Genomic DNA, 45,834 nt, shown 5'->3' with positions numbered 1-45,834 from the left:
GCTGTGCGCCCCCACGATGAGATAGGCGATGGTCTCCTGAAACTGCCGCGGCTCGACGATGGCGTAGACGCCGCGGTCGGCCTCATACACGGTGAACCAGGGCGACCCGACGTCCACTTGCCGCAGCCGCTGATTGACCGGTCGCGGTAGCTGCGTGCACCACGACGGCTCGGTGGCACCGGCCGAATCGGCGGCCGCCGTCGCGGGCGATGCTGTCGCGGGCGATGCTGTCGCGGGCGATGCCGTCGCGGCAGCGGGAGCCTGCCCGTCGCGTGGCGCCCGGGCGTCGGGGGCGCAGGCCGTGAGCAGGAGCGCCCCCAGCAGGGTCCGGGTGGCCGACCGCAGCGCCTTCCGCCAGTTGGGGACGGCCAGCAGTTGCTCGCACTTGGCACCGTCGAACACGGTCACGGCCGCCGCGGGGCGCGAGAGGACGTCGGTCATCTGTCTGGCGAGGGCGAAGGATTCGGCGCGTCAGGAAGCTGCGGCAGCACGCCGCCAGGCATGCCCCAATGGACTCGCACGTCGCCCCGCGTGTCGTCCGTGGCTGACGGCATGACAAACGCGGCGCGCGCGGTGGACCAGTACAGACAGCCGATCTCTTCGGGCGGACGGCGCCGAACAAAGTCGTCCGCCGCCGACAGCGCCGACAGCCACACGGATTTCGCCGCGACGAGGTCGAACGGCTTCACCATCCCGAGGCGCGCAAACTCTTCGGGACGATATCGGCTGCGCCTCTTCAGTAATTCCAGCAGCGACAACGGCGTGAACCCGGGATCCTTGCCAACGGCGGCCCAGCAGAGGGCACCTACCGGCAGGATCGTGTCATGGGCGTAGAGCATGTCGACAAAATCGCGCGGCTCGTCGCGCCCCGCGAGCGCAAGGGTCTTGTTGATCGCCAGATCGACCGGGTGCAGCATCCACCCGCCAACGGGATCGCTGACCAGTGGCATGAAGCGCCACGCCGAGTCGTGCGCCCAATCCACTCGCGTTTGCTCGACGCCCCGCTGCACGATGGCTCGGATGAAACCGGGCTGACTGATCTCCACGGTCGTGGTGTAGCCCAACGCATCGAGCCGCGCGCGATCTGACGCGAACGTCGAGGCGACGCGCGCATCCGAGTCGTGAAAGAAATCGAGATCGTTGCTGTAACGGAGCGAGTTGGGCGCGATGTGCATCGCGGCACCGCCTGCCAGATGACGGTCCGTCGAGCGATCGTGCGTGAGATCGGCCAGCAGTCGCTGCTGAAACGGGGTTAACGGCACAGCTTCGCCGCCATCAACCACGCAGCGCGATCGCCGTGTTTCCGAAGCTGCTCGGCCACCCACGCGACGTCATCGCGCGTGATGATGAGATCGGGGCGATACGACCAGAAGCACGACGCGTAGTACGTGCGAAACGCACGCCGCGCCTCACGCACGCGGACCATGTCGCGTGCGGCGTCGGGGTCGAGCGTGCGACGGGACTTGGTGCCGCCGCGCCGTCCGATTTCGGCGAGGTAGCTACGGACTGACGACATGGCCGTAAGTTAACCGGCTTATGATCGTAACGCAATTCATTGCAGACGCTTATGCGCAGAATCAGTATACGGCGGTGCGCTCGCTCAGGAACCGCTCGGCGTCGAGCGATGCGCGTCGAGCGATGCGCGTCGAGCGCTACTCGCCGAGCGGATGCCGCCAGCGCAATCCCGAAAATCGCGCGAAGTCGCGATCCGTGGTGACCCATTCGGCACCGGATTCGATCGCGAGCGCGGCGTGATACGCGTCAGCCACGAGGTTGCCGCGGACGGCGCCGCGGCGGCAGAGGTCGGCAAACAGTTCCCAGTGACGTGCGCCCGGGCGGAGCGACACCACGCGAGGATGTTGCCGGATCGCCTCGGCGTAGGCCAGCGCGTCGGCCAACGGCATGGGCGGATCGAAGACGCGACGGTTGGTCAGGACGCGGATCACCCCGGACAGCACGAGTTCGGAGACGCCGACGGGTTCCGGCGCGGCGAGTGCGGCCTCGAGCCACGCCCGAAAATCCGCATGACGCGGCGCGTCGTCCCGCGCGGCGTAGACCAGCACGTTGACGTCCGGCGAAATCACCGGAGGTCGTCGTCCATCAGTTCGAGGAGCGCGGCGTTGCTGTCGAGATCCACCCCGGGGCGCAAGCCGCGACCGCCGCGAAAGAGGGGAAGTGGGGACGGCGCCGGTTCGCGCGCGCCGTCACTCCGCACGGCAGCCCAGACGGCGTCCTCGATGAACTCGTTCAGTGACCGGCCAGCACGCGCCGCCTGGGCCTTGGCTTCACGAAGCAGGTGATCCTGGAGGCGGATGGTGGTGCGCATGTCATGATGCTACGGATATGACACTTAAATGTCAATCGCACCGGAATCGAGCGGCGGCAGAATGTGCGGATGCAGAATGTGCGGATGCTGCAGCCTGGCGGCGAGTCCGTCGCCGGCGGTCATGTCAGCGGGCGGCTCCCTGCACTGCGGTGGCGAGCCAGTTCAGGGTGACGGCGAGATCGACCCCACTCCCCGATGAGCGGAGCATGAGGAAATGGCGGCCATCGCGGGCCACGTCGAAGTTGGCGTGAATGCTGCCGGCCGACACGTCGGCGGCAAAGAGCTTGTCCCGCGACAGCACGCGCAGATCCCGTTCGGTGCCGAGTGTCGCGGCGGTGAGCTCGGTGCCGTTGAGGTAGAAGAGGCGACGGCCATCGGGCGCCCACACGGGATCCGTCCCCCCGTCGGCGGAGATCTGCGTGCGACCGCCGGGCCCCGGGAAGGGGCGCACGAACACCTCCGTGCGGCCCCCGTCGTTCGAGGTGTAGGCCACCCAGCGGCCATCCGGAGAGAAGCGCGGCATGGCCTCATCATACGGGGTGACCTCGAACGGCCTGGGCGTCGTGTCGCCGGCGAGGGCGCGGTACCAGATGTCACGCCCGGTGCTGAGGCTCAGTGTCCGGAACAGCAGCCAGCGGCTGTCCGGTGACAGCACGCCCTCGGCGATCCGGTCGGTGCCCCGCATGGGCTGGAGCCGTTCCGCGGGCTGGCTTCGGTCGAAGGGCTGCCACCAGAGCTCCTCCCGTTCTGCCTCGATGCGCCGGTAGATCACCCGCTTGCCGTCCGGCGTCCACTCCGGGCGGTCCGCCAACAGATCGTTGGTGAGCCGGGTGGCCGTGCCGGCGGCGACGTCCACCACGGTGATCGCATTGGGGAGTGACGTGATCGCATCCACGCGGCGGTCCATGACGGCCAAGGCAATGCGGCGGCCATCGGGGGAGAAGCGCGGGAACATGGCCCCGACGGTGCCGTTGCCGGGGTCGGCCACCGGTGTCCCTTGTCCCCGGTCGTCCACCAGCTCCAGGCGCGTGGTTGCCAATCCGGTGAACATGAGCAGCGTGCCGCTGGCCGAGAGGGCCGGCAGGGAGCCCGGCGTGACCCGCTCCCCGAGCGACACGGGGGTGGACAGCGTCATCCGCTTCGCGTCGAGCCGGGCCGCCATGAGCGCCCCCTCGGCTGACACGTAGATCACCAAGTCCTCACGGACCGCCACGACGGCATCGCCAGGGACGCCGAGGTCGCGGAGCTCGCCGCCTTCCACCGGGACGACGTAGAGATTGGGGCCGGCCATGAAGAGGTGCCGGCCGTCGGGGGAGAGCACGGCGCGCTGCGCGCAGCGGCAGACCGTGCCGGCGCGCGTGATCGGGGCGACGCGCGCCGGCGACCCGTCGGTGGGGATCACCACGACGCCGGCCACGCCGAGGGAGGCCACGATGGCCTGCGACGACCAGGTCACGCCGCTGGGAAGCAACCGCTCCACATCGCGTGGGAGTGGCACGTCGGTGACCGCCCCACCGTCCACGGCCACACGGCGCAACCCGCCGACGCCCGACTGGAACACGAGCGACCGCCCATCGGGGGCGAGAGCGAAGTAGCGCGCCTCCTCGGTGCCGGCGAGGCCGACCGCCTCGAGACTCCCCAGCTCCTGCACGAAGACCCGGCGCGAATTCCCCTGGCGCGCGCGGAAGGCGATTCGGCGCCCGTCGGCGGAAATGGAGGCACCGAAGAGGCCGTCGAGCAAGAGACCGCCGGGAGGCGGCTTCACCACGAAGCGCACCGGGGGCGCGTTGTCGGCAACCGGGGCGCGGCCGCGCCAGGCCACGACCGCGAGCGTCACCGCGAGGGCCATGGCCAGCGCAGCCCACGCGCGGGTGGGCACGGTGGCGCGGCGGGAGGCGCCCGCTGACATGGCCACCGGTAGGGCCGGTGCGGCCGCCGCGGCGGACGGGGTCGCGAGCGCATCGGCGAAGGCCTTCGCGCTGTCGAAGCGATCGGCGGGCAGTTTGGCTAGCGCCGTCGCCACGGCCTCCTCGACGCCCGGCGGTACCGTATCGCGCAGCAGGCGCAACGCGGTCGGCCGTTCGCTCAGGACCCGGGCCACGATGGCCTGCACGGTGCTGCCGGTGAACGGCGGATCCCCGGCCAGCATTTCGTAGGTCACCGCGCCCAGCGCGTAGATGTCGCTGCGCGCGTCGAGCCCGCGCTCCCCCATGGCCTGCTCGGGGCTCATGTACTGTGGCGTGCCGAGCGACAGCCCGGTCTGGGTCATGCGGGCGCCACTGGCGCTCTGCACGGCGAGGGCGATGCCGAAGTCGGCCACGAGCGCGCTCCCCTCGTGGAGGAGGATGTTCTCGGGCTTGATGTCGCGGTGCACGACGCCCTGGCGATGGGCGGACTCGAGGGCCCCCGCCACCTCGCGCACAATGCGCAGCGCCTCGGGTACCGGCAGCGGGCGGGCGCGCTCGAGGCGGGCCCGCAGTGTCTCGCCGGCAATGTACGGCATCACGTAGTACAGCAGCCCGTCGGCCGCACCGCTGTCGAGCAGGGGCAGGATGTGCGGGTGCTGCAGCTTGGCGGTGACCTTGATCTCGGCCAGGAAGCGCTCGGCCCCTAACGCCGCACCGAGATCCGGGTGCAGCACCTTGATGGCCACGTCGCGGTCGTGGCGCAGGTCGTGCGCGAGGTACACGGTGGCCATGCCGCCGGCGCCGAGTTCGCGCTCCACGCGGTAGCGGTCGGACAGGGCGGTGGTGAGGCGGGTCAGGGTGTCCGTCATGGCGTCACAATGTCCTGCTGGGGTTCCCGAGGCGCCAGTCAGTTGCCGGTTCGGGAACCGCCACGACCCGGGCCTGTTCGCCGGTCACTCACCGCGTCACCCCATCCAGCCGCCAGAGATACACGTCGCCGCGGTAGTCCTCCACCAGACACGTCCCAATGGGCGCACGGGCGGCCACGGTCACCGACGGCACCTTGCACCGCTCGGGGAGCGTCACGGCAACCGGCGCGCGCGCCCCGGTGCCTCCCCGCGGGTCGAGGCGCCGCAGCACCGGCGCCCGCCGGGCGGCGTCGAAATCGCTGTAGTACACGTACCCATCCTCCCGCCACGACAGGGCGGTGCCGATGGCCGCCCCGGGGACACGCTCCAGCACGGTGAGGTCCCATCGGGTGAGCGGCGTGATGCCGAAGAGCGTCTCGTGCGGCGTCAGCAGTTCGAGTGCGACCTGCCTGGCGTCGGGGCTCAGCACGAAGGCCATGGCCAGCAGCGAGTCGGGGAGCGGAAGGCGGCGCACGGCGCCCCCGGGCCCATCCGCCACCAGGAGCGATCGCAGGTCGGCCGACAGCCCGGCGATCCCCCGCGCCGCGAACGGCTGCAGGCCGGGGCGCCAGGCGCCGTCGCTGCCCGCCGGGCGCGCGTTCACCGCCGGCTGGCCGGTGACCTGCACGTCCAGCGTCCGCAGCGAGTCACCGGCGTAGCGCTGAAACACCACCCGGCGCCCGTCGGGGGAGACCAGCGCGTACATGGCCACCCCGGCGCCGCTGCCGGTCGTGAGCGCCTCCTCCACGGGATCCGCCGCGTCGAGCTTCACCCGGAACAGGTTGTCGCCGTTCCCGTTGCCGCTCAGGTAGTACACCGCCCCGCCGTCGGGGGCGATGGTGGGGAAGCTGTACCAGGAGGTGCCGTTGGTGACCTGCCGCGAGGCCACGCGCTCGCCGGGACGCAGGGGGAACGTGTGCAGGTCGCCGGTCGCGTTGCCGGTGATGATGGCCAAGAGGCCGCTCTTCCGCGCCACGTCGAAGCTGCCGCGGAAGATCATCTGCGCCCGCGGCGCGATCGACACGGGCTGACCCTGGAACCGCCCCTTCGCTTCGACGGCGACGCGCAGGAAGTCGTCGTCCCGGCCGGCGGCGGGTTGGAAGAAGAGCAGGGCGTCCCCCGCGGGCGTCCACCGCACGTGCGGACGCGTCACGACGGCGATCGAGTCGGCCCGCCCGGTGGCGCGGTCGATGACGTACACGCGCCCGCGGGAGTCGGAGGCGGCGATGTGGGCTCCGCTGGGGCTCCACGCGATGGCGGTGACCTTGCGTGACGGCATGGGCACACTGTCCACCACCGCACCGCTGCCCAGTGCCACCACCTGCGCGTACGCCGCGCTGCTGAACTCCATGGTCCCCGGGAGTACGAGCACGGAGTCGCCGACCGCATGCACGTCGATGAACCCCAGGTCGGCCACGCGCCGGGGCGTTCCGCCGAGTCGCGGCACCACGTAAGCCCCGGAGGCCACGGAGTCGAGCGCCGCGGCGACCACCAGCGCCGTGGCGGCCGGCGTCCAGCGGAGGTCCTGCACCTTGCGTACGCCCCGCAGCACGGTGATGGGTGACGCGGCGCCGGTGTCCTGCACCAGCACCCGGTCCACGCAGGGGACGGCGTCGATGCCGATGGCGAAGTTTCCCTGGAGGCCGTCGTGACTGGGCTGGGCGCAGCGGCGCTCCACGTAGGCCAGCACATCCCCCGCCGGGGTGAGGGCGGGGAGACCGGCGTTGCCGGTGAAGGTGGCCTGCACCCGGGTGAGTGTGGCCGCGCCGACCGCACGGTCGGCCGCCCGCGGCCCGCCCCACGCCAGCCAGCCGGCCGCGAGGCCCAGCCCGGCGCTGACCACGGCCGCCGCCAGCGCGCGCCGGCGGCGGGGCGGCGCGCTGGCCACCGGCGCCGCGACCTCGGCGCGGCCCGCATCGCCGATGGCGGCGCCCATCGCGAGGGACTGCGCGAACGCCGCCGCGGTGGCGAAGCGGTCGGCGGGGAGTTTGGCCAGCGCGCGCACCACGGCCTGCTCGACCCCCGACGGCACGGTATCCCGCACCGTGCGCAGCGGCACCGGCCGCTCGGTGAGCACCTTGGCGACGATGGCCTGTACGGTGGGGCCGCTGAACGGCGGCTCGCCGGCCAGCATTTCGTACGTCACGGCGCCGAGCGCGTACACGTCACTGCGCGCATCGACGGCGCGCTCGCCCATCGCTTGCTCGGGGCTCATGTACTGCGGCGTGCCGAGGCTGAGCCCCGTTTGCGTCATGCGCTGCCCGCCGGCCTGCTGTACGGCGAGGGCAATGCCGAAGTCGGCAACCACCGCTGCGCCATCCTGCAGGAGGATGTTCTCCGGCTTGATGTCGCGGTGAATGACGCCCTGCTTGTGCGCGTGGTCGAGCGCGCCGGCGACTTCACGCGCGATGCGCACGGCGTCGGCGATGGGGAGTTGTTTCTCGCGCTCGAGGCGCGCGCGGAGCGTCTCGCCGCGCACGTACGGCATCACGTAGTACAGCAGCCCATCGGCCGCGCCGGAATCCAGCAGCGGCAGGATGTGCGGATGCTGCAACCGCGCCGTGGTGCGGATTTCACTCAGGAACCGCTCGGCCCCTAACGCGGCGCCGAGATCGGGGTGCAGCACCTTGATGGCCACGTCGCGCTCGTGCTTGAGGTCGTGCGCGAGGTACACGGTGGCCATGCCGCCGGCGCCGAGCTCGCGCTCGACGCGGTAGCGGTCGGACAGGGCGGTGGCGAGGCGTTCCCCGACGGTCGCGGTCACCGCCGACCGCCAGCCGGCAATCGGCGCTGCCAATTCGTGACCACGAGTAATGGCGACGCCACGTCGCCGCTCATGCTGACGACGAGTTCCTGCCCGTTGGGAGCCACATCCAGTGCGAGGTCGCCCACCGTCTTGAGGGCATCAATCGAAGACTCGGTGATGACGGTCCGTCGAGCACCTGGCTTCCCACCATCAGCGATCACGATGGCATCGACGCGACGGCCCGCGATGAACAGCAGTTCGCTGTTGCCGCGCCACACCGGTCCCGCGCCACCGCCACTCGTAACGCGGAGCGGTGCGCCAGGGCCGGGAAACGGTCGTACGAAGATATCGGTCTCCCCTTCCTTGGTTGCCGCGTAGGCGACGTATCGCCCGTTCGGTGAGACCCGCATACCGAACACGTCGGCGTCGTCCTCGAACAGTTTCCTGATCGTTCCGCTGGTCACATCCACCACCATCGCATCGCTCGGCGGATTGCCGTTGCCACCCGACGCTTCCACGAGAATGTAACGCCCGTCCCGCGTCCAGTCCGTGGTTTCGAGCCGACGCGAGCGATCGGGGAGACCAGCCACCGATCGCAGTCGTCCGGTGCGCACATCCACGATGACCACCGAGTCAGTGGGAAATCCGGCTCGGCCAACGGCGAAGAGCGTGTCGCCCGGTCCCCACACCGGGTTCAGCGACGTCCGCGGCTCGACGCTGGGCGGCACCAGTTCGGTCCACCCCCGTACAGGCGGATCCCATCGCGTCACACGAAATCCGCCTTGGGTGATTGCGCCGTTGTCGCTCACGCGAAAGAGTCCGAAGGTCCCGGTTGCCGGCAACGTATCACGGATTCGACCATCGCCCGAAAAGCGTGCGAATCGGAGTTTGGACGTTTCGTATCCAAGCAGGCGCGGCTTGACCTGCACGAGCATTGTGCCATCGTTGGCTATCGAGATCGGCGACCTGCCAGCGTTGTTGAGCACATCTCGAAGGACCGGCACCGGATCGCCAACCATCTTCCGGGTGTTGACGTCGACCCGCTGCGCGAACACGGTGCTGACGTCTGCGCCCGGTTGACTGAACAACAGGTAGTCATCGGTGGCGGGAACGGTGCGACGGAGACTCGTGGTGAGCAGAAGGGTGAGCGTCGAATCACCAACGCGCCCGAGTTGCACGAAATTCGAATTCGTCAGGATGAAGTGTTCACCATCTCCGAGAAACCGGACCTCGGCCCCCAATGCCGAATCCCCACGCATCTGGAGTCCAAGCGCCGAACAGCTCTGGCCGCGTCCGGTCGTGCGGAAGACGCGCCCGTCAAACTCCGGCACGTAGAGAATGACGTCGTTTGCCCCCCATGTGCCCCGGTTTCCGGAGATGGGCGACGGGCAGAGAGTCGTCACGGCCCCCGACTTGAGATCGACCGTCTTGAGCTTGCGGTCGGCAAAGAAGCCGACATGCGCGCCATCGGGTGACCAGAACGGCGATCGTGCCCCGGCGGTGTTCGGCAGATAACGACTGCCGATCGAGTCGAGCGCGCGGATGATCAGGCCGTTCCAGTTCGCCGTGCGGCCGACAATCGCGGCGACGCGTGCATCGGGGCCGATAGCAATGCTGTTGCTGGCATCGGACCACGTTTCACCGGCCAAAGGCACCAACGACGTCACCATCGAGGCTGGTGATGCTGCAGCGCTGCTCGGCCCGCGCGCGTACAGCGTCCAACCGATCGCCAGTCCGGTAGCCATCGAGAGCAACATGGCAATCGGCAGCACCCGATTCCGCTGCATTCGCCGTGGCGCCTCCACGCCCGGCGACGACTCCCGACTATCGGTGACCGTGAGTTGCGCCGCATACGCCGACGCACTGCTGAACCGATCAGCCGGCAGTTTGGCTAACGCCTGCAAGACCGTTGCGTCGGTGCCGACCGAGAGGGTGTCTCGCAGCGTGCGCAGCGGCACGGGGCGCTCACTCAGGACCTTCGCGACAATCGCCTGCACGCTGGCGCCGGTGAACGGCGGTTCGCCAGTGAGCATCTCGTACGTGACCGCACCCAGCGCGTAGATGTCGCTGCGGGCATCGATGGTGCGCTCGCCCATCGCCTGCTCCGGCGACATGTACTGCGGCGTGCCCAGGCTGAGTCCCGTTTGCGTCATGCGCTGCCCGCCGGCCTGCTGCACGGCCAGCGCGATACCGAAGTCCGCCACCACCGCCGCGCCATCCTGCAGCAGGATGTTCTCCGGCTTGATGTCGCGGTGAATCACGCCCTGCTTGTGCGCGTGGTCGAGTGCGGCGGCGACTTCGCGGGCGATGCGCACCGCGTCGGCAATCGGCAGTTGCTTCTCGCGCTCGAGGCGCGCCCGCAGCGTCTCGCCGCGCACGTAGGGCATCACGTAGTACAGCAGGCCGTCGGCCGCGCCGGAATCCAGCAGCGGCAGAATGTGCGGATGCTGCAACCGCGCCGTGGTGCGGATTTCACTCAGGAACCGCTCGGCGCCGAGCGCCGCGCCGAGATCCGGATGCAGCACCTTGATGGCCACGTCGCGCTCGTGGCGCAGGTCGTGCGCGAGGTACACGGTGGCCATGCCGCCGGCGCCGAGTTCGCGCTCCACGCGGTAGCGGTCGGACAGGGCGGTGGTGAGACGGGATTGCACGTCGCTCATTTCGCCGTGGCTCCGGCCTGCGTGACAAGGCTGTCGACCAGGCGGGCGAAGTTGTGCACGAAGATGATCTGCTGTTGCGCGGTGCTGGTGAGCCAGTAGATGCGCCCGTCGCGCCCCACGTCCCACGACGCCGTGGCGTTGGCGGGCGGCGTGGCGGCCACCGACACCGGGCCCGCGGCGAAGGCGGCGCCGACGCCGACCGCGACCTTGAGAATGGCGCTCGGCCGGGTGTCGTACGAGATGCGTGGCTCGGTGAAGTACAGCGTGCGTGCATCCGCCGACCACCGGGGCGTACTGCCGGCGCCCACCTCCCAGCTGCCGGTGGCGGGTGGCAGCGCCGACACCATGACCACCGTATTGGCGGTCGGATCGCTGGAGCGGCGTGTCCAGGCGACGAACCGGCCGTCGGGGGAAATCACGGGTGACCCTCCGCTCTCGGCGATGCGGACCGGCGGGGCGCCATCGCGCGGGTAGAACTGCAGTTCCCGCTTCTGCGCGAGCACGACGCCGCGGCTCCCGATGCCCACGAGCGTCCCCGCCGTGACCGTGGGGAGCGCGGCTCTGCCATTGTCGAGCCGACGGGGGGTGAGTGAGCCGTCGGCCGGCGCCACCTCGACGGGTACGCCGGCGCTGCCGCCCCCCTGCGACCGGTCACGGGTGAAGGTCACCCCCGACCCATCCGGGAGATAGCCGGCGAGCGTGACCGATCCCTGGAGCGGCAATCGCCGCACGCTCCCGTCTCCGGTCCGAAACTCGATCCCGGCCGATGTCTCCAGCGCCACCGACTGCCCGTTGGGGGCCAGGCGGAAATTGCGGGGGGCGTCGCCACGACCACTGATCCACGGCGTAGCGGTGCTGTCGCTGAGACGTACGATGGACCAGCTGCCGGGGGGGCGCAGGAAATACAGGGCGTCGCCGCTGCGCGCCGCCACCACGCCGAACACCCCCGATGGCGTGGTGGCCCGCTCCACCACGGGAACGGCCGGCCCCACCAGCGCCATGCGGTCGACATCGAACCGCTGCGCGAAGAGCGTCAGCGCGTCGTTGGCGTATACCAGATAGCGGCCATCGACGAGCGCGTTGGGCACCCCCGGGCCAAGACTCCGCACCGTGTGGCTGCCGGCATCGTACAGGCCGATCTCGATGGGGCGCCCGTCGCGCCAGGAGAGGCTGAAGAGGGCCCCCTTTCCGTTGGGCAGCAGGATCGGGAACCGGTGGTTGGCCTGCCCGGCGGCCGTGTCGGGGCGCGTGAGCCGCTCCGTGCGCGCACCATCGGGGGCCACGCGGAACAGGCCGTCGGCATCGTGGTGCGTCCCCCATACCCACCCCTCCTCATCCACGGCGAGTCCGTAGCGGAGCGAGTCGGTCCACGGGCGCGCCGGATCGCCGTTGAGCGGCAGGATCATGACGCGGGAGAGCCCCGAACTCGTGAACACGTAGTTCAGGAGGGCGCGCCCGTCTGGCGTCGGGACCGTGCCAACCGAGGCGTCGGGGAGCTGGAGGTACCGGAAGGTCGTGTCGGCGAAGCGGCGCACGTACACCCCGTGCCCCGGCGGCCCGTCGCCGAAGAAGGCGATCCCCGACCCGTCGGAGAGGAGCGTGGCGCCGATGCTGGTCGCGCGATACGGGGAATCGATGCTGACCGGAAAGCGCAGGACGGGAGCGGAGGCGACGCGAGTAGCGCCCGCGCCCGGTCGGCCGGCGGCGTATCCACTCGCTGCGGCCACCATGAGCGCCACCGTCACCGCGACTCGGCCACCCCATCGGGGGCGCCCCGCCGGCGCCGCCGCCGTCGCGGCCCCCCCGGTTGTGGACGAGACCGCCGGGGCACGCAGCGCCGCCGCGAACGCCGACGCCGACGCATGGCGGTCGGCCGGCAACTTGGCCAGCGCCGTCATGACGGCCGTCTCGACCCCTTCGGCCACCGTGTCGCGCACCGCGCGAATCGACCCCGGGCGCTCGGTGAGGACGCGGGCCACGATCGCCTGCACGCTCGCCCCCGTGAACGGCGGGTCGCCGGTGAGCATCTCGTAGATGACTGCGCCGAGCGCATAGATGTCGGTGCGGGCATCGATGGTGCGCTCCCCCATCGCCTGCTCGGGGCTCATGTACTGCGGCGTTCCGAGGGAGAGGCCGGTCTGCGTCATGCGCTGGCCACCGGCGCTCTGCACGGCGAGGGCGATGCCGAAGTCGGCCACGAGCGCGTGCCCGTCCTGCAGCAGGATGTTCTCGGGCTTGATGTCGCGGTGCACCACGCCAAGGGCGTGGGCGGCCTGCAGCGCATCGGCCACCTCCATCGCGATGCGCAGCGCGTCGCCAATCGGCAGTTGCGTTTCACGCTCGAGCCGCGCCCGCAGCGTTTCCCCGCGCACATACGGCATGACGTAGTACAACAGCCCATCCGCCGCGCCGCTGTCCAGCAGTGGCAGAATGTGCGGATGCTGCAGCTTGGCGGTGGTCTTGATCTCGCTCAGGAACCGCTCGGCGCCGAGGGCCGCGCCGAGATCGGGATGCAACACCTTGATGGCCACGTCGCGCTCGTGGCGCAGGTCGTGCGCGAGGTACACGGTGGCCATGCCGCCGGCGCCGAGTTCGCGCTCCACGCGGTAGCGGTCGGACAGGGCGGTGGTGAGACGGGATTGGATATCACTCACCGCGTGCCGCTCCCCGCACGGGTGGCACTGCGCAGCGCCTTGCGCCAGTTGGGAACCGCCACGATCTGACTGCCGTCGGGGCCGTCGAGCACGGTGACGGCAAGGCGCCCGGTGCGCTGGTCCAGGTCCCAGGTGTTGGTGATGCGCGCCGGCACCGCGACCGCCTGCGGCGCCCCCACGGTAACGGTGGAACCCAACTGGAGCGCCACGCGCCAGAGCGTGCTGCTACCGCGACCGCGAAAGTAGACCCAGCGTCCGTCGCCCGACCAGCGCGGGCGCAGCCCCCCCGCCGTGGAGAGACGCCACTGCGCACCGGCGCGCGGCGCCGGGAAGGGGCGCAGGTACACCTCGCTCCCCCCGGACTCGTCGGACGCGAAGGCGATCCACTGGCCATCAGGGGAGACGGCCGGATCGATGCCGGTGTACGGCGGCGCCGCTGCCTCGGCAATTGGCGGCGCTCCAGGGCGCGGATTCAGCGTCCGGATCGCTGCCTGCCCGCGCACCATTCCCGCGGGGCTGCCGTCGCTGAACACCAGCGTGGAATCGTTCACCCACGATTGCGCATGCTGATCACCGCGACGGCGGGCCAGGCGACGCGGCGGCTCCGCACCATTGACGGGCTGCACGAAGAGGTCTTCGGCGTCTGTGCTGGAATCGGTGGCCGTAAAGGCCAGCCACCGGCCGTCGGGGGAGAACACCGGCGCGTGTGGCCCCCCCTGCGACGCGAGGCGGACAAAGGTGCGCGACGCGAAATCGAAGATCCCGGTGGCGCGCTCGCCGCCCCGTACGGAGCCGGTGGTCACCGCCAACCCGCTGCCGTCGGGGGTGAAGCGCACGTAGCTCATGGGCTGGAGCGGGATGGGAAGCGTGTCCGCGCGGCCCCCGGGTTCGAGCACCACGACCCGCACCAGCGGTTCGATGCCCACGCGATAGGCCACCAGCCCCTGCGCGGCGAGGACGAATGGGCTCGTGAGCCCGTTCACGGCCATGTCCGGGAACAGGGGCACCGGGCTCCCGGTGACCGCGCGAGTGCGCTGGTCGAAGGGCACCGCGAACAGCCCGCCCTGCGGGTGGCCGTACAGGATGACACCATCGGGGGTGAGTTGGCCCTCCCCCGCGTCGGCGAGTACCGCACTGGTGTCCCCCGACGCGAGGTCGCAGTACATGAGGCGCACGCCGCGACTGGAATTGGCGTAGAGCAGCCCCTGCCCGTCGGGGGTGAAGCGCGGACCGATGCCGCCGACGGTGTTGGCGAGGCGGCGCGGTGCGCCGCCGTCAGCCGGGGCCACCCACAGTGCGCCGCGCGCTTCGAAGGCCAGCTGTCCCTGGGGGCCGAAACGCACGCGGCTGACGTCGAGGGTGTCGGCCGCCTGCACGGCAATGGGTGCCCCGCCGCGGACAGATACCTTGCGCAGGCGACCGTCGGCCGAGAACCCGATCCATTGGCCGTCGGGGGAGAAGGTGGGAGACTCCGCGCTCACCGTGCCGGCGAGCAGGCGGTACCGTCGGGTGCCGGGATCACGGACCACGAGGCCGCTGTCGGTGGCAAAGGCCAGCGTCTCGCCGTCGTCGGAAATCGCGAACCGCAACAGGTCGGGGTTATCTCCGGGCAGTTCGACCAGCAGTGGTATGGCTGGTGCCCCGCTGTCGGCTGCCTCGGTGGCCGAAGCGCCAGCGCTCCCCATCCACGTACCGCCGCCCACCCCCGCCAGCGCCACCGCCACCCCGGCCGCCAGCGGCCAGCGCGACGGACCCCGCACTGCCGCCGGAGGCCGCGCCGTGGCCGCGCCGCTGGCCACCACACCGGTCAATGTGCCGCCCGCCGCGCGCAGAGCCTCAGCGACGGCTGTGGCCGACGGGAAGCGGTCGGCGGGCAGCTTGGCCAGCGCCCGCAACACCGCCTGATCCACCGCGGGGGGCACCGTGTCTCGCAGCGTGGAGGGCGCCACCGGCCGCTCGGTGAGCACCTTGGCCACGATCGATTGCACCGTGGCACCCGAGAAGGGGGGCTCGCCGGTGAGCATCTCGTACAGCACCGCGCCCAGCGCATAGACGTCGCTGCGGGCGTCGATGGCCCGCTCGCCCATGGCTTGTTCCGGGCTCATGTACTGCGGCGTCCCGAGCGACAGGCCAGTCTGCGTCATGCGGGCGCCGCCGGCGCTCTGCACGGCGAGGGCGATGCCGAAGTCGGCCACCAGGGCATGCTGGCTCCCCGCCCCGCCCTGCAGCAGGATGTTCTCCGGCTTGATGTCGCGGTGGATGACCCCCTGTGCGTGCGCGCAGGCGAGGGCATCGGCCACCTCGCGGGCCAGCTGGAGCGCGTCCTCCAGCGGGAGCTGCGTCTCGCGCACGAGCCGCGCCCGCAGCGTCTCGCCGGTGACCAGCGGCATTACATAGTAAAGCAGTCCGTCCGCGGCCCCCGAATCAAGCAGCGGCAGGATGTGCGGGTGTTGCAGCTTGGCCGTGGTCTTGATCTCGGCCAGGAACCGCTCCGCGCCCAGCGCCGCCCCGAGGTCGGGGTGCAGCACCTTGATGGCCACGTCGCGCTCGTGCTTGAGGTCGTGCGCGAGATACACGGTAGCCATTCCGCCGGCGCCGAGTTCGCGCTCGACGCGGTAGCGACCGTCGAGCGCCGCGGTCAGTCGGGCCAGCATCTGGGTCATGCGGATGGAATCTGCGTCATGGGAACGGTGTTCGCCGGTCGGTTACCAGTCGGTTATAGGATGTACTTCCGCAGATCCTCGTCTTCCGCCAGCGTGCGCAGCCGCTCGCGGACCATCTCGGCGGTCACCGTCACGGGGGCCTGCCCCCGGTCGGGGAGCTCGTAGAGCACCTCCTCGAGCAACGTGGTCATCACCGTGTGCAGCCGCCGCGCCCCGATGTTCTCCATGCGCTCGTTCAGCCGCGTCGCCACGCGGGCAAGCTCGGCGATGCCGTCGGCCGTGAACTCGAGCGTGGCCCCCTCCGCCTCGACCAGCGCCGCGTACTGCTTGGTGAGCGCGTGCTCCGGCTCCGTCATGATGCGTACGAAGTCGGCCTCGGTGAGCGCCTTCAGTTCCACGCGTATGGGGAAGCGCCCCTGCAGCTCCGGGATGAGGTCACTCGGTTTGCTCACGTGAAACGCGCCGGCCGCCACGAACAGGATGTGGTCGGTCTTCACCGAGCCGTACTTCGTGGACACGGTCGACCCTTCCACGATGGGCAGCAGGTCGCGCTGGACCCCTTCGCGCGACACGTCGGGGCCGCCGGTGTGCCCGCGCTCGCCGGCGATCTTGTCGATCTCGTCGAGGAACACAATGCCCATGGCTTCGGCCCGTTCGAGCGCATCGCTGGTGATGTCGTCGAGTTCGATGAGCTTCTCGAGCTCCTCGTCGAGCAGCAGCCGGCGCGCCTCACTCACCTTCACCGTTCGCCGCTTCTTCTTCTTGGGCATCATGTCGCGGAACCACTCCGCCATGCTTTCCATGCCCTCGGGGGCTCCGGGCATGACGGCCCCGGGAAGCCCCGGCCCGGACTGCGTGACCTCGATCTCCACCTCACGGCCATCCAGCTGGCCGTCGAGCAGCAGCGCCTTGAGCTTCTCGCGCGTGCGCTTGTGCCGTTCGAGCGCCTGCTCGTGCTCGCTGCGCGCGTCGGGCGACGCCTCGGCCGCGAGCGTCGGCGGCACGGGCAGCAGCAGGTCGAGGATGCGGGCATCGACCTTCTCGTGGGCGAGATCCTCCACCTCGGTCTCGCGCTCGCTGCGCACCATGTCGATGGCGTTTTCGATCAGGTCACGAATCATGCTCTCCACGTCGCGCCCCACGTAGCCCACCTCGGTGAACTTCGAGGCCTCGACCTTCACGAACGGCGCGCCCGACAGCTTGGCGAGCCGACGCGCGATCTCCGTCTTGCCCACACCGGTGGGACCGATGAGGATGATGTTGTTGGGCGAGATCTCGTCACGCAGTGGCTCGGGCGCCCGCTGGCGCCGCCACCGGTTGCGGAGCGCGATGGCAACCGACTTCTTCGCGTCGGCCTGCCCCACGATATACCGATCGAGTTCGGCCACGATCTGACGCGGCGTGAGATCGGCGAGACGGGCAATGGCCTGTTGCGTACGCGGGCTCGGCATCAGACGCTCGGCTCCAGCACCGTGATGTTCGTATTGGTGTAGATGCAGATCTCGCCGGCGATCGTGAGCGCCTTGGTGACGATCTCGCGCGGCGAGAGCGCGGTCTCGCGCAGCAGCGCCCGTGCCGCGGCCTGGGCGTACGTGCCGCCGGAGCCGATGGCGAGCACTCCGTCGTCGGGTTCGATGAGTTCGCCGTTGCCGCTCAGCATGAAGCCGTGCTCGGTGTCGGCCACGACGAGCAGGGCCTCGAGGCGGCGCAGGACGCGGTCGCTGCGCCACTCCTTGGCCAATTCCACCGCGGCCCGCGGCAGATTGCCGGGATGACGATCGAGCTTCTCCTCGAACTTCTCGAAGAGCGTAAGGGCGTCGGCCACCGAGCCCGCAAACCCGGCGACCACCCGGCCGCCCTTCAGCACGCGGACCTTCACCGCGGAGTTCTTGGCGACGGTGTCGCCGATGGAGACCTGACCGTCTCCGCCGATCGCGACGCGACCGTCGCGGCGAACGGCAAGGATGGTGGTGGCACGGACACGGGGAAGCGACATGGCGGACTCTGACAAGACGGGGCGAAATCGATCTGCGCGTTGGAAAGATAGGGTGGGCAGGAATCGGGTGACACATGGCGCGCCCGTCGACCCCATCATGAATCGTGTCCTCTTGCCAACCGCCCCTTTCGCTCGGCACCATATGGCCATGCCCGCGCTGCCCGCTCATCGCTGGACGGCCGACGACGTCCGCGCGCTTCCCGACGAACCCGGGAAGCGTTTCGAATGCGTGGATGGCGAGCTGCTGGTGAGCCCCAGTCCGCGCCTGCCCCACCAGTCGGCGGTGGGGTACCTCTACGAGGAGCTCGCCGCGCACGCCCGTGAACATGGGATCGGCGCGGTCTTCATGGCGCCGGGCGACATCGAACTCGATCGCTTTACCCTCGTGCAGCCCGACGTGTTCGTGCTGCCCCTGGTCGACGGGCGCCGGCCGCGCACCGCGGAGGAGATCGGCCAGCCACTGCTGTTCATCGAGGTCCTCTCGCCCAGTACGGCGCGCCACGACCGCGTGGTGAAACGGGGACGCTACCAGCGCGCGGCCATCGAGTACTGGATCGTGGACCTCGAGGCGCGCCTGCTGGAACGGTGGCTACCGGACACGGACCGTCCATACATTCACATGGAGTCGGTCACGTGGTCGGTGAGCGACGCCCCTCCGCTGGCACTGGCCCTACCGCCGCTCTTCGTCGACGCGCTCGGCGATCCCTGACCCCCCCTCCCGACTCCCCGTTCGTGACGCTCCCCATTTCGTACGACGACATCGTCGCGGCGCGTGAGCGCCTGCGCCCGTTCTTCGACGCGTCGCCGGTGCGCCACTACCCGCAGCTCGACGAACTGGTGGGCTACGACATTCGTGTGTTGGTGAAGCACGAGAACCACCTGCCCACCGGCAGCTTCAAGGTGCGCAACGGCACCGCGTCGATCACCGCGTTGAGCCCGGAGCAGGCAGCGCAGGGGGTCATTGCCGCAACGACCGGCAATCACGGACTGGGGCTGGCCTGGGCCGGCGCCGCGCGCGGCGTGGGCGTGACCATCTGCGTACCAACGGGGAACAACCCGGAGAAGAACGCCGGAATCCGGGCGCTGGGCGCCACGCTCATAGAAGTGGGGGAGCGCTATGACGAAACGGTGGCCGCCTGCCGGGCCATCGCCGAACAGGAGCAACGGACCATCGTGCACAGCACGAATCACCTGCCGGTCATCGCCGGCGCGGGGACCATGAGTGACCAGTACCTCACACAGGCTCCGGAGCTCGACGCGCTGGTGATTGCGCTGGGCGGTGGGTCACAGGCGGTTGGGGCGTTGACGGTGGCCAACGCGCGCAAGGCGTCGCTGGCGGTGTACGCCGTCCAGAGCCAGGGAGCGCCAGCGCAGCACAACGCGTGGCACGACGGCGAGGCTCGAGCGGGAGTACCGGCGCACACGTTCGCCGAGGGGATCGCGACCGGTTCCACGTATGCCATGACGTACCCCGCACTGCGCGCGGGGCTTCGCGATTTCGTGCTCGCGAGCGAGGCCATGATTGCGCAGAGCGTGCGTGACCTGTGGCGGATCACTCACAACCTGCCGGAAGGCGCCGGCGCGGCGGGGCTGGCCGGCCTTCGGCTGCTGGCGCCGCAGCTGGCGGGAAAGACCGTGGGTTTGGTGATGTGCGGGGGCAACCTCGATGCGGAGCGGGCCGCGCACATTCTTCTCGGGGGAATGCCGCATTTCCCGAGCGGGACGGACGAAGGTCAGGCGATCGGGGGAAGGGGGCAATCACACCGCCTTCCCTCTTCGTCCTGATCCCCTTCGCTCTGCCCCCTGCCTTTCCAACAGACGCCCATCCTCACCTACGCGCGCGGGTGCGCCTGTCGGTACACCTTCTTGAGGCGTTCCACGCTCGTGTGCGTGTAGATCTGCGTGGTGCTGATGCTGGCGTGCCCCAACAGCTCCTGCACCGCGCGCAGGTCCGCGCCGGCGTCCACCAGATGCGTGGCGAAGCTGTGCCGCAGGGAGTGAGTGGTGAGGTCGGCGCCTTCGCTCACCGCCTCCAACAGCTGCACCATGGCATGCTGCGCCGCGCGCGGACTGATGCGACTGCCCCGTTCGCTGAGGAACACGGCACCGCGCGCCAGCCGACCGGCCTTCGCCCCACCCAACTGCTGCAGCAGCGTGTCGCGCTTTACCAGATAGTTGCGCAGGGCGCGCTGGGCATGATCGCCGAGCGGTACGATGCGCTCCTTGCGCCCCTTGCCGCGCACCTTGACCTGCTGCGACACGAGATCGAGATCGGCGAGGTCCACGCCACGAAGCTCCGAGAGCCGCAGTCCGCTGGAGTAGAACAGCTCCAGCATGGCGAGGTTGCGTACGTCGGTGAAGGCGAGGCTTTGGGCGCGCGTGGCCGCGTGCTGGAGCAGGGTCTCCGCCTGCTGGCGGTCGAGATAGGCCGGCAGGGTCCGCGGCAGGCGCGGCGTGCTGACGGCGCGGGCGGGGTTCACGTCCACCCGCTCGTCGCGGTGCATCCAGCGATAGAAGCTGCGCACGGCGCTGAGTTGCCGCGCGATGCTGCGCTTGGCCAAGCCGCGCCGCGTGAGGTGGGCCATGTACCCGCGGATACTCGTGCGGGACAGCTCGTTCCAGTCCCACCCCTGCTCCCCATGCAACTGCGCCAGCCAGGTGGAGAATTCGCGCAGATCGCGGGTATACGCGGTACGCGTGTTGGGCGACAGATCGCGCCCCTTCTCGAGGTGCACGAGAAACTCGCGGATCTCCGTGGGGAGCGGCGCCTCGGGGAGCGCCTCGTCGGGCGCGTCGCTCACGTCAAAGCCACCGCGAGCGCGTGGGCATCGCGCCAGGCGTTCACCTGCGCCAGCCCGCGTTCGGCGAACAGCTCGCGCTTGCGCGCCTTGTCCTTGAGCACCGTGGGCGGCACGCCATCGAGTTCATCGAGCAGGCCGAAGTTGGCGTTCATGGGCTGGAAGTGCCGCGGATCGGCCTCGCGCAGGTAGCGATAGAGGGCCCCCATCATGGTCGAGGGGGGCGGCAGTACCGGCGCCTCACCGCGCAGCATGCGCGAAAGATTGATGCCGGCGAGGAGCCCCGTGGCGCTGCTTTCGGTATAGCCCTCCACCCCGGTAATCTGCCCGGCGAAGAGGGTCGTGGGCGCATCGCGCAGCGACAGGTGCGGTGTAAGCGCAGCGGGCGCATTCACGTAGGCGTTGCGGTGAATGCTGCCGAAGCGCAGGAACTCCGCCTGCGCGAGCCCCGGAATGAGCCGGAACACGCGGGCCTGTTCGGGGATGCGCAGTCGAGTCTGGAACCCTACGAGGTTCCACATGCGGCCGGCCCGGTCTTCCTGACGCAGCTGTACCACCGCATGCGGACGCGTGGAGCGGCGGGGGTCCTGCAGCCCCACCGGCTTCATGGGGCCAAAGCGCAACGACTCGCGCCCGCGCCGCGCCATCTCCTCCACGGGCATGCACCCCTCGAAATAGGGCACACGGTCGAACTCGTGCGCGGTGAACTGATCGGCGGTGGTGAGTGCGTCGATGAAGGCCTCGTACTCGTCGCGCGTCATGGCGCAATTGAGATACGCGCCTTCTTCCCCGGCCCCCTCCATCGTTTCCTTGCCCCAGCGCGACGCGCGGAAGGCAATTTCCTGATCGATGGACTCGACGGCGATGACCGGTGCAATGGCATCGTAGAAGGCGAGCGACTCGACACCCAGACGCGCCCGAATGCGCTCGGCGAGCGCATCGCTGGTGAGCGGACCGGTGGCCACGATGCCCACCGGTGGCAGGTCGGTGACCTCCTCGCGCGACACGGTGATGCGTGAGTGGCCGTGGATGCGTTCGTGCACGCCCTGTGCAAAGAGCGCACGGTCGACGGTGAGGGCACTGCCCCCCGGCACCCGGGCCTCGTCGGCGCAGGTGAGGATGAGCGAGCCCAGCGCGCGCATCTCCGCCTTGAGGAGACCGTGCGCGTTGGTGGTCTCGGTGCTCTTGAACGTGTTGGAGCAGACGAGTTCCCCCAGGCGGTCGGTCTTGTGCGCGGCCGTTCCGCGCACCGGGCGCATCTCGTGGATGACCACGTCGTGGCCCCGCTCCGCCAGCTGCCAGGCGGCCTCACTGCCGGCGAGGCCGCCTCCCACCACATGGACCGTCACGCGACCTCCGCCACCTCGACATCCTCGGGCGTGTGCACATCCCACTCGTTGCCGCACTTGATGCATTTGCGGAATGAGCCGCGGGTCTTGTTGGCCTTGGCTTCGGCGCCCACGTAGCCGCACTCGGGGCACGTTTCCGCCACGGGCTTTTCCCACACGACGAAGTCGCAGTTGGGGTAGTTCTCGCAGCCGTAGAACGCCTTGCCGCGCTTCTTGCTGCGCCGTTCAGCGATTTCCCCGCCGTCCTTGGGGCACTTCACGCCGGTGGGCATGCTGCGCGTGCCGCGGCACTTGGGGAACTTGCTGCACCCCAGGAAATCCCCCGAGCGCCCATGACGCACGACCATGGGCGCCCCGCACTCCTGACACAGGTAGCTGGTCAGTTCCGCCGGCTTCTTCTCGCCCTTGATGGGGCGCGTGTACTTGCAGGCCTTGGGATGATTCTCGCAGGCCACGAAGGGCCCGAAGAAGCCCCCCTTGGCCACCAGCTTGCCGCCGCAGTCGGGGCACTTTTCCGTGGCGAGCGCCGACAGGTCGTACGCCTCCCCGATGAGTGCGGGGAGATCTTCGTCGTGGAGGTTCTTCTTGATCTTCGACCATTCCTCGTCGAGCACCGCCACCCACCCGGTCTCGCCGTCGGCGATCTTGTCGAGTTCGAGCTCCATCTTGGCGGTGAAGTTCACGTCGAAGAGATCGGGGAACTTCTTTACCATGACCTTCTCCACCGTCTCGCCGAGCGACGTGGGGAAGAATCGGCGCTGCTCGAGCAGCACGTAGCGGCGCTCGGCGAGCACCGAGATGATGCTGGCGTAGGTGGACGGTCGGCCGATACCGAGTCGCTCGAGTTCCTTGACCAGTGACGCTTCCGAGAAGCGCGGCGGCGGCTCGGTGAAGTGCTGGGTGGGCGTGATGGCCTTGACCGGCACCCGCTCGCCCTGCTCGAGGAAGGGGAGTGCCTGCTCGTCTTCGAGCGCCTTCGAATCGCCCTCTTCGCGCGCCTCGCGGTAGAGGGCGAGGAAGCCCTGGAATTTCACCACCGAGCCGGTGGCGCGGAACAAGTACGCCCGTCCCTGCGTGGGAATGTCGAAATCGACGGTGGTTGTATCGAACACCGCCGGCGCCATCTGCGACGCCATGAAGCGCTGCCAGACAAGCTGGTAGAGCTTGAACTGGTCGGCCGTGAGGAATTTCTGAATGGCCTCGGGGCGACGCGCGGGATCGGTGGGGCGGACCCCTTCGTGCGCGTCCTGTGCGTTGGCCTTGCCGCTGGGATACAGTTGCGGCTGCGCAGCGAGGAACGGGTCGCCGAACTGCGCCCGCAGCGATTCACGGGCGGCGTTGGCGGCATCCTCGGAGACGCGCGTGGAGTCGGTACGCATGTAGGTGATGAGACCTGTGGCCCCATCCACGCCCACGTCGATGCCTTCGTACAGGTCCTGCGCCAGGCGCATGGTGCGCTTGCTGCCGAAGCCGAGCTTCTTGGCTGCTTCCTGCTGCAGCGTGGACGTGGTGAAGGGGGCCGCCGGATTCTTGCGACGCTCGCGCCGCTTGACTTCGGTGACTTCGAATTCTTTGCGACCCTTGAGGTCAGCGAGAATGCGTTCGGCTTCGGCGCCGTTGGGAATCTCCGGCTTTTTCCCATCGACCTGATGCAGCTTCGCGGCGAAGGGTTGCTGCCCCTTCTGCAGGTCGGCGGCGATGCTCCAGTACTCAACGGGAGTGAAGGCGCGGATTTCCCGTTCGCGCTCCACGATGAGCCGGAGCGCCACGGTTTGCACGCGCCCGGCGCTCAGCCCCTTCTTGACGGTCTTCCAGAGCACCGGGCTGGCCTTGTACCCGACCAGGCGATCGAGAACGCGGCGCGCCTGCTGCGCCTCGACTTTCTTGTTGTCGATGTCCATGGGCTTCGCCATGGACCGCTGCACCGCATCCTTGGTGATCTCGTGGAACATCACGCGACGAATGGGCGCCGACACGGCGTGGCGCCTTGGCTGCGTGAAATACTGTTCGACATGCCAACCGATGGCTTCGCCTTCGCGATCGGGGTCGGTGGCGATGAAGATCTCGCGGGCGCCCTTGGCGATCTTCTTGAGGTCGGTGAGAATGTCCTCCTTCCCCTCGATCGTCACGTACTCGGGGGCGAAGCCCTTGTCGATGTCGATGCCGAGCTTCTTGGCGGGCAAGTCACGGACATGTCCCACGGTAGCGCGTACGGTGTAGCCGCGACCGAGGTACTTGCCGATGGTCTTGGCCTTGGCGGGCGACTCGACGATGACGAGCGAGGTCCCTCCGGCCGAGTTCGGTTCGAACTCCTCCTCGACCTCCACGGCAGCCACCTTGCGGGCGCTCTTGCGGGCGGTGGTCGTGGCGGCGGCCTTGCGCGCCGTCTTCTTGGCCGCCGTTTTGGCCGGAGCCGGTACGGCAGCTGTTTTTCGTGCCGCCGCCTTCTTGGCGGGTGCTTTTTTCGCAGCCGAGGCGGAGGCGGATTTCCCCGCGCCCTTCCCGGCCGTCTTGGTTGCAGCCTTTTTGGTTGGCATCAGCTCAGTGAATCAGGGGGTGCTCGCCGCCCATGGCGCCATCATCGAAGCCGGCGTCATCCGCGAGGGAGCGAATGTCCGCGAGCGTGATGCGGCCGTCGACATGGACGAGCGCGCGCTCCACCAAGTGTTCGAAATCGTTGAGGCTCACCGCCCCCGAGGCATACAGCACGACCAGGTAGCCCCAGGCTTCGGTGGTGAACCGGCCACGTTCGTGAGGCCCCTGTACCCGCAGGGAGGGCTCACGGTCGGTGTCGGTGATACGCTCGGTGCCGCCGGTAGGCGACGACCCAGTATCGCTATACAGCAAGGAAAGAATCTCACCGATCTGACGCCGATCGTATCCTTTCAACGAGAGGTACGCCTCGACCTCCACCACATCCGTGTCGGCAGCGAAGCGCTCTCGCAATTCGTCCAAAACCGGCGCCCAACGATCGTCCATTTCCTAACCTATCCCCGGCGTCGCCCCGTGGGCAAGCGTGACCACGGAATCTGTAACCTGTTGCGATGTAAGCTTTTCCACGTCAACAACGGCATCAGCATCTTCATATAAGGCGCTTCGTGCCGTCCACAACTCCCGCATCTTCGCTTCCGGATCGGCTTCCTGCAACAACGGACGCACGTGCCGGGATCTGGCAATGCGCCGCATTGCCTCCTGCGGCGATACCCGCAGATACACGATTCGTCCCGGCGGCCTCAGCAGTTGCATGACGCCGGGGTTGGTGACCCACCCCCCGCCGGGCGCGAGCACCATCGGGGCGGCCGTTGCGAGTTCGCGGGTGAGGAGGAGCTCCAGCTCGCGGAAGGCGGCCTCTCCCGAGCGGGCGAAGTATTGCGCCACCGTGCAGTGGACGCGCCGCTCGATCTCGGCGTCGAAATCGAGGAACGGTCGCCGGAGCTGACGTGCCACGGCGCGGCCGATGATGGACTTCCCCGCGCCGGGGAGGCCGACGAGCACGAGATGGCCGTCGATCAGGGACATGGCGGACGCGCAGCGGTTGCCGATCAGCGCTCGACGCGTTCGTCGAGCTGCGTCAGATAGGCGTCGAGATTGCGCTGCGTCTCCCGGAGGGAATCGCCGCCGAACTTCTCGAGCAGCGCCGACGCCAGCACGAAGGCGGCCATGGCTTCGGCGATAACGCCCATCGCCGGTACGGCGGTCACATCGCTACGCTCGGCGACGGCCTGCGCGGCCTCCCCGGTCGCCATGTCCACGGTTCCGAGGGGGCGCATGAGGGTGGAGATGGGCTTCATGGCCACACGCACGACGAGCTCCTCGCCGGTGGTCATGCCGCCCTCGGTGCCACCGGCGCGATTGCTGCGCCGGCGCACATGGCCAGCCCGCGTGCGCCCCGCTGCGGCTTCGATTTCGTCGTGCACGTCGGCGCCGGTGCGCCGCGCCGTCTCGAACCCCAGTCCGATCTCGACGCCCTTGACGGCGGGGATGGAGAGCATGGCCTGGCCGAGCCGGCCATCGAGGCGCGTGTCCCAGGACACATGCGAGCCCAGTCCCACCGGGAGCCCGCGCACGACCACCTCGCAGATGCCCCCGAGGGTGTTCCCTTCCTTCTTCGCCGCATCGATGCGCGCGATCATGCGCGCCTCCGCCTGCGCGTCGAGGGTGCGCACCGGCGAGGCATCGGCGGCGGCATTGAGATCGTCGGGCAGGGGATCGGGGCGGTCGGCGTCGATACCGCCCAGATGGACGAGATGGGAGCCGATGTGCACCCCGACTTCCCGCAGGAGCACCTTGCAGATGGCGCCGGCGGCCACCCGCGCGGTGGTTTCGCGTGCCGACGCGCGTTCGAGGATGTCGCGGGCGTCGCTGCGATCGTACTTGAGCAACCCGGTGAGATCGGCGTGGCCCGGGCGCACCCGGGTAACGTGCCGCTTGCGCGGGCCATCCGCATCGGCCTCGCGGGGGGCGGGGTCCATGATGCCGACCCAGTTCTTCCAGTCGCGGTTGCGCACGAGCATGGCGATGGGGGACCCGAGCGTTTCGCCGGCGCGCACGCCGGAGAGGAGCTCGATGCGGTCGGTCTCGATCTGCATGCGCCGTCCGCGCCCGTAGCCCTGCTGACGGCGCGCGAGTTCGGCGTCGACATGAGCGGCAAGGAGCGGAACGCCGGCAGGCATCCCCTCGAGGACGGAGACGAGCGCCGGACCGTGCGATTCGCCGGCGGTGGTGAAGCGGAGAGGCATAATCGCAACGTACCGAGCGGTGCCTCGATATGGAAAGGGCGCGCCGATGGCGCGCCCTTCACGAGCGGGGGAGGGAGCAGAGCGCAGGGCGCAGGGGGCGGGAAGCAGGAGCCAGCAACGCGTGGTTGCCCCTGCCCCCTTCATCCTGCCCCCCTGCGACCTGCTTCCTGCCGTGTCATCGCACAGGGCGCGTCCTGAGACGCACCCCGTACCGTTACTGGCAGGTGGTAGTGAAGTTGTCGGGGAGTGCCACCAGCGTCACGCCGCGGATCGTGGCGCCGACGAGTACCAGCTGACCGTTCGGGCGGACCGTGGCGCGTACCGGACCGATGATCGGGTCGCGGATGGGGACCGTGGCGATCCGGCGGTAGCAGTAGGTATCGAAGACATCGATGACCGCCTCGCTCGAGGCGACGAACGCCAGGCGAGTACGGAGCGGCGTGGAGTTCGCGCCGCTGTTGAGCGGGTGGAAGTCGAGTCCACCGCCGCTGGGTCGGCTCTGGAGGATACCCTGCAGGCGCAGCGTGTTGTCGAACAGGTACGTGGAGTCGCCCTTTACCGCGTTGAGTTCACCGTCGAAGTTGATGCCGACACCCTGGACGCGAGCGAAGGTGTTCGCGATGAAGTCGCTCACATCGACCGGGCGGGAGACGCCGCGATCAATGACGGGCAGCGGCGTGCCGGTGTCGAACCCCCGCGTGACGTCGTAGGTGAGCGCGCGGCTGCCGAGGACCGGACCGCCTTCGCCGATCACGACGCGCCGGAAGTTGCCGGAGTTGCGTACGAAGGTGGTATCTCGGAAGGCCAGCTGATCGAGGCGCGCCACTACCGAGTAAGTGAACGACCCGCCGGGGGTGACGATGGTCTGGCGAGCCGGCAGCAGTACGGAGTCGGCGCCCACGCCGGCGGCGGCGAAGCGCTCGATCTCGAGCGTGTCGGAGCGATTCTGTGTCTGCCCCATGGCCTGCTCGAAGAAGAAGTGCGAGGAGTTCTTGTTCAGATTCTCCCAGCGTACGGTGCCCTTGTTGGGGAAGGGGGTGCTCTGCCCTGGGGTGGGCGTAGTGGAATACACTGCCACGACGTCACCGCAGGGAGTCCCCGGGTTGGGCGCGGCCACACACGTTGCCGCGAGGTACTGCGGGCGGTCGCTGAAGTCGTAGACGGTACGCTGCGTGATGACCTGATCGGTGAGCTGCGACTTCACGCTGGTGATGGAGTACACCATGATGTTCGGCAGCGGGTACCGGTACACCTCGCGGCCGGTGGGACCGGCATTGAGGTCCACGTAGCTGATGTTCGTACCACCCGAGTTGGCCACGAGCAGCGTGTCGCCCATGGCGCCGTCGCGGTTGCGCGGCCAGGCGGCAATGCCCCAGGGGCGTGACCCCACGCCCACGGGCGCGCGGAAGGTGGAGTCGGCCAGGTTGAACACCTCGAGCCAGTTGCGCTCGATATTGGACAGGTAGAGGCGATCGGTGCGCGGTACGTAGAGCGCATCGGCGACCTGTCCGCCACCCGGAAGCGGGTTGGTGTACCCGGCAACCACCTGGACGGTATCGGCCCGCACGGCGCCCGATCCGAGGCGCGACACATCGCGACGACCATTCGCATTGCGGGCGAACCCGGCAACGGTGACGGCCGTGGGGAAGACGTTGACCGGGACGCGCGTCCGGAAGGTGCGGACGAGCGTGGAGAAGGCCCCCGTGGAGGTCACCGAGTCTGCCACCACGATTTGCCCCGCGAGGGTACGGACCTCATACCCGATGACACTGATACCGACCGGATCGGTGGCTTCGACGAAGACCGTGTCACTGACCTCCACGCGGCGGGAGACTCCGGTGCGCACCACGGGAATGGTATTGGCGTTGGCCGGGCTCTGGACCGCATAGGCGACCGCGGAACCGAGGACACGCTGATTGAGCGAGTCGGTGATGAACGGCGTCACGTTGATGGTGGCGCCGCGCACCGAATCGGGGATGGTGAGCGTGTCGAGGATGGCCAATGAGTCGCGCAGCGGTGAGGTGAAGGTGAGCGAGTCGGACGTGTTGAAGGCTCCGGTGATTTGATAGCCGAGTGTCCGCACCTTGTAGCGCGCCTTGCCCGAGAGCGACAGCACGAGGGCTTTGCCGCTGACCACCGGCGATGCCGCGACGGGGCTCGTGATGATGGCGCGCGGCGGCTCGAGGTTGCCAACGGTGAGGGCAACGAGCGCGGTATCGCTGAGGTTGCCGGCCCCGTCGATTGCCACCGAGCGCGCGTTGACGGTGGCGCCGATAGGCGCGTTGGAGGGCACCTTCACGTTGACCGCCAGGGTGAGCGAGGTCACCGCGCTCGTCATGGTGGTGTCGTACGTGGCGGTGAGCCCGCCCGACAGGAGCAGGCGAACGCGCTTGAGCCCGATATTGTCGGTGGCGTTGATGGTGACCGACACGAGCGTGTCGGCCACGGCATTACCCTTGGCGATGGTTACCCGCGGCTTCACCGTATCGGCGAAGGGCGGGTCGATCACCTCGTCGCCGCTGCAGGCGCCGAGGGCCACGGCGGCCACGAGGGCACCGAGGCCCGCGCGCAGGCGCGGCCGGGGGGTGGAGAGGAGTGAGAGCATGTCGGATAGGTTCCTTGTCGCGTCAGCGGCCCGGCGGCGGCGTGATGCCTTCGTCCAGGATGTGCGGCGTAACCAGGATGAGCAGGTCGCGCTTGGTCTCGTTCTTGGAGTTTTGCGAGAAGAGGCGACCCACGAAGGGGAGATTCATCAGCACCGGGATGCCGCTGCGAAACCGTGTGGTTTCCGTGACGGTGAGCCCGCCAATGACCGCGGCTTCGCCGTCGGCCACGAGCACCTGCGATTCGGCGCGCTGGCGATTGAAGATCACGCCCACGTCGGTCTGTGAGATTTCGGCACTCGAGTTCTCCGCCTTGATGTTGAGCAGCACCATCTTGTTGTTGGTGATCTGCGGCGTGACCGAGAGCTTGATGCCGGCTTCTTCCTTCGACACGGCGGCACGCGGGAAGAACGTGGCCGCGTTGGGGGCCATCTGGCCGCCGCCGCCGCCACCACCGCCCCCGCCACCACCGCCACCACCGCCTCCCTGCGCACCCTGACCACCCGCATCGATGACGCGAATGGGGATTTCCTGACCAACGAAGATCTCGGCGCTGCGGTTATTGAGGATCGTGATGCTGGGTTCCGACTGCACGTCGGCGAGCGACGAGGTCTGCAGGGCGTTGAGGAACGCCGTGAGCTGGTAGCGGCCCAGTGCCGTGCTGTAGATGAGGTTGAGCGCGTTCGGCTTGATGGCGTTGTTGGCGTTGGCGATACCGGCGATCGCATTGCCACCGAGCGCGATGCGCGCCGGCCCCTGGAAGGGCTGCCCGCCACCGGTGGCATCAGGCACCCCGTCGCCGTCGGTGTCGACCGGCGTGAGTGTGTTGGGGTCCGTGCGCGGTACGAGCTGCTGGAAGAACTGCCGGTTGCCGGTGCCGAGGTCGTAGGCGAGTCCGATGTCCTGGATGCCGGTGCGATTGACGAACACGATCTTGGCCTTGATGGCAACTTGCGGCGTACGGATGTCGAGCTGCTGGAGACGCGACACGATTTCCGGCAGACGCGACGGCACTTCGGTGATGATGAGCTTGTTGGTGGCGCTATCGGCGGCTACGGAGCCGCGCACGACACACCCCTGCCCACCCATTTGCTGCTGTGCGCCGCCACCCTGTCCGCCGCCACCCTGACCCATAGGCATGCCCATTTCGCGGCCGGTCTGCATGGTGGTGAGGCCGGTGCAGTCTCGCGCCAGCAGCGCCTGCACGGTGCCCTGCAGGACGGCGGCCTTGGCGTAGTTGACATCGACGATCTGCGTGACGAGCGGCTCCAGCGCCTGATTGGAGGCGAGGTTGCGATAGCTGTCGACCGAGATGATGCCACTGGCGTCTTCGGTGGCGGCGAGCCCCTGGGACTGCAGGATGGCCTGGAGCGCCACATCCCACGGCTTGTCGGCGATGTCCGCGGTGACCATGCCCTCCACATCCTTGCCGACCACGATGGTGCGGCCGGAGAAGGTCGCGAAGGCGGCGATCACATCGCGGATGCTCGTCCCATCGTACGAGACGGTGATGCGCGGCTTCTGCTGTTGGCGGCGCGCCGCGGTGATGGACGCGGCCGATGCCGGGGTGCGCGGCGTGAGCATGTCGTCGGACGCGTTGTGCCGCGGCTCGGGCTTGGCCTCGACCGTGGCCGGCTCGCTTCTGGCCGGTTCCGCCTTGGCCGGTTCCGCCGCCGTCTCGCCCTTCGGAGCGGTGCCCGCGGGCACGGCGACGGGCGACTCGAGGCGTCCGGTGGCGACGGCGGTGACGGCGGCTGCGCCGCGGCCGGTCCTCCAGCGCGCGAACTGCGAGACGGTGGCTTCGATGTTGATGCGGACGGCGTTGCCGTCGCGTTCAACGGTGTACTGGTGCGCCGCATCCAGATCGATGACGAGGCGCGCCGTATCGGCACGGAACTGCGCGAGGCGCACGTTCCGCACAGCGCCGCGCGCCTTGCCGTCGTAGTTCGACCGGATGGAGAGACTGGCGCCACCCAGATCGACGACCAACCGCGAGGGATTGTCGAGGGTGAAGTGATTGAGCGCCACGGCGGCATCGACGTCGAGTACGATGGCGGTACCGTTCGGGGCCGGCGCGATCTCGAGTCCGCGTACGTGCCCGCGAATCGCGGCGTCGTTGGTGATGGCCGTGGCGGCCGGGGGGGCGGAGTGTGCCGCGGGGGCAGGCGAGCCGCCTGCCAGAAGCGCGGCCATCACCGCAACGGTCGTCGGTCCCATCATGGATTCCTCACTTTCGTCGTATCGCTGCTCAGCGGCAGCGTCTCCTGCCGATTGAATCCGAATTCCTCGATCGTGAACTGCACCGCCTTTTGGCGGATCCCGCTGACGCGCAGGCGGCCGAGCTGCTGCCCGACCCGCACGCGGTACTGCGTCTTGGAGTAGGAGTCGCGGAGGATCGCCACCGAGTTGCTGCCGGCGGGGTCGAAGGCCACGGCGGTGAGGCGGAGGTCGCTCAGCAGCGGCCGCACATCACTGCTCGACATGAGCGACTTGTAGGGATCGCGACGACCGCTCCCGCTGTACGAGAACGTTTCTCGCTGGAGCGTGATCTCCGATGGCATCACGCTCTTCTTGGCGTTCTCGCGCGGTGTGCGCTTGGAATTGGCGGTGGGGGCCGTCTTGACGGCGGCCGCGCTGACGGTCCCGACCGAGTCCCCACGGACAGTGGTGACGCGGGGCTGCTGGGCAGCGGCGTGCGGGGTCAGCATGACGCTGGCGAGCGCCGCACCCATGAGCCGGCGGAGGGCGAAGATCATGACGACCGCTCCTTCGCGCGCGGTGCAGGCGCGGTGCGCTCGACGTAGGTCTGCAGGGTAATGGTGGCGGCCAGGGATCCCTTCTCCGACGTGCGGGCACCACCGCGCTGGCGATTGGTGGTCCCGGCGGTAATGGCGAAGTGCACCGGCGCCACGATGCGCGCGAGCGACCCGACGTTGGCGAGGAACTCGCCGAACTGGTGGTATCCACCGATGATGGTCACGGTGTAGCGATAGGTATCGAAGCGATCGCCGGCCATGACGGGCTCGGGCACGACCCCACCCACATCGAGTCCGGCGCGGCGGGCGGCCGTACTGACTTCCTCGAGCAGTGCGGGCACTTCGTTGCCGGTGGGTACGAGGCGGCGCATGACGGTGAGCGCCGATCGATTCTGTGCCGCCTGCGATCGCAGCTGTTCGATGCTGCCTTTGTCGAACTCGCGCGCCGCCTTCTGATTGGCGCCCTCGAGGGCGACGACACGGGCTTCATCAGCCGCCAACTGCTCGTTCTGGGCGGCGTAGGGGTACATCCAATAGAGCCCCGCAAGCGCGATGGCGGCAAAGCCGATCAGCAGCTTGATCTGGTCTCGTTGGGCGGTTGGGAGGAGGGCCATGGACAGCTCAGCGAACGGGGACGACGAGCGGCGTCGTGCTGACGATACCTGGGGGCGGAACTTCGTATTCGGCGCGGAGCTCGAACTGCGTGACGTCCTTGCCCTCGACGAGTACGATCTCCGACTTGGAGAGCGCGACCTTCTGCACGAACGGCGAGCTTTCGAGCTGACGCATGAACAGCGTGAGCGCCTGGATGTCGACGGTCTGGCCGACGATCCGGAAGCCGAGGGGCGGGTGCACGGTGATGGTATCGGCCGGTGCCTTCTCTTCCGTGTCCTTGCCCTTCTTCTTGGCCGCCGCGGGCGCCGGGGTGGTCGCGGTGGAGTCCATGCCGGGCGGCGGCGGCATCGTCGTAGTCTGCTCCATGACGGTGAGCCACGTGTACGCCGGCAGGGCGCGGCTCACCTCGTCGAGGATGTGCGCCCAGTTGTACCGATTGTCATCGATGGTGCGGATGATCTGCAGCTGTCGCATAACGGAATCGCGCTCGGCCGTCAGCTTGTGACGCGCCGACAGCACCTTGGCGTAGCGTGTGGAATCGCGCACCGCGTTTTCGACGCGTGTGCCAAGTTCGGTGGCACGGGCGCTTTGCGCGGAGAAGAGCAGCCCCACCGCGGCCACCGAGACCGCCACGGAGGCGGCGGCACCGATCAGCCACGGATCGCGGATCCTGGCGCCCAGCGCGGAAAGCGAGCCGAGGGAGATCCCACTGCCGGCGCTCTTGCCCTTCTTCCTGGCGCCCGGGAGCAGGTTGATTTCGATCATCATGAGATGTGTCCTCGGGTACTCAGGCGGCGGTGCGCAGCGCGAGTCCCACCGGCAGCATGAGCAGCGGCGCGACCTCGTCGGTGGACAGGAACTCGAGCGCCCCTTCGCGGACGTTCAGCTTGGCGAGTGCATTGGCCGACTGCACCGGGATGCGGAGCCGGTCGGAAAGCCACGGCAGCAGTCCCGGAACGCGCGACCCGCCACCGCACGCGTACACGGCGCGGATCTGCCCGAAGTTGCGCTGTGAACTGGAGAGGAAGGTGGCAGCGCGCTCGAGGCCGACCGCGATTTCTTCGCCGCGCGCGGCCACGATGCTATCGAGTACGCGGGTGCGATCGTACCCCCGCATCAGGTCCTCTGCGTCTTCGGAGCTGATGCCGTGCTCGCGCTGCAGATCCTCGCGGAGGCGGCGGGTGCCGACGCCGAGGTCGCGCGTGAGAATGGGCACACCTTCATCGAGGATGTTCAGATTGGTGGTTTCGTTACCCACGTTGAGTAGCGCGATCGTGCCGCTCAGCGCTTCCGGATAATTGAGTTCGAAGGCGTTGTGGAGCGCGAAGGCGTCCACGTCGATGACGGCCGGGGCGGCTCCCGATTCCGTGAGCAGTGCCTGCTTGGCCTCCACGAGATCGCGCTTGGCCGCCACGAGCAGCACGCTCATGTCGAGGCCGTCGCCATCGGGGTCGAGGACCTGGAAGTCGAGTTCGACCGAGTCCATGTCGAAGGGCACGTGCTGCTCCGCCTCCCAGCGCATGAGCTCACGGGCCTGTTGTTCCTTGACCCGCTCCATCTGGATCTTCTTCACGATGACATCGCGTCCACCAACGGCGGCCACCACGTGCTTGGTCTTGGCTCCCGTGGCGGCGATCGTCTGCCGAATGGCGTCGGCCACGATCCCGTAGTCCATGACTTCCCCCTCGACGATGGCGGTGTCAGTCAGCGGTGTGATGACTACCTTCGCCAATTCGGGGACCGGGCCGCTGTGGTCGATGACCACGGCCTTCACCAGCCCTGAACCGACATCGAGCCCGACAGTGAGTTGCTTCCGGCCGAAGAGCGCCATTGGGACGGGGGTTACGCAGTGGTTGCCTTCGAAAGTCCCGCACCAAGGCGGTGGACAGGACGGATTGACCCGCCCTGAAACGGGCGTGTCACCCTTGAAACGACCCGAACCTCACGAGGTAACGCTTCCCAAGGGGAGGCTGGTGGGTACGCGGGCTTACTTCGTGACACCGACGGCCCGCGGTCCCGGGGGTCACTCCCGGTGGTGTGACGCGGGGGACCAGTTAGCGGGACAGGCGGTGCCAGAGGGAGAACGGCGCCAGCGAGGGACGCGCACCGACGGCGAGTGCCAGCTGTACGGCACAGCGGTCGTAGCGCACGGCCCCGGCGGTGCCGAGCGTGACGCCGCCGGCAGTGGTATCGGCGGCAACGACTGCCCCCTGCACCGTGAGCTGGGCAGCGGCGGCGTCGAGGTTGCCGAGTACCACCAGGACGCCTGTCACGTGCAATGCTCCGGTGACGGTGGCGTTGCCGTCGAGCACGAGCAGCCCCTGCCAGGCCGACGGGCCGGTGATGGCGATCGACGGGCCGCGGACGATCACGCCATTCCATCCACGAGATGGGGGCAGAGGGCGCGGCGTCGCATTCCAATGCCGCACCGGCACTTGTGGTCCGAGTGCCTGCACGGCGCCGTGTGTGCGCATCCAGAGCGTAGCCGGCGGAGGGCGCCAGGGTGGCGGCGACGTCCACGTGTGCGGTGCGACGGCGGCTACTCGATTGGCGACCACGGGGGGCAGGCTCGCCGTGTCCCGATCCGCGCCGCAGGGGGAATGTGGGCGCAGCTCGTCGATGCCGCTGACGATGGTCCCGGTGGATCCGTGCAGCGTGCCGGCCGTGCTAATGGCGGCCTCAATGGGGAACGGCGGGGGCTCGAGCCGGACGGCGCGCAGCAGGTCCCGGGAAGAAACATCGAGGCGTCGCACGGCGTGCCCGTGGCTCTGGGCGCGGAGGATCAGCATGAGCGGATGCAGCCGGAGCCATTCGACCGCAACTGGCTGCCCTGCAGAGGGAACCGAGAACTGGTGCCGGGTGCCGACCCCCGTGTTCCATAAGGAGTCCTGGGACCAGCGGGCGAGCGCGGTGCCGAGTGCCGCTTCGGCCCGATACTCGACGTCGGCGGCGCCAAGCGAGGCGCGGGCACCACGCGCGCCCAGCAGCGCCTCGTGAATGAAGGCGAGGGCGAGCAGTGAGGAGACCGCAAGTGCCGCGATAACGAGGGGCAGGACAAAGCCGCGGCGGCACCGCGAGACGGGCGCCCGGTTACGCCGGGTCATCATGGCCGTTGCCGGTAGGCCGTGGCCCGCAGCGGAACCACGGCCGTGACGGTATCCACGGCTGGCTGCAGTGTGGAGCTAGCGCGCCGCCGGAGGCTGAACGTGACCTGCGCCATGGCAATGCGCCCGCGACTGTGGCTGGCGGGAGCGGGGAGCGGTCCCACGGGCGCACCGGTGGCGTCGAGCAGGCGCACGCGCACGCCGCCGAGTGCGGCGGCCTGTAGCGGACCGGCCACGGGCTGAATGGCATCCCAGATGGCGCCATCTCGACTTTGGCGCCCCCACCACCAGGTGGTACCGCTGCGATAATGACGGTAGCGCACGTCGCGATGCACAGTGAGCGGACCACTTGGGGAGAACGGCACGGCGCCCGTGTCGAGCGGCAGGCGCCAGCGCCGGCTGGTTGTGGACCTGTCGGGGCCGCAGCCGGCGCCCCCAACGACAGACGGCGGAGCGATCACGGTGCGCTCCGCGGCGATGGGCGTGTCCACGGGCGTGGTGGTGGCGTGCCAGCCTCGCACGCGATCACCCGGACGCACACTGGCAAGCCAGGCATCGTCGCTGTGGTGCGGAACCGCAACAACGACCGCGTGTGGTGCTGGGCGGTCGCAAAGCAGCAGCGTACCCATGGGAGACTGGAAGGCAAGCAGGGTGTCGGAGGCGGCCAGCAGGTCGTGGCCGCTGAGGGGCGCGAGTTCACCGGCCAGCATTCCGCCGACCTGACGCAGTTCACGTGACGAAGCCAGCTGGGCGGATTGGGCGCGCACCGTACGGGCGATGCGCAGCAGCAGCAGGGTGGCTGCGATACCGACCAGCAGCGCCAATGGCAGCGCCACGAGCAGTTCGACAAGCGTGGTGCCTGTCCGTGGGAGGCGCGTCATGGCTGGCACCACGAGGCGGCGTACGCGACGTGCTGTTGCCGAGCCGAGAGTGGAGCGGAGCCAGGCGTTCGGGCGCGCGCCAGCGGCGAGCGGTACCACGTACCCACCACGGTCATTCCGGGGAGGGCCCCCAGGCGCGTGCTTGTGACGACGTAGTCGACCCCCGCACGGGATGCCTGATACTGCGCGACGGCGGGCACCGTGCAGGGCGCTGCCAGGAGGGGGGCGAGGTAGGTAGCGGTTTCCCGCTGCACGGCATCGTGGCGAACCGCCGAGTCGACGAGTCGTGCACTACCGGCGGTCACCAACAGCACCATGGTGCTGCCGCCGGCCAGGAGCACGATGGCGACACAGCCCTCGATGAGCAGTCGGCCCTGCCGCGGGCGCCGACCAGCGCGGACAAGTGAAAGGGAGCGCATGGCGACACGATAGGTCACCAGCGCTCCCGCTCCGTCACCGAAATCGTGCCGACGGGATCAAATCAACGCCACACTGTTGGGTGGGGTAATGGGCCGGACCCCGCTGGCGTGCAGGGGCAGCAGAATGACGAATGCCGCGCCGCCTTCGCGCGCACGCTGCACCCAGATCGTGCCCCCGAGATTCTCGATGGTACTGGCCACGATGGCGAGCCCGAGGCCAGTGCCCTTCCCCGGCTGCTTGGTGGAGAAGAACGGTTCGAAGATGCGTTCGGCATCTTCGGGTGCCACGCCGGTGCCCGAGTCGGCCATGACCACCTGCAGGAAGCGCGGCGGCGACTCCGGGCGGGCGAGCCACGCGAGCGCGCGCTTGCTGGGGCGATGCGCCCAGCGTTGCGGGTGCGGGTCGGTGCGGCGCTTCTCGAAGCTGTCGCCAACGGCGGTGGCGTCATTGATGCGCGAGCGGATCACGATGTCCCCTTCACGATCCATGGCGTCGACGGCATTCAGCAGCAAGTTCACGAACACCTGCTCCAGGTCATGGCGCTCGGCGTAGACCACGCCATCGGGCGCTTCGAGCTGACGCGTGACACGGAACCGCCGCGTGATGCCCTGGTCGGCGAGCAACCGCAGCACATCGTCGATGATGTCGTCGACGACAATGGGCTTGGGGGTGAGCCGTCGGGGGCGCGAGTAGTCGAGCAGCCCGCGCATGATGCGATCGATGCGGGCGATCTCGCGTTCGAGGGCATCGAGGGGTTCGGTGGTGCCCTGCACATCGCGGGTGCGCATGCGAAGCAGGTGCGCGTAATTGGCGATCGCCGATACCGGATTGCCGATCTCATGCGAGATGCCGGCCGCGATGCGTCCCATGGTGGCGAGCTGCTCGACGCGCATGCGCGACTGGGTGGCCGCCGCCATCTGCTCGGTCATGTGGTTGATGCTGGTGGCCAGCTGGTGGAACTCCTGTGTACTGGCCGGGGGCACCAGCTGTGCGACATCACCGCGGGCGATGGTATCGGCCGCCTGCACGCAGTGGCCGAGCGGTTCCTCGATGAGTCGTGCCACGAGGCGCTGGAGAATGCTGGCCGAGAGGAGCGCGACGACGAAGACGAAGGTCACCACGAGGGGCCACCGGATGCCGGCGGGCAACGCTTCGGTGAACCACATGGTGGTGATGATCGCGATGATCAGTCCGGCGCTCGCGGCAGTGAGTACGCGTTGCAGACGATCATGGATGCTGGGTCGCTTGATCTCGGGCACGGGCGGAGGATGCGCTCACGGCGCTGCAGCCGCAACCGGGGAAACGGCGAAAGGGCCGGGCAATCGCCCGACCCCTTCCCCCATTCGTCCTGCTGGAACTGCTGTCGACGTTACGGCGCGGGCGTCGTGCAGACCGGCTCGCCTTCCGGGTTGGCACCCGCTGCCGTGCCGACGCCGATCGTGCAGGTCACCGCGGTCGACCCGTGCGACGCGTTCGCCGACCAGCCGGTGGCCGTGCCGGTCTGCGTGATCGACACGCCCGACGAGCCCGGAGGCGTGCCCGGGATGCCCGCGTAGCTGTTGGCGTCGGAGTACACGGCCTCGTTGGCCGACACGAGGTTCTTCAGGTCCGACTTCATGGCGGTGATATACGCCTTCTCCTTCGTCTGGGCGAACTTCGGGATCGCGATGGCGGCGAGAATGCCGATGATGACGACGACGATCAGGAGTTCGATGAGCGTGAAGCCCTTGCGCGTACGATGCTGCATTGGTGGGGATCTCCAAGTGGGGGGATTGCCGGGACGCCGGAAGTGGCGGGTCTCGCGACACCAGCATCTATGGCAACAGGCTTGCCACTTCGGCGTCGAAACTGTAAGACATTGTCAAATAATTGGTTACACCATTTCTACGACGTCGGGGCCGATCTTCCGCACCTCGCGTTTCGCAAGAAGTGTTGCAGCGTGCAAGCGGTGCCGCGTCTCACCACCCCGCCTCGAGGCAGGTGGGCTGTGAGCCCCCACCCGACTCGAGTTGGCAGGTTATTCCCGGCAGGCCGGGGTGGGTGGCCGTGGCCGACCATTCGTTGACGGTGCTCCGAAACGAGATCAGGGTGCCCGAACTGCCCTGCGCCGGAATCCGGACGTCAGCGTAGGAGCTTTCTGTCGTGAAGTGCGTTTCGGCCATGGTCGCGATGTTGCGCAGGTCGGCCTTCATGGACACGAGGTACGCCCGCCGTTTGGATTGCCCGAACTTCGCTATGGCGATGGTCGTGAGGATGGCAAAGAGCACCACCACGGCAAACAACTCGATGAGGGTGAACCCCCGGCGACGGGGCGCGCGGAGCATGGGGGCGCTACGCATCCCCGTACCGCGCCAGTTTCCGGTACAGCGTCGAGGGATCGATGCCGAGCATGTCGGCGGCGCGACTCTTGTTGCCGCCTTCGTTTTGGAGGACCCACTGGATGTACGCGCGCTCGACGGATTCGAGCGTGGGGGACACGGGGGTGCGCTCCGAAACGAACGGTTCGGCGCGGCGCGCGGTGACCCGCTCGGGGAGCGCGTCGGAACGAATGCGGTCGCCCGGCGAGAGAATGACGGCCCGCTCGAGGGCGTTTTCGAGTTCGCGCACGTTGCCCGGCCACGCATACGCCATGAGTGCGTCGAGCGTGTCGTCGGCCAGCTCCTTGACCGGTTCCTGTCGCAGCTGCGCCGAGCGGGCGAGGAAGCTCTCGGCGAGGAGTGGAATGTCGTCGGTGCGTTGGCGCAGTGGCGGCAGGTGCACGGCAATGACGTTCAGGCGATAGAACAGATCAGCGCGGAAGGCCCCACGCTTGATCTCCTCTTCGAGATCACGGTTCGTGGCCGCGAGCACGCGGGTGTTCACCGGCATTGCCTCGGTGGCGCCCACGGGAATGACTTCCCGCTGCTGCAGCACGCGCAGCAGCTTCACCTGGGTGGATGGCGTGGTTTCGCCGATTTCGTCAAGGAAAAAGGTCCCGTGGTCGGCGGCCGCAAAGAGGCCAGCCTTGTCCTTCACGGCGCCGGTAAACGACCCCTTCACGTGCCCGAACAATTCGCTTTCAAGCAGCGATTCGGGGAGCGCACCGCAATTGATCGACAGGAAACTGTGATCGGTGCGCGCACTCAGGTCGTGGATATAGCGAGCGATGACTTCCTTGCCGGTGCCCGATTCGCCGGTGATGAGCACCGTGGAATCCGTCGGGGCCACGGTCTCGGCCAGTTGCAGCACGTCCAACCAACTCCGGCTGCGACCAACGGGACGGGAGTCGATGCGCCTGTCGCGCCGCTTGAGTTCCTGGTGCAGCGAGTGGTTTTCCACCCGCAGGCGCCGGTGCTCGGCGGCACGATTGAGAATGGCCACCAGTTCGTCGTTACGGAACGGCTTCTGGATGTAGTAGAACGCGCCTTCGTTTACCGCCTGCATGGCCGACTGCAGCGTGGCCTGCGCAGTCATGAGGATGACCGGCACTTCGCCGTCCGCCTGTCGCGCATGACTCAACACCTGTACGCCGGTCACGTCGGGCATGCGCACATCGGTGAGCACGATGTCCGGCTTCAGCTCGTCGAACTTCTCAATTCCCTGGCGGCCGCCATGGGCGGTGATGGGCTGGAAGCCCTCGGTCTTGAGGAGAATGCGCAGGGTGTCGAGAATGCCTGTTTCGTCGTCAATAACGAGGACGCGCGGGGCGGTGGCGGCAGAAGCGAAAGCCATTACGAGGTCACTCCGGACAAACCGGAACCAGAAGGGAAAGAGGCTCCGACCGCGGCCGGAGCAACGGGAAGCAGGATCGAGAATTGCGTGCCGTGCGGTAGGCGATCGACGAGCACCACACCGCGGTGTGCCTCGACTGCCCGGTGCACAACGGGGAGTCCGAGACCGGTCCCACCTACCTTGCCGGACACGAACGGTTCGAAGAGCCGATCCCTGAGCTCGTCGGGGATCCCCGGCCCGTCGTCGGTCACGGCGATGGTGACGAGTTCCCCGGTGATGGCCGCCGACGCCCCCTGCCGGTCGTCGGACGCCCGCCGCTCGACCTCGACGAAGACGTGTCCCGACTCGCCCACCGCCTGGATCGCGTTGAGCACGAGATTGAAGACCGCGCGATGCAGCAGATCCTCGTCACCGTGAAGCCGCGGAAGATCGGGGCTGACACTCACCTGCACCTGTACGCCGACGTGACGATCGGGGTGCGACGCCGCCAGCATCGCGGCCGTGTGCACGAGCGCGCCCACATCCAGCGTACCGAGGCGTGTGACACGCGCCCGCGCAAAGTCGAGAAAGTCAGCCAGCAGTCGGCTGAGCCGGTCGGCCTCGCGCATGATCAGCGCATGGAGAAGCTGCTCGTCATCATGTTCCGGCGCCCCATCCGGAAGGCGCAGCCGCGAGAGCTGCTCGGTGGCGCTGCGGATGGCGGCCAGCGGATTGCGGATCTCGTGCGCGAGCGAGGCACTCAGCTCGGCGACGGCCTCCAGCCGCTCGGCGCGGATATGCAGCGCCTGCAGGCGCTTGCTGTCGGAGATGTCCTGGAAGATGGCGGTCGCCGTGACGCCGCCATCGGGGCGCACCCCGTCGGCCACCGTCGTCGACACGCCGATGGACACCTCTTCGGTGCCGCGGCGAATGAACCCTTCGGCACGCGTGGTGCGCAGACCGTCGCGCGCGCTCCGTTCGAGCAGGTCCACCAGCAGCGGCGACACCGCCCGCAGCGACGGAAGCAGTGGCTTGCCGGTGAATGCCCGCAGCTCGATGCCGAGCAACTCGGAGGCCGCCGGGTTGGCGTAGAGCAGCCGCTCGCGGGCGTCCACGGTAATGATGCCGGATCGGATGGTACGGAGTATCTCCGCGGCTTCGAGCTGCACCTTCGCCAGCTGTGCGGCGAGCGCTTCACGGCCCGACCCGGCCAGTCGCAGCCGCGCCGCCACGAATCCGGCCCCCACCGCGACGACCGCAAAGACCGCGACCTGCACCCCAACGCCGACAAAAAGGGTACCCGTTCCCGGGCGTAGCCAGAGGACATCGATGGCGTACAGCACGCAGGCCGCCGCGGCCACGGCAAGGCCGCCACGGAACGGCAGCAGCAGGGACGCGCCCGCGATGACCAGAATGTAGAGTGCCGCGAACTGGGAACTCCAGCCGCCGGTGATGTGCACGACGGCTGTGACGAGGAGCAGATCGAGCGCGCACTGCGCGGCGTAGTACCCGAGTCCGAGGGCCTGCGGCTTCAACTGCGCGTAAAAGGCCGATCCGACCGTGACGAGTGTCGCCACGGCAAAGGCCAGCGTGGCAATGAGGGTGTCGGTGGGGGCCGCCTGGCTCCAGACGAATACGGCCGCCACGAGGATCGCACACGCCAGCGCCACGCGCGCGAGCCAGACCCAGCGCAACATGCGCCGGGGGTCGAGCAGCTCCTGGATAGGGTCGTGCAGAAGGGCAGGCGTATGTCGCACGCGCGAATCGTTGCGGGGTCGTGCAGATTGCAGGGGAGGGGAAGGTCCCGAGTCTTGCAGATTGCACTACCCTGACGAATCAGCCGCCCGCCCGTTTCCTTTGGGTCATGTTCGCCGACGCTCCGTTGTCTCCAGAACCCGCCCTGTCGATCGGGACCATTTCGATCCGGCTGCTGTTTGTGCTGGTCCTGGTGCTGCTCAATGCCTTCTTCGTGGCAGCCGAGTTTGCCCTGGTGGCCGTGCGCCGCAGCAAGATCGACCAGATGGCCGCCGAGGGGGACCGCAGCGCCGCGGTCGTCCAGCGCGCCCTTTCCCAGCTGGATCGGTACATCTCCGGCACCCAGCTGGGGATTACGCTGGCGTCGCTCGCCTTGGGATGGATAGGCGAGCCGGCCTTTGCCGTGCTGGTGGACATGGCCCTGCGGCAGGTGGGGATCGTGCCTGATCCCGGGGCGGAACACACCGGCGCCGGGATCGCCATGGCATTCCTCGTCATCACCTTCCTGCACATCGTGCTGGGCGAACTGGCCCCGAAGTCGGTGGCGCTGGCGCGCCCCGAAGGGGTAAGCCGCCTGGTCGCCCGGCCGCTCATGCTGTTTTCGCAGGCCATGTCCCCGTTCATTGCCATGCTCAACGGCACGGCCAACCGGCTGCTGGCGCTGGGCGGGATCGAGCCGGTGTCGGAGGGGGGGCATGTGCACAGCCCCGAGGAGTTGCGCCTGCTGGTCATGCAGGCCCGGGCGCACGGCACGCTCGATGAAAGCGACTCGGCCATGCTGGCGGGCGTTTTCGACTTTCACAACAAGCGCGCGCTGGACGTAATGCGACCACGGACGGAAATGGTGGCCATTGCCGAGGACGTCGAGCTGGAAGAGCTGCGGGAGATCATGCGCCGGGAGCGGTACTCCCGGTATCCGGTCTATCGGGACACGGCCGACGATATCGTGGGGGTGTTTCTGGCCAAGGACTTCTGGCTGGCGGACCATCCCGAGGCCTTCGCCCTGCGGGAGCATTTGCGCGAGCCGCTGTTCGTTCCGGCTACCCGAGCCGCCGAGCGGGTGCTCGACGACCTGCGACGTACCCGGGCCCATCTGGCCGTGGTGCTGGACGAGTACGGAGGCACAGCCGGCATCGTGACGATGGAAGACCTGGTGGAGGAGGTGGTGGGGGACATCGCCGACGAGTATGATCCCTTGTCGCGGGACGCCCTGATGTTCGACGGGGTCCTCGAACTGGCGGGCTCGATGTCGCTGGTAGACGTGCGATCGGATCACAAGCTGCCGATCCCCGAGGGAGACTGGAGCACGCTGGGCGGCTACGCGTTCGCCGCCCTGGGGCGTCTCCCCCGCGTGGGGGACCGGGTGGGGTATCCCGGCGGCGAGCTGGAGGTGGTGGCCATGGATGGCCGCCGAGTCGCCGCCCTGCGTGTTCACCGTCGGGCGGAACCCGCTGCCGGAGTGCCATGATGACACGGCGACACGAGCTGTGGACCGTCCTGTGGCTGGGGACAACCTTGGTGGCGGCGTGCCGCCCGGCAGGGGAGCGCGTGGTGCTGGGGAACGGCACGCCAGGCGTGGCCGTGGGTTCGGATACCGTCACCCCCGCCGCCCAGGCTGGTGCCCAGGCGGCGGACTTCCCGCCTCCGGCGAGAGAGGTGGCCGACATCGTAGCGCCGCGCTGGACCGCCGAGGATGACCGCGACAACGCGGGAGAGTTCGACACGGTGGTGAAGCTGGCACGGATCACCCGCGGGCAGGCGGTGGCGGACATCGGCGCCGGCGACGGCTACTACGTGGCCCGGCTGTCCCCCCTGGTGGGGAGCGACGGTGTGGTATTCGGACAGGATATCATGCCCGAATATCTGGCCCTGCTGCAGCGGCGCGTCGTGCGCGACGGGCTCTCCAACGTGCGCGTGGTGCTGGGAGAGGCGCACGATCCGCGGCTTCCGGCTGCCAGCGTGGATGTCGCGCTCATGATTCACATGTACCACGAGATTTCCCAGCCGTTTGCCCTGCTGTGGAATCTTGCCTCGTCAATGAAGCCGGGAGGACGCCTGGTGATTCTCGACCTCGATCGCCCCACCTATGGACACGGCACGCCACCGTCGCTGCTCGACTGCGAGCTGTCGCGCGTGGGGTACCGGCGGCTGTCGCGGCGCGAGACGGGTCCGGAAGAGTACGTGGCGATCTATGTCGCGCCGACGCCAGCACAGCGCCCCACACCGGCCGCGGTTTCGGCGTCGCTTCGGCGCTCGCCGTGCCGATCGCCATGAGCGACGCCGACAGTTCACGACCGCCGCGTGGCGAGGAGCTGGACGGCGTGACGGTGGCGCCGGGGGTACACATTCCCGTGGCCGAGCTGCAGCTGTCGGCGATCGCCGGCGGTGGCCCGGGGGGACAGCATGTGAACCGCAGTGCCACTCGCGTGGTGCTGCAGTGGAACGTGCGCTCCACCCGGGCGTTGCGCGCCGAGCAGCGGGAGCGAGTGCTGGAGAAGCTGGCGTCCCGTCTGGATGGCGACGGGGCGCTGCGCATCGTGGCCGGGGAGTATCGCAGCCAGCTGCAGAATCGCCGAGCAGCCCTCGATCGACTGCGTCAACTCGTGGCGCGGGCGCTGGTGGTGCCGCGCGCGCGCAAGGCCACCAAGCCCACCTTTGGCTCGGTGCAGGAGCGGCTGAGCACGAAGCGGCAGCGCGCGGAAACCAAGCGACAGCGACGTCGGCCGCTGGACGATTGACGGCCGGGCGTTCGAGCGCGGCACCCCGGCCGCCGCGGCCGCCGCGGCCGCCGCGCCGGTGGCTCAGAACGCGATGATGTTGGCGCCGAGGTCGTTGGTAATGAAGTCGGCACGCCCGCGAACGGGCACCGGCGTCGCGTCGTTCTCGAAGGCCTGCCGGACGCGATCGGAGGTCAGGTAGCGCGCGTCGTCATGGCGGAGAAAGCGGGCCCCGAGGTCGAGGCGGACGGGGAAGTTGCCGCCGGTAACGCGCACGTAGCTGCCCACCGCCCCACCATAGGCCCAGACGGCATCACTGGCGTTCGTGGTGCGAGCGAAAGGCGAGTTGACGTTCTGTGACCCTTCGACATTGCTCTCGGTCCAGAAGACCGAGAAGCCACCGAGCGCCGTCGCGTAGGGCGTAAAGGCGCCCGTTGGCCCGAGCAGCTGCGGGCCGGCCACGACCGACACGATGTTGCTGGACGTGCGCAGGTCGAGCTGCACGAGCCCCCCGGTTCCTGCCAGCGGAATACGCCGGCGACTGTTG

At 68.7% G+C, this 45,834-nt stretch carries 37 protein-coding genes and 1 pseudogene (1 of these 38 only partly in view); 5 read left to right on the top strand and 33 right to left on the bottom strand.

Features of this window, described 5'->3' with window-relative positions; genetic code table 11:
• The 12 genes and pseudogenes from O9271_RS15535 to hslV form a co-directional block, all read right to left on the bottom strand.
• A pseudogene (locus tag O9271_RS15535) lies at positions 1 to 441 on the bottom strand (hypothetical protein); the annotation flags it as partial.
• Positions 438 to 1,283: a hypothetical protein gene (locus O9271_RS15530; RefSeq protein ID WP_298271637.1), complete on the bottom strand. Its 846-nt coding sequence runs from the start codon at positions 1,281 to 1,283 to the stop codon at positions 438 to 440. The pseudogene O9271_RS15535 and the gene O9271_RS15530, both read right to left, overlap by 4 nt.
• The gene (locus tag O9271_RS15525; protein WP_298271634.1) at positions 1,253 to 1,516 is read right to left on the bottom strand and encodes a hypothetical protein; all 264 of its coding nucleotides are present in this window, start codon (positions 1,514 to 1,516) and stop codon (positions 1,253 to 1,255) included. The genes O9271_RS15530 and O9271_RS15525 overlap by 31 nt, the downstream gene beginning before the upstream one ends.
• A gap of 136 nt (positions 1,517 to 1,652) precedes the next feature.
• Entirely contained in the window at positions 1,653 to 2,084 is a 432-nt protein-coding gene (locus O9271_RS15520) for a type II toxin-antitoxin system VapC family toxin (RefSeq protein ID WP_298271632.1), read from the bottom strand.
• Positions 2,081 to 2,326 carry a toxin-antitoxin system HicB family antitoxin gene (locus O9271_RS15515; RefSeq protein ID WP_298271630.1) on the bottom strand — a complete coding sequence of 82 codons (246 nt, stop codon included), beginning with the start codon at positions 2,324 to 2,326 and terminating at the stop codon, positions 2,081 to 2,083. The genes O9271_RS15520 and O9271_RS15515 overlap by 4 nt, the downstream gene beginning before the upstream one ends.
• Before the next feature lie 124 nt (positions 2,327 to 2,450).
• On the bottom strand, positions 2,451 to 5,102 hold the full coding sequence (locus O9271_RS15510; RefSeq protein WP_298271628.1) for a protein kinase: 2,652 nt from the start codon (positions 5,100 to 5,102) through the stop codon (positions 2,451 to 2,453).
• Positions 5,103 to 5,190: 88 nt separating this feature from the next.
• On the bottom strand, positions 5,191 to 7,905 hold the full coding sequence (locus O9271_RS15505; RefSeq protein WP_298271625.1) for a serine/threonine-protein kinase: 2,715 nt from the start codon (positions 7,903 to 7,905) through the stop codon (positions 5,191 to 5,193).
• Complete coding sequence (locus O9271_RS15500) at positions 7,902 to 10,547, bottom strand: protein kinase (RefSeq protein WP_298271623.1); 2,646 nt, start codon at positions 10,545 to 10,547, stop codon at positions 7,902 to 7,904. Before O9271_RS15500 ends, O9271_RS15505 begins: the two co-directional genes overlap by 4 nt.
• Positions 10,544 to 13,201, bottom strand: coding sequence for a serine/threonine-protein kinase (locus O9271_RS15495; RefSeq protein WP_298271620.1), 2,658 nt, complete (start codon positions 13,199 to 13,201; stop codon positions 10,544 to 10,546). The genes O9271_RS15500 and O9271_RS15495 overlap by 4 nt, the downstream gene beginning before the upstream one ends.
• Positions 13,198 to 15,864 (bottom strand): protein kinase, encoded by a 2,667-nt coding sequence (locus O9271_RS15490; RefSeq protein ID WP_298271617.1) that lies wholly within the window; start codon positions 15,862 to 15,864, stop codon positions 13,198 to 13,200. The genes O9271_RS15495 and O9271_RS15490 overlap by 4 nt, the downstream gene beginning before the upstream one ends.
• Before the next feature lie 53 nt (positions 15,865 to 15,917).
• On the bottom strand, positions 15,918 to 17,315 hold the full coding sequence (hslU, locus tag O9271_RS15485) for an ATP-dependent protease ATPase subunit HslU (RefSeq protein ID WP_298271614.1): 1,398 nt from the start codon (positions 17,313 to 17,315) through the stop codon (positions 15,918 to 15,920).
• Positions 17,315 to 17,860, bottom strand: a complete 546-nt coding sequence (hslV, locus tag O9271_RS15480) for an ATP-dependent protease subunit HslV (RefSeq protein ID WP_298271612.1) — start codon at positions 17,858 to 17,860, stop codon at positions 17,315 to 17,317. Before hslV ends, hslU begins: the two co-directional genes overlap by 1 nt.
• Positions 17,861 to 18,008: 148 nt before the next feature.
• Here hslV and O9271_RS15475 point away from each other — a divergent pair, with 148 nt between their 5' ends.
• Together O9271_RS15475 and O9271_RS15470 are read left to right on the top strand one after the other, a co-directional pair.
• A complete protein-coding gene (locus O9271_RS15475; RefSeq protein ID WP_298271610.1) occupies positions 18,009 to 18,569 on the top strand; it encodes a Uma2 family endonuclease in 561 nt (186 codons plus the stop codon).
• A gap of 23 nt (positions 18,570 to 18,592) precedes the next feature.
• Positions 18,593 to 19,645, top strand: a complete 1,053-nt coding sequence (locus O9271_RS15470; RefSeq protein ID WP_298271607.1) for a pyridoxal-phosphate dependent enzyme — start codon at positions 18,593 to 18,595, stop codon at positions 19,643 to 19,645.
• A gap of 47 nt (positions 19,646 to 19,692) precedes the next feature.
• On the opposite strand, the gene O9271_RS15465 is transcribed toward O9271_RS15470, so the two are convergent.
• The 20 genes from O9271_RS15465 to O9271_RS15370 all read right to left on the bottom strand — a co-directional run bounded on the left by O9271_RS15465 (position 19,693) and on the right by O9271_RS15370 (position 42,572).
• Positions 19,693 to 20,661, bottom strand: a complete 969-nt coding sequence (locus O9271_RS15465; protein WP_298271604.1) for a tyrosine recombinase XerC — start codon at positions 20,659 to 20,661, stop codon at positions 19,693 to 19,695.
• On the bottom strand, positions 20,658 to 22,007 hold the full coding sequence (gene trmFO / locus O9271_RS15460; protein WP_298271601.1) for a methylenetetrahydrofolate--tRNA-(uracil(54)-C(5))-methyltransferase (FADH(2)-oxidizing) TrmFO: 1,350 nt from the start codon (positions 22,005 to 22,007) through the stop codon (positions 20,658 to 20,660). The genes O9271_RS15465 and trmFO overlap by 4 nt, the downstream gene beginning before the upstream one ends.
• A complete protein-coding gene (gene topA / locus O9271_RS15455) occupies positions 22,004 to 24,544 on the bottom strand; it encodes a type I DNA topoisomerase (protein WP_298271598.1) in 2,541 nt (846 codons plus the stop codon). Before topA ends, trmFO begins: the two co-directional genes overlap by 4 nt.
• A 4-nt stretch (positions 24,545 to 24,548) precedes the next feature.
• Entirely contained in the window at positions 24,549 to 24,986 is a 438-nt protein-coding gene (locus tag O9271_RS15450) for a DUF494 family protein (RefSeq protein ID WP_298271596.1), read from the bottom strand.
• Positions 24,987 to 24,989: 3 nt separating this feature from the next.
• Positions 24,990 to 25,526, bottom strand: a complete 537-nt coding sequence (locus tag O9271_RS15445) for a shikimate kinase (RefSeq protein ID WP_298271593.1) — start codon at positions 25,524 to 25,526, stop codon at positions 24,990 to 24,992.
• A gap of 23 nt (positions 25,527 to 25,549) precedes the next feature.
• Positions 25,550 to 26,746 carry a chorismate synthase gene (aroC, locus tag O9271_RS15440; RefSeq protein ID WP_298271590.1) on the bottom strand — a complete coding sequence of 399 codons (1,197 nt, stop codon included), beginning with the start codon at positions 26,744 to 26,746 and terminating at the stop codon, positions 25,550 to 25,552.
• Between the two features lie 214 nt (positions 26,747 to 26,960).
• The gene (locus tag O9271_RS15435) at positions 26,961 to 29,351 is read right to left on the bottom strand and encodes a hypothetical protein (protein WP_298271588.1); all 2,391 of its coding nucleotides are present in this window, start codon (positions 29,349 to 29,351) and stop codon (positions 26,961 to 26,963) included.
• Between the two features lie 22 nt (positions 29,352 to 29,373).
• Positions 29,374 to 31,569, bottom strand: coding sequence for an AMIN domain-containing protein (locus O9271_RS15430; protein ID WP_298271586.1), 2,196 nt, complete (start codon positions 31,567 to 31,569; stop codon positions 29,374 to 29,376).
• Entirely contained in the window at positions 31,566 to 32,105 is a 540-nt protein-coding gene (locus O9271_RS15425) for a hypothetical protein (RefSeq protein WP_298271584.1), read from the bottom strand. Before O9271_RS15425 ends, O9271_RS15430 begins: the two co-directional genes overlap by 4 nt.
• Positions 32,102 to 32,719 carry a type 4a pilus biogenesis protein PilO gene (gene pilO, locus O9271_RS15420; RefSeq protein ID WP_298271582.1) on the bottom strand — a complete coding sequence of 206 codons (618 nt, stop codon included), beginning with the start codon at positions 32,717 to 32,719 and terminating at the stop codon, positions 32,102 to 32,104. Before pilO ends, O9271_RS15425 begins: the two co-directional genes overlap by 4 nt.
• A gap of 7 nt (positions 32,720 to 32,726) precedes the next feature.
• Positions 32,727 to 33,488, bottom strand: coding sequence for a PilN domain-containing protein (locus O9271_RS15415; RefSeq protein ID WP_298271579.1), 762 nt, complete (start codon positions 33,486 to 33,488; stop codon positions 32,727 to 32,729).
• A gap of 19 nt (positions 33,489 to 33,507) precedes the next feature.
• Complete coding sequence (pilM, locus tag O9271_RS15410) at positions 33,508 to 34,551, bottom strand: type IV pilus assembly protein PilM (RefSeq protein WP_298271576.1); 1,044 nt, start codon at positions 34,549 to 34,551, stop codon at positions 33,508 to 33,510.
• Positions 34,552 to 34,774: 223 nt separating this feature from the next.
• Positions 34,775 to 35,827 carry a hypothetical protein gene (locus O9271_RS15405; RefSeq protein ID WP_298271572.1) on the bottom strand — a complete coding sequence of 351 codons (1,053 nt, stop codon included), beginning with the start codon at positions 35,825 to 35,827 and terminating at the stop codon, positions 34,775 to 34,777.
• Positions 35,824 to 36,705 (bottom strand): hypothetical protein, encoded by an 882-nt coding sequence (locus O9271_RS15400; RefSeq protein WP_298271569.1) that lies wholly within the window; start codon positions 36,703 to 36,705, stop codon positions 35,824 to 35,826. The genes O9271_RS15405 and O9271_RS15400 overlap by 4 nt, the downstream gene beginning before the upstream one ends.
• Positions 36,702 to 37,124 (bottom strand): hypothetical protein, encoded by a 423-nt coding sequence (locus O9271_RS15395; protein WP_298271566.1) that lies wholly within the window; start codon positions 37,122 to 37,124, stop codon positions 36,702 to 36,704. The genes O9271_RS15400 and O9271_RS15395 overlap by 4 nt, the downstream gene beginning before the upstream one ends.
• Positions 37,125 to 37,181: 57 nt before the next feature.
• Complete coding sequence (locus tag O9271_RS15390) at positions 37,182 to 38,384, bottom strand: sensor histidine kinase (RefSeq protein ID WP_298271563.1); 1,203 nt, start codon at positions 38,382 to 38,384, stop codon at positions 37,182 to 37,184.
• 110 nt (positions 38,385 to 38,494) lie between these two features.
• On the bottom strand, positions 38,495 to 38,872 hold the full coding sequence (locus O9271_RS15385; protein ID WP_298271562.1) for a prepilin-type N-terminal cleavage/methylation domain-containing protein: 378 nt from the start codon (positions 38,870 to 38,872) through the stop codon (positions 38,495 to 38,497).
• Between the two features lie 211 nt (positions 38,873 to 39,083).
• Complete coding sequence (locus O9271_RS15380) at positions 39,084 to 39,449, bottom strand: prepilin-type N-terminal cleavage/methylation domain-containing protein (RefSeq protein ID WP_298271560.1); 366 nt, start codon at positions 39,447 to 39,449, stop codon at positions 39,084 to 39,086.
• Positions 39,450 to 39,456: 7 nt separating this feature from the next.
• Positions 39,457 to 40,836 carry a sigma-54 dependent transcriptional regulator gene (locus tag O9271_RS15375; RefSeq protein WP_298271558.1) on the bottom strand — a complete coding sequence of 460 codons (1,380 nt, stop codon included), beginning with the start codon at positions 40,834 to 40,836 and terminating at the stop codon, positions 39,457 to 39,459.
• Complete coding sequence (locus tag O9271_RS15370; protein WP_298271556.1) at positions 40,836 to 42,572, bottom strand: ATP-binding protein; 1,737 nt, start codon at positions 42,570 to 42,572, stop codon at positions 40,836 to 40,838. Before O9271_RS15370 ends, O9271_RS15375 begins: the two co-directional genes overlap by 1 nt.
• Positions 42,573 to 42,679: 107 nt before the next feature.
• Between O9271_RS15370 and O9271_RS15365 the strand changes: the two genes are divergently transcribed.
• The 3 genes from O9271_RS15365 to arfB are packed head-to-tail and all read left to right on the top strand — an operon-like array spanning position 42,680 to position 45,308.
• Positions 42,680 to 44,038 (top strand): hemolysin family protein, encoded by a 1,359-nt coding sequence (locus tag O9271_RS15365; protein ID WP_298271554.1) that lies wholly within the window; start codon positions 42,680 to 42,682, stop codon positions 44,036 to 44,038.
• Positions 44,035 to 44,844: a methyltransferase domain-containing protein gene (locus tag O9271_RS15360; RefSeq protein WP_298271551.1), complete on the top strand. Its 810-nt coding sequence runs from the start codon at positions 44,035 to 44,037 to the stop codon at positions 44,842 to 44,844. The genes O9271_RS15365 and O9271_RS15360 overlap by 4 nt, the downstream gene beginning before the upstream one ends.
• On the top strand, positions 44,841 to 45,308 hold the full coding sequence (arfB, locus tag O9271_RS15355; protein ID WP_298271546.1) for an alternative ribosome rescue aminoacyl-tRNA hydrolase ArfB: 468 nt from the start codon (positions 44,841 to 44,843) through the stop codon (positions 45,306 to 45,308). The genes O9271_RS15360 and arfB overlap by 4 nt, the downstream gene beginning before the upstream one ends.
• 63 nt (positions 45,309 to 45,371) lie before the next feature.
• Here the strand turns inward: arfB and O9271_RS15350 are convergent, their stop codons facing one another.
• Positions 45,372 to 45,834, bottom strand: the 3' portion of a protein-coding gene (locus O9271_RS15350) for a hypothetical protein (protein WP_298271543.1). Its footprint extends 266 nt past the window's final position; the window shows 463 of its 729 coding nt (coding positions 267-729); its start codon lies off the right edge, out of view; its stop codon occupies positions 45,372 to 45,374.

The sequence above is a fragment of the Gemmatimonas sp. genome (assembly GCF_027531815.1).
Classification (GTDB): Bacteria; Gemmatimonadota; Gemmatimonadetes; order Gemmatimonadales; family Gemmatimonadaceae; genus Gemmatimonas.
The sequence above is the reverse complement of the archived record's forward strand: the minus strand, read 5'-3'. Positions and strand labels throughout refer to the sequence as shown.

What these genes read in the sequence shown, in the direction of transcription:
- O9271_RS15525 (WP_298271634.1), bottom strand. Translation starts at nt 1,516, where the DNA reads ATGTCGTCAGTCCGTAGCTACCTCGCCGAAATCGGACGGCGCGGCGGC.
- O9271_RS15515 (WP_298271630.1), bottom strand. Translation starts at nt 2,326, where the DNA reads ATGCGCACCACCATCCGCCTCCAGGATCACCTGCTTCGTGAAGCCAAG.
- O9271_RS15510 (WP_298271628.1), bottom strand. Translation starts at nt 5,102, where the DNA reads ATGACGGACACCCTGACCCGCCTCACCACCGCCCTGTCCGACCGCTAC.
- O9271_RS15500 (WP_298271623.1), bottom strand. Translation starts at nt 10,547, where the DNA reads ATGAGCGACGTGCAATCCCGTCTCACCACCGCCCTGTCCGACCGCTAC.
- O9271_RS15490 (WP_298271617.1), bottom strand. Translation starts at nt 15,864, where the DNA reads ATGACCCAGATGCTGGCCCGACTGACCGCGGCGCTCGACGGTCGCTAC.
- hslU (WP_298271614.1), bottom strand. Translation starts at nt 17,315, where the DNA reads ATGCCGAGCCCGCGTACGCAACAGGCCATTGCCCGTCTCGCCGATCTC.
- hslV (WP_298271612.1), bottom strand. Translation starts at nt 17,860, where the DNA reads ATGTCGCTTCCCCGTGTCCGTGCCACCACCATCCTTGCCGTTCGCCGC.
- O9271_RS15475 (WP_298271610.1), top strand. Translation starts at nt 18,009, where the DNA reads ATGCCCGCGCTGCCCGCTCATCGCTGGACGGCCGACGACGTCCGCGCG.
- topA (WP_298271598.1), bottom strand. Translation starts at nt 24,544, where the DNA reads ATGCCAACCAAAAAGGCTGCAACCAAGACGGCCGGGAAGGGCGCGGGG.
- O9271_RS15450 (WP_298271596.1), bottom strand. Translation starts at nt 24,986, where the DNA reads ATGGACGATCGTTGGGCGCCGGTTTTGGACGAATTGCGAGAGCGCTTC.
- O9271_RS15445 (WP_298271593.1), bottom strand. Translation starts at nt 25,526, where the DNA reads ATGTCCCTGATCGACGGCCATCTCGTGCTCGTCGGCCTCCCCGGCGCG.
- aroC (WP_298271590.1), bottom strand. Translation starts at nt 26,746, where the DNA reads ATGCCTCTCCGCTTCACCACCGCCGGCGAATCGCACGGTCCGGCGCTC.
- O9271_RS15435 (WP_298271588.1), bottom strand. Translation starts at nt 29,351, where the DNA reads ATGCTCTCACTCCTCTCCACCCCCCGGCCGCGCCTGCGCGCGGGCCTC.
- O9271_RS15430 (WP_298271586.1), bottom strand. Translation starts at nt 31,569, where the DNA reads ATGATGGGACCGACGACCGTTGCGGTGATGGCCGCGCTTCTGGCAGGC.
- O9271_RS15425 (WP_298271584.1), bottom strand. Translation starts at nt 32,105, where the DNA reads ATGATCTTCGCCCTCCGCCGGCTCATGGGTGCGGCGCTCGCCAGCGTC.
- pilO (WP_298271582.1), bottom strand. Translation starts at nt 32,719, where the DNA reads ATGGCCCTCCTCCCAACCGCCCAACGAGACCAGATCAAGCTGCTGATC.
- O9271_RS15415 (WP_298271579.1), bottom strand. Translation starts at nt 33,488, where the DNA reads ATGATGATCGAAATCAACCTGCTCCCGGGCGCCAGGAAGAAGGGCAAG.
- pilM (WP_298271576.1), bottom strand. Translation starts at nt 34,551, where the DNA reads ATGGCGCTCTTCGGCCGGAAGCAACTCACTGTCGGGCTCGATGTCGGT.
- O9271_RS15405 (WP_298271572.1), bottom strand. Translation starts at nt 35,827, where the DNA reads ATGATGACCCGGCGTAACCGGGCGCCCGTCTCGCGGTGCCGCCGCGGC.
- O9271_RS15400 (WP_298271569.1), bottom strand. Translation starts at nt 36,705, where the DNA reads ATGACGCGCCTCCCACGGACAGGCACCACGCTTGTCGAACTGCTCGTG.
- O9271_RS15395 (WP_298271566.1), bottom strand. Translation starts at nt 37,124, where the DNA reads ATGCGCTCCCTTTCACTTGTCCGCGCTGGTCGGCGCCCGCGGCAGGGC.
- O9271_RS15385 (WP_298271562.1), bottom strand. Translation starts at nt 38,872, where the DNA reads ATGCAGCATCGTACGCGCAAGGGCTTCACGCTCATCGAACTCCTGATC.
- O9271_RS15380 (WP_298271560.1), bottom strand. Translation starts at nt 39,449, where the DNA reads ATGCTCCGCGCGCCCCGTCGCCGGGGGTTCACCCTCATCGAGTTGTTT.
- O9271_RS15375 (WP_298271558.1), bottom strand. Translation starts at nt 40,836, where the DNA reads ATGGCTTTCGCTTCTGCCGCCACCGCCCCGCGCGTCCTCGTTATTGAC.
- O9271_RS15365 (WP_298271554.1), top strand. Translation starts at nt 42,680, where the DNA reads ATGTTCGCCGACGCTCCGTTGTCTCCAGAACCCGCCCTGTCGATCGGG.
- O9271_RS15360 (WP_298271551.1), top strand. Translation starts at nt 44,035, where the DNA reads ATGATGACACGGCGACACGAGCTGTGGACCGTCCTGTGGCTGGGGACA.
- arfB (WP_298271546.1), top strand. Translation starts at nt 44,841, where the DNA reads ATGAGCGACGCCGACAGTTCACGACCGCCGCGTGGCGAGGAGCTGGAC.